The organism is Bacillus sp. DWP3-1 (assembly GCF_049896565.1).
Lineage (GTDB): Bacteria > Bacillota > Bacilli > Bacillales > Bacillaceae > Bacillus.
Genome location: NZ_JAFCUN010000006.1, coordinates 230,686 through 288,356, shown reverse-complemented (window position 1 = coordinate 288,356; position 57,671 = coordinate 230,686). Strand labels below are relative to the sequence as shown.

At 41.8% G+C, this 57,671-nt stretch carries 54 protein-coding genes (2 of these 54 only partly in view); 31 read left to right on the top strand and 23 right to left on the bottom strand.

Features of this window, described 5'->3' with window-relative positions; genetic code table 11:
* From recF to dnaA, 4 genes are all read right to left on the bottom strand, one after another.
* A protein-coding gene (gene recF / locus ACP7A0_RS14920) for a DNA replication/repair protein RecF (protein WP_106038840.1) crosses the window boundary here: on the bottom strand, positions 1–174 show its 5' portion. Its footprint begins 939 nt before the window's first position; only the first 174 of its 1,113 coding nucleotides appear in the window; the start codon lies at positions 172–174; the stop codon falls past the left edge of the window.
* 16 nt (positions 175–190) lie between these two features.
* On the bottom strand, positions 191–406 hold the full coding sequence (gene yaaA, locus ACP7A0_RS14915) for a S4 domain-containing protein YaaA (protein WP_003215257.1): 216 nt from the start codon (positions 404–406) through the stop codon (positions 191–193).
* 150 nt (positions 407–556) lie between these two features.
* Positions 557–1,693, bottom strand: a complete 1,137-nt coding sequence (gene dnaN / locus ACP7A0_RS14910) for a DNA polymerase III subunit beta (RefSeq protein ID WP_034660670.1) — start codon at positions 1,691–1,693, stop codon at positions 557–559.
* Between the two features lie 195 nt (positions 1,694–1,888).
* Complete coding sequence (gene dnaA, locus ACP7A0_RS14905; protein ID WP_034660669.1) at positions 1,889–3,229, bottom strand: chromosomal replication initiator protein DnaA; 1,341 nt, start codon at positions 3,227–3,229, stop codon at positions 1,889–1,891.
* Between the two features lie 619 nt (positions 3,230–3,848).
* Between dnaA and rpmH the strand changes: the two genes are divergently transcribed.
* The 11 genes from rpmH (at position 3,849) to ACP7A0_RS14850 (ending at position 14,171) form a co-directional block, all read left to right on the top strand.
* The gene (gene rpmH / locus ACP7A0_RS14900; protein ID WP_008360908.1) at positions 3,849–3,983 is read left to right on the top strand and encodes a 50S ribosomal protein L34; all 135 of its coding nucleotides are present in this window, start codon (positions 3,849–3,851) and stop codon (positions 3,981–3,983) included.
* A 78-nt stretch (positions 3,984–4,061) separates the two neighbouring features.
* On the top strand, positions 4,062–4,421 hold the full coding sequence (rnpA, locus tag ACP7A0_RS14895; RefSeq protein ID WP_034660668.1) for a ribonuclease P protein component: 360 nt from the start codon (positions 4,062–4,064) through the stop codon (positions 4,419–4,421).
* A 158-nt stretch (positions 4,422–4,579) separates the two neighbouring features.
* On the top strand, positions 4,580–5,362 hold the full coding sequence (gene spoIIIJ, locus ACP7A0_RS14890) for a YidC family membrane integrase SpoIIIJ (protein WP_095286180.1): 783 nt from the start codon (positions 4,580–4,582) through the stop codon (positions 5,360–5,362).
* Positions 5,359–5,982, top strand: a complete 624-nt coding sequence (gene jag, locus ACP7A0_RS14885) for an RNA-binding cell elongation regulator Jag/EloR (RefSeq protein WP_066031460.1) — start codon at positions 5,359–5,361, stop codon at positions 5,980–5,982. The genes spoIIIJ and jag overlap by 4 nt, the downstream gene beginning before the upstream one ends.
* Positions 5,983–6,384: 402 nt before the next feature.
* Positions 6,385–7,764, top strand: a complete 1,380-nt coding sequence (gene mnmE, locus ACP7A0_RS14880) for a tRNA uridine-5-carboxymethylaminomethyl(34) synthesis GTPase MnmE (protein WP_060597707.1) — start codon at positions 6,385–6,387, stop codon at positions 7,762–7,764.
* 17 nt (positions 7,765–7,781) lie between these two features.
* On the top strand, positions 7,782–9,668 hold the full coding sequence (mnmG, locus tag ACP7A0_RS14875; RefSeq protein ID WP_066031461.1) for a tRNA uridine-5-carboxymethylaminomethyl(34) synthesis enzyme MnmG: 1,887 nt from the start codon (positions 7,782–7,784) through the stop codon (positions 9,666–9,668).
* A 13-nt stretch (positions 9,669–9,681) separates the two neighbouring features.
* Positions 9,682–10,401: a 16S rRNA (guanine(527)-N(7))-methyltransferase RsmG gene (gene rsmG, locus ACP7A0_RS14870; protein ID WP_034660662.1), complete on the top strand. Its 720-nt coding sequence runs from the start codon at positions 9,682–9,684 to the stop codon at positions 10,399–10,401.
* A gap of 105 nt (positions 10,402–10,506) precedes the next feature.
* The gene (noc, locus tag ACP7A0_RS14865) at positions 10,507–11,382 is read left to right on the top strand and encodes a nucleoid occlusion protein (protein ID WP_034660661.1); all 876 of its coding nucleotides are present in this window, start codon (positions 10,507–10,509) and stop codon (positions 11,380–11,382) included.
* Positions 11,383–11,500: 118 nt separating this feature from the next.
* Positions 11,501–12,325: an orthopoxovirus pf05708 family protein gene (locus tag ACP7A0_RS14860; RefSeq protein WP_106031707.1), complete on the top strand. Its 825-nt coding sequence runs from the start codon at positions 11,501–11,503 to the stop codon at positions 12,323–12,325.
* A 237-nt stretch (positions 12,326–12,562) separates the two neighbouring features.
* Entirely contained in the window at positions 12,563–13,324 is a 762-nt protein-coding gene (soj, locus tag ACP7A0_RS14855) for a sporulation initiation inhibitor protein Soj (RefSeq protein ID WP_034620351.1), read from the top strand.
* Entirely contained in the window at positions 13,317–14,171 is an 855-nt protein-coding gene (locus ACP7A0_RS14850) for a ParB/RepB/Spo0J family partition protein (RefSeq protein WP_426005625.1), read from the top strand. The genes soj and ACP7A0_RS14850 overlap by 8 nt, the downstream gene beginning before the upstream one ends.
* 25 nt (positions 14,172–14,196) lie before the next feature.
* On the opposite strand, the gene yyaC is transcribed toward ACP7A0_RS14850, so the two are convergent.
* Positions 14,197–14,823, bottom strand: coding sequence for a spore protease YyaC (gene yyaC / locus ACP7A0_RS14845; RefSeq protein WP_003215235.1), 627 nt, complete (start codon positions 14,821–14,823; stop codon positions 14,197–14,199).
* A gap of 72 nt (positions 14,824–14,895) precedes the next feature.
* Between yyaC and ACP7A0_RS14840 the strand changes: the two genes are divergently transcribed.
* On the top strand, positions 14,896–15,951 hold the full coding sequence (locus ACP7A0_RS14840; protein WP_080869565.1) for a YkvI family membrane protein: 1,056 nt from the start codon (positions 14,896–14,898) through the stop codon (positions 15,949–15,951).
* 25 nt (positions 15,952–15,976) lie between these two features.
* On the opposite strand, the gene ACP7A0_RS14835 is transcribed toward ACP7A0_RS14840, so the two are convergent.
* Positions 15,977–16,387: a hypothetical protein gene (locus ACP7A0_RS14835; protein ID WP_060597704.1), complete on the bottom strand. Its 411-nt coding sequence runs from the start codon at positions 16,385–16,387 to the stop codon at positions 15,977–15,979.
* 15 nt (positions 16,388–16,402) lie between these two features.
* The gene (locus ACP7A0_RS14830; protein WP_066031463.1) at positions 16,403–17,722 is read right to left on the bottom strand and encodes a hydrolase; all 1,320 of its coding nucleotides are present in this window, start codon (positions 17,720–17,722) and stop codon (positions 16,403–16,405) included.
* Positions 17,723–18,016: 294 nt separating this feature from the next.
* Between ACP7A0_RS14830 and ACP7A0_RS14825 the strand changes: the two genes are divergently transcribed.
* The 10 genes from ACP7A0_RS14825 (at position 18,017) to wrbA (ending at position 25,941) form a co-directional block, all read left to right on the top strand.
* Complete coding sequence (locus tag ACP7A0_RS14825; RefSeq protein WP_012011910.1) at positions 18,017–18,223, top strand: DUF951 domain-containing protein; 207 nt, start codon at positions 18,017–18,019, stop codon at positions 18,221–18,223.
* 216 nt (positions 18,224–18,439) lie between these two features.
* On the top strand, positions 18,440–19,540 hold the full coding sequence (gene ychF / locus ACP7A0_RS14820; protein WP_034660650.1) for a redox-regulated ATPase YchF: 1,101 nt from the start codon (positions 18,440–18,442) through the stop codon (positions 19,538–19,540).
* 108 nt (positions 19,541–19,648) lie between these two features.
* Positions 19,649–19,936, top strand: a complete 288-nt coding sequence (rpsF, locus tag ACP7A0_RS14815; RefSeq protein WP_003215073.1) for a 30S ribosomal protein S6 — start codon at positions 19,649–19,651, stop codon at positions 19,934–19,936.
* Positions 19,937–19,972: 36 nt separating this feature from the next.
* Positions 19,973–20,518 carry a single-stranded DNA-binding protein SsbA gene (gene ssbA / locus ACP7A0_RS14810; protein WP_034660649.1) on the top strand — a complete coding sequence of 182 codons (546 nt, stop codon included), beginning with the start codon at positions 19,973–19,975 and terminating at the stop codon, positions 20,516–20,518.
* Between the two features lie 40 nt (positions 20,519–20,558).
* The gene (rpsR, locus tag ACP7A0_RS14805) at positions 20,559–20,798 is read left to right on the top strand and encodes a 30S ribosomal protein S18 (protein ID WP_008347556.1); all 240 of its coding nucleotides are present in this window, start codon (positions 20,559–20,561) and stop codon (positions 20,796–20,798) included.
* 212 nt (positions 20,799–21,010) lie between these two features.
* Complete coding sequence (locus ACP7A0_RS14800) at positions 21,011–21,976, top strand: ABC transporter ATP-binding protein (RefSeq protein ID WP_375566708.1); 966 nt, start codon at positions 21,011–21,013, stop codon at positions 21,974–21,976.
* On the top strand, positions 21,969–23,486 hold the full coding sequence (locus ACP7A0_RS14795; RefSeq protein ID WP_034660646.1) for an ABC transporter permease/substrate-binding protein: 1,518 nt from the start codon (positions 21,969–21,971) through the stop codon (positions 23,484–23,486). The genes ACP7A0_RS14800 and ACP7A0_RS14795 overlap by 8 nt, the downstream gene beginning before the upstream one ends.
* A gap of 191 nt (positions 23,487–23,677) precedes the next feature.
* A complete protein-coding gene (locus tag ACP7A0_RS14790) occupies positions 23,678–24,649 on the top strand; it encodes a ring-cleaving dioxygenase (RefSeq protein ID WP_375566705.1) in 972 nt (323 codons plus the stop codon).
* Complete coding sequence (locus tag ACP7A0_RS14785) at positions 24,646–25,254, top strand: alpha/beta hydrolase (RefSeq protein ID WP_060597699.1); 609 nt, start codon at positions 24,646–24,648, stop codon at positions 25,252–25,254. Before ACP7A0_RS14790 ends, ACP7A0_RS14785 begins: the two co-directional genes overlap by 4 nt.
* Before the next feature lie 72 nt (positions 25,255–25,326).
* Entirely contained in the window at positions 25,327–25,941 is a 615-nt protein-coding gene (wrbA, locus tag ACP7A0_RS14780; RefSeq protein WP_003215063.1) for an NAD(P)H:quinone oxidoreductase, read from the top strand.
* Positions 25,942–25,989: 48 nt separating this feature from the next.
* On the opposite strand, the gene katX is transcribed toward wrbA, so the two are convergent.
* A complete protein-coding gene (gene katX, locus ACP7A0_RS14775; protein WP_426005636.1) occupies positions 25,990–27,489 on the bottom strand; it encodes a catalase KatX in 1,500 nt (499 codons plus the stop codon).
* 194 nt (positions 27,490–27,683) lie between these two features.
* Here katX and ACP7A0_RS14770 point away from each other — a divergent pair, with 194 nt between their 5' ends.
* The 3 genes from ACP7A0_RS14770 (at position 27,684) to ACP7A0_RS14760 (ending at position 29,839) form a co-directional block, all read left to right on the top strand.
* Positions 27,684–28,340, top strand: a complete 657-nt coding sequence (locus ACP7A0_RS14770; RefSeq protein WP_060597697.1) for a hypothetical protein — start codon at positions 27,684–27,686, stop codon at positions 28,338–28,340.
* Positions 28,341–28,489: 149 nt separating this feature from the next.
* Positions 28,490–28,984, top strand: coding sequence for an RNA polymerase sigma factor (locus ACP7A0_RS14765; protein WP_060597696.1), 495 nt, complete (start codon positions 28,490–28,492; stop codon positions 28,982–28,984).
* Complete coding sequence (locus ACP7A0_RS14760; RefSeq protein ID WP_066031470.1) at positions 28,985–29,839, top strand: DUF3298 and DUF4163 domain-containing protein; 855 nt, start codon at positions 28,985–28,987, stop codon at positions 29,837–29,839.
* A 47-nt stretch (positions 29,840–29,886) separates the two neighbouring features.
* Here the strand turns inward: ACP7A0_RS14760 and ACP7A0_RS14755 are convergent, their stop codons facing one another.
* Entirely contained in the window at positions 29,887–30,813 is a 927-nt protein-coding gene (locus ACP7A0_RS14755; RefSeq protein WP_066031471.1) for a manganese-dependent inorganic pyrophosphatase, read from the bottom strand.
* 302 nt (positions 30,814–31,115) lie between these two features.
* Here ACP7A0_RS14755 and ACP7A0_RS14750 point away from each other — a divergent pair, with 302 nt between their 5' ends.
* From ACP7A0_RS14750 to rplI, 3 genes are read left to right on the top strand one after another with little or no spacing between them, the layout of a single operon-like run.
* A complete protein-coding gene (locus tag ACP7A0_RS14750; RefSeq protein WP_164847184.1) occupies positions 31,116–32,054 on the top strand; it encodes a YybS family protein in 939 nt (312 codons plus the stop codon).
* A 30-nt stretch (positions 32,055–32,084) separates the two neighbouring features.
* Positions 32,085–34,064, top strand: coding sequence for a DHH family phosphoesterase (locus ACP7A0_RS14745; RefSeq protein WP_060597693.1), 1,980 nt, complete (start codon positions 32,085–32,087; stop codon positions 34,062–34,064).
* On the top strand, positions 34,061–34,510 hold the full coding sequence (gene rplI, locus ACP7A0_RS14740) for a 50S ribosomal protein L9 (RefSeq protein WP_034323903.1): 450 nt from the start codon (positions 34,061–34,063) through the stop codon (positions 34,508–34,510). The genes ACP7A0_RS14745 and rplI overlap by 4 nt, the downstream gene beginning before the upstream one ends.
* A gap of 41 nt (positions 34,511–34,551) precedes the next feature.
* On the opposite strand, the gene ACP7A0_RS14735 is transcribed toward rplI, so the two are convergent.
* The 13 genes from ACP7A0_RS14735 to ACP7A0_RS14675 form a co-directional block, all read right to left on the bottom strand.
* Entirely contained in the window at positions 34,552–35,766 is a 1,215-nt protein-coding gene (locus tag ACP7A0_RS14735) for a CynX/NimT family MFS transporter (protein WP_066031472.1), read from the bottom strand.
* Between the two features lie 22 nt (positions 35,767–35,788).
* Positions 35,789–35,935, bottom strand: coding sequence for a YycC family protein (locus ACP7A0_RS14730; protein WP_003214589.1), 147 nt, complete (start codon positions 35,933–35,935; stop codon positions 35,789–35,791).
* Positions 35,936–36,007: 72 nt separating this feature from the next.
* The gene (locus ACP7A0_RS14725; protein ID WP_060597691.1) at positions 36,008–36,742 is read right to left on the bottom strand and encodes an alpha/beta hydrolase; all 735 of its coding nucleotides are present in this window, start codon (positions 36,740–36,742) and stop codon (positions 36,008–36,010) included.
* A gap of 115 nt (positions 36,743–36,857) precedes the next feature.
* Positions 36,858–37,823 (bottom strand): ABC transporter substrate-binding protein, encoded by a 966-nt coding sequence (locus ACP7A0_RS14720; protein WP_034660636.1) that lies wholly within the window; start codon positions 37,821–37,823, stop codon positions 36,858–36,860.
* A gap of 98 nt (positions 37,824–37,921) precedes the next feature.
* The gene (locus ACP7A0_RS14715) at positions 37,922–39,547 is read right to left on the bottom strand and encodes an AraC family transcriptional regulator (RefSeq protein ID WP_212041161.1); all 1,626 of its coding nucleotides are present in this window, start codon (positions 39,545–39,547) and stop codon (positions 37,922–37,924) included.
* Between the two features lie 124 nt (positions 39,548–39,671).
* Positions 39,672–39,899: an MbtH family protein gene (locus tag ACP7A0_RS14710; protein ID WP_025093680.1), complete on the bottom strand. Its 228-nt coding sequence runs from the start codon at positions 39,897–39,899 to the stop codon at positions 39,672–39,674.
* A gap of 20 nt (positions 39,900–39,919) precedes the next feature.
* Positions 39,920–47,068, bottom strand: a complete 7,149-nt coding sequence (locus ACP7A0_RS14705) for an amino acid adenylation domain-containing protein (protein ID WP_426005614.1) — start codon at positions 47,066–47,068, stop codon at positions 39,920–39,922.
* Between the two features lie 15 nt (positions 47,069–47,083).
* Complete coding sequence (locus ACP7A0_RS14700; RefSeq protein WP_106031723.1) at positions 47,084–47,989, bottom strand: isochorismatase family protein; 906 nt, start codon at positions 47,987–47,989, stop codon at positions 47,084–47,086.
* A gap of 19 nt (positions 47,990–48,008) precedes the next feature.
* On the bottom strand, positions 48,009–49,628 hold the full coding sequence (locus tag ACP7A0_RS14695; protein WP_106031724.1) for a (2,3-dihydroxybenzoyl)adenylate synthase: 1,620 nt from the start codon (positions 49,626–49,628) through the stop codon (positions 48,009–48,011).
* A 23-nt stretch (positions 49,629–49,651) separates the two neighbouring features.
* On the bottom strand, positions 49,652–50,833 hold the full coding sequence (dhbC, locus tag ACP7A0_RS14690) for an isochorismate synthase DhbC (RefSeq protein ID WP_066031475.1): 1,182 nt from the start codon (positions 50,831–50,833) through the stop codon (positions 49,652–49,654).
* 26 nt (positions 50,834–50,859) lie between these two features.
* Positions 50,860–51,645, bottom strand: coding sequence for a 2,3-dihydro-2,3-dihydroxybenzoate dehydrogenase (locus ACP7A0_RS14685; RefSeq protein WP_066031476.1), 786 nt, complete (start codon positions 51,643–51,645; stop codon positions 50,860–50,862).
* Positions 51,646–51,652: 7 nt separating this feature from the next.
* Complete coding sequence (locus tag ACP7A0_RS14680) at positions 51,653–52,534, bottom strand: alpha/beta hydrolase (protein WP_066031477.1); 882 nt, start codon at positions 52,532–52,534, stop codon at positions 51,653–51,655.
* A gap of 595 nt (positions 52,535–53,129) precedes the next feature.
* Complete coding sequence (locus ACP7A0_RS14675) at positions 53,130–53,987, bottom strand: hypothetical protein (RefSeq protein WP_106038856.1); 858 nt, start codon at positions 53,985–53,987, stop codon at positions 53,130–53,132.
* 108 nt (positions 53,988–54,095) lie between these two features.
* Between ACP7A0_RS14675 and ACP7A0_RS14670 the strand changes: the two genes are divergently transcribed.
* The 3 genes from ACP7A0_RS14670 to ACP7A0_RS14660 all read left to right on the top strand — a co-directional run bounded on the left by ACP7A0_RS14670 (position 54,096) and on the right by ACP7A0_RS14660 (position 57,212).
* Positions 54,096–55,052 (top strand): DUF4885 family protein, encoded by a 957-nt coding sequence (locus tag ACP7A0_RS14670; protein WP_106047974.1) that lies wholly within the window; start codon positions 54,096–54,098, stop codon positions 55,050–55,052.
* Positions 55,053–55,303: 251 nt separating this feature from the next.
* Complete coding sequence (dnaB, locus tag ACP7A0_RS14665; RefSeq protein WP_003214779.1) at positions 55,304–56,668, top strand: replicative DNA helicase; 1,365 nt, start codon at positions 55,304–55,306, stop codon at positions 56,666–56,668.
* Between the two features lie 130 nt (positions 56,669–56,798).
* Positions 56,799–57,212, top strand: a complete 414-nt coding sequence (locus tag ACP7A0_RS14660) for a VOC family protein (RefSeq protein WP_095286160.1) — start codon at positions 56,799–56,801, stop codon at positions 57,210–57,212.
* Between the two features lie 34 nt (positions 57,213–57,246).
* Here the strand turns inward: ACP7A0_RS14660 and ACP7A0_RS14655 are convergent, their stop codons facing one another.
* Positions 57,247–57,671, bottom strand: partial view of a cytochrome P450 gene (locus tag ACP7A0_RS14655; RefSeq protein WP_106038858.1) — the final stretch only. 781 nt of this gene lie beyond the right edge of the window; the window shows 425 of its 1,206 coding nt (coding positions 782–1,206); its start codon lies off the right edge, out of view; the stop codon is at positions 57,247–57,249.

Genomic DNA, 57,671 nt, shown 5'->3' with positions numbered 1-57,671 from the left:
TTTATCATTTGACGTACGATGCGACTTTGCCATCGACAATACATAGATCGCTTCCATCAAGTTCGTTTTACCTTGGGCATTCTCACCGATCATGACATTCACCTTGTTGTCGAATTGAAGCTCAGTGTGTTCATAGTTTCTGTATGAAGTTAACGCCAGACTTTGAATGTACATGTATTGTCACCCGTTTCTAATTCACAACTTGAAATGTGCCATAACCTTCTATCTCGACAACATCTCCTGGGTATAGTTTGCGTCCCCGTCTATTATCTGGCTCTTGATTAATGAACACCTCATGTTCACTTAAAAACCATTTCGCCATTCCGCCAGATTGGATGACTTCGGCTAATTTCAAAAACTGCCCTAATGTAATCATTTCTTTCTCAATGGTTATAAGATTAGGCATTATATCGACCTCTTTCAATATCACTAATATCTAATTGTACTAAAAAACAAGACAAGAAGGAAAGGGGGAAAGCGAACTAGGATGAAAGAAAGCATGGTAAACGAGAAGAAAAGCTGCTGTGCACTCACACAGCAGCTAATTTAGATTGGATTAATATGTTCTGACTGGGAGAATCAACTGCAAGATTGAATCATCATTTGGCGTGCGCAACAGGAACGGTCTCATGGCACCAGTGAAGCTTACATGAATTTCTGTTCCCTCTAATACTTTTAACGCATCCAGCATATATTTTGGACTGAAGGAGATTTTGAGGTCCTCCCCTTTAATGTCATCTGCTTGAACCGTTTCGACTACTTTACCGATTTCAGGTGAATTAGAAGAAATCTCAAGGCTTTGTTCAGGATCAGCCGACAGCTTTACGACATTATTGCGTCCTTCTCTTGCCAAAAGTGATGCACGGTCAATGGCTTGAAGGAATTCCTTCGTGTTGACCACGACATCCGTTTTACTTTCCTGCGGGATCAGGCGAGCTGTATCTGGATAATTACCATCCAGCAATCTTGAGAAGAATAACACGTTTTGTGCTTTAAAGAGAACTTGCGTTTCTGTAATCACGATGCTCACAAGATCTTGTCCGTCATCAAGGATTCTACTTAGCTCTGTTAAACTCTTCCCTGGAATTACGACATTGTATGAGCTTTCCTCGTCAATATCCAACTTCGCTTTTCTTAAAGCAAGACGGTGGCTATCCGTCGCCGTGCATATTAATTCACCTTTCTCTACCTTCCAGTTTACACCTGTCAAGATAGGTCGTGTTTCTGAGGTGGACACTGCAAAAACGGTTTGACGAATTAAGTTTTTAAGCAAATCTGTCGGGACTTGAAATGCATGATGCTCTTCAATTTGCGGCAGATGCGGATATTCCTCAGCATCTAAGCCGTTTAAGTTAAATTCCGCTGAACCAGAACGGATGATCGTGAGGTGATTTTGTTCTACTTCAATTTCGACAGTAGCCATTGGCAGTTTCTTCACAATTTCACTAAAGAAGCGGGCCTGAAGCACAATACTCCCTGGACGGTCAATCGTGATTACTTCTAAATCTCCATCTCTTTGAGGAATAAAGGATTCAATTGAGATATCAGAGTCGCTTCCTGTGAGAGAAACCCCCTCATCAGATGCAACAATTTTAATCCCTGTCAAAATAGGTATCGTTGTTCTAGAGGATACGGCCTTTAATACATCTTGGACACTTTCGACAAGGCGATCTTTTTGAATCGTGAATTTCATAGTGGTCCTCCTAAATTTTCTTAATGACATGTATATATATTTTATTAATAAAATCGTAGAAGTAATAGTAGGGCTTGTGAATATGTGGATAAGTCGGTAAAAAGAAAGGAAAGACAGCCTATCCACATGTGGACAGACTGTGTATGACTATGCTCTAGTTATTCACATTTTCCCGTACTTATTATATCAGCTTGGTTATTTTAATTGTTCTTTGATTTCTTTCACATGCTGCTGAAGCTGTTCATCCTCAACCATTAATTTCGAAATCTTCTCATGAGCATGAATGACAGTCGTATGATCACGACCTCCAAATTCTTCTCCTATTTTAGGCAGAGAGGAATCGGTCATTTCTCTAGAGAGATACATGGCAATTTGTCTTGGATAAGCAACTGACTTCGTACGTTTCTTCGCTTTGAAATCCTCTAAGCGAATATTAAATTGCTGCCCTACAATTCTTTGAATATCTTTAATTGTAATGACTCTTGGCTTCGATGAAGGAATGATGTCCTTTAGGGCCTCAGCTGCTAGATCCGCATTGATGTCTTTATTAATTAAAGAAGAGTAAGCAACGACACGAATCAAAGCACCCTCCAGTTCACGAATGTTGCTGTCGATTTGATTGGCAATATAAAGCATGACTTCATTCGGAATGTCTAAGCCTTCTGCTTTTGCCTTTTTTCGCAAAATTGCAATACGTGTTTCTAAATCTGGCGGGGTAATGTCTGTGATTAAGCCCCATTCGAATCGAGAGCGTAATCTGTCTTCAAGTGTCGGAATTTCTTTCGGCGGCCGGTCACTAGAAATGACGATTTGCTTACTTTCTTCGTGAAGTGTGTTGAATGTATGGAAAAACTCTTCTTGTGTTTGTTCTTTTCCTGCTAAAAATTGAATATCATCTATCAAAAGCACATCTACATTCCGATAGCGATTACGGAAATCGACAGCTTTGTTGTCTCGGATTGAGTTGATAAATTCATTTGTAAATTTTTCAGATGATAGATAGACCACTTTGGCTGATGGATTATGGTCGATGACATAATGACCAATCGCATGCATCAAGTGGGTCTTTCCTAAACCAACGCCCCCATAAATAAAGAGCGGGTTATATGCTTTTGCCGGTGCTTCCGCAACTGCAAGTGAAGCGGCATGCGCAAATCGGTTGCCTGAACCAATAACAAAAGTATCAAATGTATATTTTGGATTCAGCATATTTTGTGGAATATCAACGGCCTCTTCTTTAGACATTTTTTTAATTGGAGACTTTGGCATGGCTTCCACTTCATCCTGATTTTGAGGAATAATAAATTTAATGCTGAGCTCTTCACCTGTCAGTTCGTAGATGGTATCAGCAATTAAGTGGAGATATCTTGATTCCAGCCAGTCTCTAGCAAATTCATTAGGTGCCGTAATTGTAAGCGTATCGCCTTGAAGAGAATGGGCTTTTGTCGATTTCATCCATGTCTCAAAACTGGGTTTGCTCAACTTTGTCTCTATTTTTTGAAGTGCTTTATTCCACAGATCCAAAATATTTTCCATAAGGCTTCTCCCCCCTCCTTTTCTTTATAAAATGACCAATATCAAACTGTTATAGAACACGAAAAAGAGCAAATGGTCATCACCATTCGTGCACATACGTTGTTGAAAACAAATAATATAGTAGAAAAACGTCTTTTCGACAAATTACACAGTCTGTGGATAAATAATTCAACAGCCTGTGTAATATCTTTCCACAGCTTATCCACAATTTGTGGATAACGCAAATAGGTCAGATAAGTAATTAAGAGTTAAAACACAAATATAATATCAAAATAAACAAGATGGTGCAATGGGTGTCACAAACTTATCCACACACTTTACATCCTGTTGAAAAATAATTATCCACATCGGTTATTTGTGTGAAAAAAATGTCGATAATGGATGTGGATAGTCTAAATATGCCGGAAAAATATCCACACCCTTGTTTTGCAGGCCTTTTAGGAGGAAAAAAGAATAAAATGCTGGAAACTGAAAAAGAAGGTTTCTTCGTTTGATAAATTATGTTATGCTTATAAGGTTGATAATAAGAGTTTTATCATTGATATTGACAATCGATGGGTTACACAAATATAATGAGTTAGACTGTCTTAAACAGCTATTCCTCAGGGAGGTGTCATAAATGAAAAGAACGTTTCAACCAAATAACCGTAAGCGTAGTAAAGTTCATGGCTTCCGCAGCCGTATGAGTTCTAAAAACGGACGTCTAGTTTTAAAGCGACGCCGCAGCAAAGGTAGAAAAAAATTATCAGCTTAGGCCACTGAATAATGTCAGTGGTCTTTTTTACATAAAATCGTAAATGAACTGTCAGTTTTTATCGGAGTGGAAGAAAACATGAAGAAGCGAAACAGGCTAAAAAAAAATGAAGAGTTTCAAAAAGTGTTCAGAAAAGGTCAATCAATGGCGAATCGTCAATTCGTTATTTACCAGCTGGATCAACCAAATCAAGATGAACTGCGTTTGGGATTGTCTGTCAGTAAGAAGATTGGTAATGCAGTGATGAGAAATCGAATTAAACGACTGATCCGCCAGGTGTTTTTAGAGGAAGGTCATAAGTTAAAGCAAGAAAAAGACTACATTGTCATTGCAAGAAAACCAGCAAGTGAATTGACCTTTGAAGAAACAAAGAAGTCTCTCCAACATTTATTTAGAAAATCCGCTGTTTATCAACAACAACCTAAAAAGTCTTCGTAATAGAAACTTTCGTTGAATCAATTTTTAAAAGCGCTTCCTTCATCTAGTGAATTAAAATGAAACCACCACTTTGTAATGAAAAAATGTTACCATACTGATTAGGTGAGTCACTTTCGTAATCAATTCCAACTTAAATAAAGTTTGAAGTAATGGGAGGAATCTTGTTGAAAAGGCGATTATTACTAATATTTAGCTTGATTGGCGTGTTGGTTCTATTGGCAGGATGTACACAAATCAATGAACCAATCACATCAGATAGTAAGGGATTCTGGAATTCTTATATTGTTTACCCGCTATCTCAATTAATCACGTACATGGCAAATTTGACTGGTGAAAACTACGGGGTTGCGATCATTATTGTGACACTGTTAATCCGCTTGCTCATTTTACCATTAATGATTAAGCAGTTAAGAAGTACAAAAGCAATGCAAGCATTGCAGCCTGAATTGAAAAAGCTTCGTGAAAAATATAGCTCTAAAGACCAAAAAACTCAGCAGCAGCTTCAGCAGGAAACAATGGCCCTTTTCCAAAAAAATGGCGTCAATCCATTAGCTGGATGTTTCCCGATTTTAATTCAGATGCCAATCCTAATTGGTTTTTATCATGCGATTATGAGAACAGCAGAAATTAAAAAGCATACATTCTTATGGTTTGACTTAGGCAGTCCAGATCCATTGTTCCTATTACCGATCATTGCGGGGGTAGCTACTTTCATTCAGCAAAAACTGATGATGGCTGGAAATCCTTCGGACAACCCTCAAATGGCTATCATGCTATGGGTTATGCCGATTATGATCATTGTATTTGCCATTAGTTTCCCAGCAGCACTTTCATTGTACTGGGTTGTAGGTAACATTTTCATGATCATCCAAACATTAGTGATTAAAACTCCTCAAGTAAAATTGGATACAAAAGAAAAAGCTGGCGGGAATAAAAAATGAAGGAAATAACTGCTGTCGGTCGCACAATCGAAGAAGCAGTAGATTCCGGACTTAAACAAATTCAACTTCTAAAAGAAGAAGTAGATATCACAATAGTTGATGAAGGAAATAAAGGTTTCTTAGGATTATTTGGCAAAAGACAAGCTGTAGTCAAGTTGATAGAAAAGAGAAATGCTCTTAAATTAGCTACACAGTATTTAGATAATATTGTTAAATCAATTGATCCTAAAGCGAAGATTGTTTCCAAAAAGGAACCGAAAAAGATTTCTTTCCACATTGATGGAGATAAAACGTCATTAATGATTGGAAAAAGAGGACAAACTTTGTACTCTTTAGAAACATTGGTACAGTTAGTGTTTAATCGCTATTCTGATCAGTATCATCATATTACCATTGATATTGGAGATTATAGGAAAAAGCGACAAGAAGCACTTGAACAATATGCCATCAAGACAGCAAACAGAGTTTTAAAAACGAAGAGAAAGGTTCATTTAGAACCAATGCCTTCTAATGAACGAAAAGTAATTCATGATACGATCGCCGCATTTTCTAAAGAACTTGCAACGGCATCGGAAGATACAGGCAGCAAGCGTCATGTTGTGGTGCTGTATAAAAAATAACAGAAAGGCTAGAATTCAGCAAAGCTGGATTTTAGTCTTTTTTTATTGAAAAATTGTCTTTCTATAGAAGATTCATCCTTTATTTCTAAAAAATTAGTGTGTGATATGAGTGGAAAACGCCATTTTTACAAGTAAGCAAAGGGATCAGGGCGTTTAAATTTATTGGATTTCGGTGTAAGATGTGAAGGTAAGTTTAGAACGTCGTTATTCACATGTGGATAAGTTAAGTGTTAAAATAGATAGGATGCAAAGCTGTGGATAATTAGATATGGGATACTTTCACTTCGCTTTCATTTATGGTATCTTTAAATTTTGGATTAAGCGTTTTTAATATAGAGATGGACAACGTCCATTTAATAGATAAAAGACTGTCTATTAAGTAGAGAAAGAGGTGATTGAGTGATGGATACAATTGCAGCCATTTCTACACCGATGGGTGAAGGAGCAATTGCGATTATTCGTTTAAGTGGGCCTGATGCGGTACAGATCGCTGATCGGATGTATAAAGGGCCTAAGGAGAAAAAACTTGTATCAGTGGATTCCCATACAATTCATTATGGTCATATTGTGGATTCAAGTACTGATCAAGTAATAGAAGAGGTCATGGTGTCAGTACTTCGAGCGCCAAAAACATTTACGAGAGAAGACGTTATTGAGATTAACTGCCATGGCGGAATTGTAACGGTCAATAAAGTATTGCAGCTTGCTTTAAGAGAAGGAGCAAGATTAGCGGAGCCAGGTGAGTTCACAAAACGTGCTTTCTTAAATGGAAGAATAGATCTTTCGCAAGCAGAGGCTGTCATGGACTTGATTCGGGCAAAGACTGATCGTGCGATGAACGTAGCAATCACTCAAATGGAGGGACGTCTCTCCGGTTTGGTTCAGCGACTGCGCGGCGAGATCCTAGAAACACTGGCGCATATTGAAGTCAATATTGACTACCCTGAGTATGACGATGTTGAAGAAATGACACATCGCGTCTTAGTGGAAAAAGCGACATCGGTCAAAAAAGAAATTGAGTCGCTGCTCTCGACTTCTCAGCAAGGGAAAATCCTTCGAGAGGGCTTATCCACTGTGATTATAGGAAGGCCGAATGTTGGAAAGTCTTCCTTGCTGAATAGCCTTGTACAGGAAACAAAGGCGATTGTCACAGATATTCCTGGAACTACCAGAGATGTCATTGAGGAATATGTGAATGTAAGAGGTGTACCTCTTCGTCTAGTCGATACTGCGGGTATACGTGAGACTGAGGACATTGTTGAGCGTATAGGGGTTGAACGATCTAGACAGGTCTTAAAAGAAGCTGACCTGATTTTACTTGTGCTCAATTATAGCGAAGAATTATCAGAAGAAGATATGAAGCTTTTTGAGGCTGTCTCAGGTATGGATATCATCGTGATTGTGAATAAGACAGACCTTGAGCCTAAGCTTGATGTAGAAAAGGTCAAGCAGTTAGCGAAGGATCGTCCGGTCGTCACCACATCATTATTACAAGAAAAGGGCATTGATGAGCTTGAAATGGCGATTCAATCACTGTTCTTCACTGGATCAATTGAAAGTGGAGATTTAACGTATGTAAGTAATACAAGGCATATTGCCCTCCTTCAGGCAGCAAAACAATCAATTGAGGATGCTCTTGAAGGCATTGAAATGGACGTACCGATCGACATTGTTCAAATAGATTTAACACGCTGCTGGGAACAGCTCGGTGAAATTATAGGAGATGCTGTTCATGAAAGCTTGATTGATCAGCTATTCTCTCAATTCTGTTTAGGAAAGTAAAGGGAGGAACATAAGAAATGGGTTATGAAGCTGGCAATTATGACGTAATCGTCGTGGGTGCCGGTCATGCTGGGGTTGAGGCTGCTCTTGCTTCTGCAAGACAGGGCGCTAAAACACTTGTATTGACTATCAACCTCGATATGGTTGCTTTTATGCCATGTAATCCGTCCGTAGGCGGTCCTGCAAAAGGGATTGTCGTTAGAGAAATTGATGCACTGGGCGGAGAAATGGCACGAAATATAGATAAGACGCATATTCAAATGCGCATGCTGAATACGGGGAAAGGACCTGCTGTCCGTGCGTTAAGAGCGCAAGCAGATAAGTTCCAATATCAGCATGAAATGAAAAAAACAATGGAAAATGAACCGAACCTGACAATGCTTCAAGGTATGGTGGATCATTTAATTGTAGAAGATGATGAATGTAAAGGTGTCGTTACCCAAACAGGAGCAAACTATCGTGCGAAGTCTGTTGTATTAACGACTGGGACTTTCTTAAAAGGCCGCATTATTTTAGGGGATCTATCGTATTCAAGTGGTCCTAATAACCAGCAGCCATCAATCAAATTATCGGATCACCTAGCAGAGTTAGGATTCGATTTGGTTCGCTTTAAAACAGGAACACCTCCTCGAGTGAATAGTCACTCGATTGACTATAGTAAAACAGAAATTCAACCAGGTGATGATGTTCCGCGGGCGTTCTCCTATGAAACGGTTGAATATATTACAGACCAACTGCCATGCTGGTTAACATATACGAGTTTAGAAACACATCAAATTATTGATGAGAATCTTCACCGTTCTCCAATGTATTCAGGTATGATTAAAGGAACTGGTCCTAGATACTGCCCTTCCATTGAAGATAAAGTGGTTCGTTTCAATGACAAACCGAGACATCAAATTTTCTTAGAGCCAGAAGGTCGTAATACGCAGGAAGTGTATGTTCAAGGATTGTCTACAAGTCTTCCAGAGGATGTACAGCAGCGCATGCTTTCCACCATCCCAGGGCTCGAAAATGTACAAATGATGAGAGCGGGTTATGCCATTGAGTATGATGCAATTGTGCCTACTCAGTTGTGGCCTACACTTGAGACGAAGAAAATTTCTGGATTATATACAGCGGGCCAAATTAATGGTACATCTGGCTATGAGGAAGCAGCAGGTCAAGGAATTATGGCAGGTATTAATGCAGGAAGAAAAGCATTGGGTAAAGAAGAAGTCATTTTAAGCCGATCTGATGCATATATCGGTGTTCTCATTGATGACCTTGTCACAAAGGGAACAAATGAACCTTACCGTCTTTTGACATCCCGTGCAGAGTATCGTTTGCTTCTTCGTCATGACAATGCGGATTTAAGATTAACTGAACTTGGCTATCATATTGGATTAATTTCTCAAGAAAGATTCCAGACATTCCAGCAGAAAAAAGAAGCCATTGAAGCAGAGAAAAAACGTTTATATTCTGTCATCATCAAACCTACAGCAGAGACACAAGAATTTATTCGTTCACTTGGTGGAAGTGAGCTGAAGGACGGTATTCGTGCAAGTGATTTGATGAAGCGTCCAGAAATGAACTATGAATCTGTTGTGACGTTAGCTCCTGCTGAAACACCACTTCCTTCTGATGTGTGTGAGCAGGTAGAGATTCAAATTAAATATGAAGGATATATTGAAAAGTCACTCCAACAAGTTGAAAAGCTGAAAAAGATGGAGAACAAAAAGATTCCTGATCGTATTGATTATGATGCCATCAAAGGGATTGCAACTGAAGCGAAACAAAAGCTGAAAGAAGTCCGACCGCTTTCTGTTGCACAGGCTTCTCGTATTTCAGGCGTTAACCCTGCTGATATTTCTATCCTTTTAGTATATTTAGAGCAGGGACGTATTGCGAAGATAGCAGAATAGAAAGGATGTCGGCATGAACATTGAACAATTTACAGCAGCACTAGAGGAGAAAGGGATGACTCTTTCTCCTGTGCAGCTTGAACAATTTGAAACTTACTTCCGCATGCTTGTAGAATGGAACGAGAAAATGAATTTAACGTCCATTACTGAAAAGGAAGAAGTGTATTTAAAGCATTTTTATGATTCAATTTCAGCAGCATTTTTTATTGATTTTCACAAAGTGACGACGATTTGCGATATTGGAGCTGGTGCTGGTTTCCCAAGCATTCCTCTTAAAATTTGCTTCCCTCATCTACATGTAACCATTGTTGATTCTCTTCAGAAACGAATTACGTTTCTCAATGAGTTAGCAAAAGGGTTAAACTTACAAGATACTACTTTTTATCATGATCGTGCGGAGACGTTTGGACAACGTAAGGAAAAGCGTGAAAGCTATGATCTTGTCACTGCTAGAGCGGTTGCGCGTTTATCCGTCTTGAGCGAACTATGTCTGCCCCTTGTAAAAAAGGAAGGATTGTTTGTTGCATTAAAAGCATCTGCCGCTGATGAAGAAATGCAAGCAGGGAAAAAAGCTGTTACTGTCCTCGGAGGAGAGGTTGTTGAAAAGCATTCCTTTGTTCTTCCTTTAGAAGAAAGCGAACGGAACATCATTGTCATTGAAAAGAAAAAGCAAACACCAAAAAAATATCCTAGAAAACCAGGAACACCTAATAAATCACCAATAGAAGGTTGATCATGTAAAAGGTCGGTTTTTCTTCAATATTTAAGATTTTACAGAAGGAAAAAACATGAGAAAATAGAATTATAAAAAGGTAGTTTTTAAAGGTGGTGTAGGTTCATGAAGCATTCACTCTCACGCTTCTTCGGGCTTGGTGACAAAGAACATCCTGAGCGTGAAACCGAAATAGAGGCAGAGATTGCTGAGCATGATACATTAAAGGAAGAGATACAGGAGCTCCCGGTCGACACAATTATGCCAAACCGTTTTCAGCCACGCACCATTTTTTCAGAAGAAAAGATACATGAGCTGGCCACGACGATTCATACCCATGGCATTATCCAACCTATTGTTGTCAGACCAACAGAAGAAGAAGGTAAATATGAACTGATCGCCGGCGAAAGACGTTGGAGAGCGGTACAGACTCTTCAATGGGAGAAAATCCCCGCTATTATAAAAGACTTTACTGATACGGAAACGGCATCTGTGGCATTGATTGAAAATTTGCAAAGGGAAGAGCTGTCTGCTATTGAAGAGGCTCATGCTTATGCACGTCTTTTAGAGCTTCATGATTTAACACAGGAGGCGCTTGCTCAGCGTTTAGGCAAGGGACAATCAACTGTTGCAAACAAATTAAGACTTTTAAAGTTGCCTGAAGAGGTACAACAGGCCATTTTAGAGAAAAAAATCTCTGAAAGGCATGCACGTTCACTTGTACCCCTAAAGCTTCCAGAATTACAAATCGCGCTATTGCAGGAAATCATCGAAAAGCAGCTGAATGTAAAACAGACTGAAGAGCGTGTAGTGAAAATGCTTGAACAAAAAACAGATCGCAAACCGAAGCCAAAACGTAAGGCGTTTAGTCGTGATACACGAATTGCGATGAATACCATTCGTCAGTCTCTCCATATGGTAGAAGACAGCGGGCTTAAAATAAATACCGAGGAAGAAGAGTTTGAGGAATATATCCAATTAACGATTCGGATTCCTAAATAGAAAAAAGCTGATGAGAGCCACTCGTCAGCTTTTTTTATTGGTTCCACATTATATTTACTTATTATTCATAAATTGGTAAAATATGATTTTCATAGAAGAAAGGAGGTGACATGACTCGATGAAAATGAAAAAGACGAAATTTGTTATTATTTGTTATTTACTATTTTCTTTTTTTCTTTTTACAAATGAAACAACCATATTTGCTGTGAATTCGCCAACGGCTCCTGCAGAAGAAAGCCCGTTGGCCAAAAAAGAACTGAACGTTCTGAAGAAACAAGGTGTTGTTTCTAAGGAGGTCACTTTACAGCAATTAAATCATGAGCATGAGTCTCAGGACGACACAATTGACTTGATTTCAGCTAGCGATGTTTTGAAGGACTATGGCTTACAACAAAACAAGCAGGATGAGTTGGTAACGGATGAAAAGCCGCACACCATCAAGCACCTTTTAGGAAAGCCGTATCCTGGTACCGATATTATGCCTAAAAAAGGAGATATATTGGTGACAAGTACTGATGCTTTGAAGGGTATCGTTGGACATGCAGGTATCGTCATTAATGAGAAAAGCTTTGCTTCTATTCCAGGGTTTCGACAGCATCCTCAGCTTGATTCCATTCTTAACTGGTTTCGCTATAATGCCAATACAAAGGTAATTCGGATTAATCAAGAGGAAACAGCAGACCTGGCAGGGGAATGGGCGCACGATTATGTGAAAACTCATCCAAAGGCTCGATACTCCATCACCCTGTCAATTCAATCACTCGATCCGACGTATTGTTCAAAGATTGTGTGGCAGGCCTATGCCAAAACAGGTGACGCTTTGGGACATGCGACATATACCATTAAAACCCCCTACGGATTCTTAAAAAAGAGAAGCTATCATACAGTGACTCCTAAAGTCATTGTGAACGAAGGCCGTAAAATTGGTGGATTACATTTTTGACATGTGCCCCTCACTTTTGATGAAAGTGAGGGTTTTTTATGCTTGTCTTTTCCACCAAAAAGATATATCGATATATTTTTTAATCCGTTTTGGTTTGTCCTTTCATGTACGAAAATAGACATTTGCTGACGAATATATAATGGAGAAACAAAAAAAGCAAACGTTTCATACTTTTTTTGATAGAATAGGAAGTATGAATAAAATGAGAAACTTGTTAAGTTGAAAGTGGGTGACATCGTGGGAAAAATCATAGCGATTACCAACCAGAAGGGCGGCGTCGGGAAGACGACAACTTCTGTTAATTTGAGTGCGTGTTTAGCATACATAGGTAAACGAGTGTTGTTAGTTGATATTGATCCGCAGGGCAATGCCACGAGTGGTATTGGGATTGAGAAGGCCGACGTAGAGAAGTGTGTGTATGATATTTTAGTTGATGATGCAGATGTCCTTGATGTGATTAAGACGACAGAGGTCGAAAATCTTGATGTCATTCCTGCGACGATACAGCTTGCAGGGGCTGAAATAGAGCTTGTGCCTACGATTTCACGTGAAGTGAGATTGAAGAGAGCACTTGAATCTGTTAAGCAAAATTATGATTATATGATTATTGACTGCCCGCCATCACTCGGATTACTGACGATTAATGCGTTAACAGCATCCGATTCCGTTTTAATCCCGGTACAGTGTGAATATTATGCGCTTGAAGGATTGAGCCAATTGTTAAACACAGTTCGTCTCGTGCAGAAACATTTAAATACTGATCTTGCCATTGAAGGTGTCTTGCTGACAATGCTTGATGCACGAACAAATCTTGGGATTCAGGTCATCGAAGAAGTGAAGAAATACTTTAGAGATAAAGTCTATCAGACCGTGATTCCGCGAAATGTGAGACTGAGTGAAGCGCCTAGTCATGGGAAGCCGATTATCTTGTATGATCCACGTTCAAGAGGTGCAGATGTCTATTTAGACTTAGCAAAGGAAGTGGATGCGAATGGCTAAAGGTCTTGGAAAGGGTATTAATGCACTATTTAACCATGTAGACTCAAATGAAGAAACGGTCGAAGAAATCAAATTAAAGGATTTGCGTCCGAACCCTTATCAGCCAAGGAAAACGTTTGATGATGATGCATTGTCTGATCTGAAAGAATCAATTCAGCAGCACGGTGTTTTACAGCCGATCATTGTCCGTAAATCGATTAAAGGATATGACATTGTAGCAGGAGAGCGCCGTTTTCGTGCAGCGCAACAAGCTGGTCTGACAACAATTCCTGCGATCGTTAGAGAATTCTCAGAAACGCTGATGAGAGAGATTGCCCTTTTAGAAAACCTGCAGCGCGAGGATTTATCTCCATTAGAAGAAGCGGAAGCCTATGCTTCCTTGCTAGATCATCTAAGTGTGACGCAAGAGGAATTAGCGAAGCGATTAGGGAAGAGCAGACCGCATATTGCGAACCATCTCCGTCTTTTGACTTTACCGGATGACGTACAAAAGCTGATTGCAGATGGAACATTATCGATGGGACATGGAAGAACATTGCTTAGCTTGAAAAACAAAAATAAGCTAGCGCCATTGGTAAAGAAAATCGTGGATGAGGGGTTAAACGTACGCCAGGTTGAGAAACTTGTTCAGCAGTTAAACGAAAATGTTCCACGTGAAACAAAGAAAAAAGAAGCACCAAAGGATCGAGTGTTGAAAGAAAGAGAGTCTTTCTTACAAAACTACTTTGGCACTTCAGTGACGATCAAGAAACAGAAGAAAAAAGGAAAAATTGAGATTGAATTTCTCTCCAACGAAGATTTAGAAAGAATCCTCGAATTGCTTTCTACGAGAGAATCATCAGAGTGACCATCTTGATACGAGATGGTCTTTTTTATATTCTCCCAGTGATATTTTGAATAGGAGCGAAAAGAGAACGGCTTTTTTCTCTTGTCCAATCCATTTGATCAATGTGAGATAGACTTTCAGAAAGTGTATTAGCCATAGACATGACAAGATGAAGACGTGTGTTTTGGAGAACGAAGTATTCCATAAAACCGCTCACATTGACGATTCCATTAATATGAATATCTCCTACCTCTGGCAGCTCCTTTTGTACACCCGCCCCAGGCTTTAACGGGCCATCTCCAATTTGGAAGGAGCCTACACTTTTCACTCTTCCTAAACAGGCATCAATCGCTACAATAAACGGATGTTTATGAGCTTGTTCAATTTCAGCGAGCTTTTCTTTTAAATTGACCGCATGAACTGGGTCAGAGAGCGTTCCATATACATGAAGCTTTTTCAAATCAAGACCTGAAAGTTTTGTACCAACAAGTGGACCTAGAGAGTCGCCTGTTGAGCGGTCTGTTCCAATACAAACGATGGCAACGGGTCTTTTTCCTGCTTTCTGAAGATGCGAGAATAAAATACTTTTAAGCTGTTGAATGGCGTTTGTATCCGTATGGGACACGTATTCTTTCACCCTATTTCTAAAAAAAAGACCGTTCTTGCTATTCATAGGTCTCACTTCCTTGTCATAGTAGTTAGTAACAGTATACGGAAACAAGCTTAATTCTATACCTATGAGGTGATGATTGTGTGGAAGGCTGGTTCAAGGTGGACGCTTTTAATTTTAGGAAGCTTAATAGGAGCGGGGTATGCTTCCGGCCAAGAAATTTGGCAGTTTTTTGGCATTGATAGCGGACTAGCCATTCTACTGTTTACATTGATGTTTATGCTGTCTACCTATGTGGTGTTGAAAATCAGTTATGAGGTACGTGCCGATCACTTTGTGCCAGTGCTAGAGCGGCTTGTCGGTCCATGGCTGGCTAAAGTGTATGACGTTTTAATTGTCCTTTATTTATTCACGACAACGACAGTCATGATTGCCGGTGGCGGGGTGACACTCGAGATGTATCATGTACCATTTTGGATTGGCATCGGCGCATTTTGTCTGTTTTCATTTATGATTTTTTTCTGGGATGTGAAAGGGCTCTTATCTGTGAATGCTTTCATTATACCAATTTTGGTGGCGGGGCTCATCTATGCGTTTGTTTTTTATTATATGAACCATGATCATATGTGGCGGATTGATTTTGGGCAGCAGTACAATTGGCCTGCCAGCATTGTCTTTGCTTCTTTGAATATATTATCTGTGGTGGCAGTGCTGTCTTCGGTTGGGAAAGAAATGAAGGGGCTTGGAGAGGCCAAAGTGGCGAGTATATTAAGCGGCCTGATTTTTGGGGTCATCTCGTACGTGTATAACGAAATACTGGTTGATATTTCTGGGAGCCTATCAGCAGAAGGCATTCCTTTGTTTACAGTATTAGAAGGAGCGCCGACATCATTGTTTGTGTTTATGACCGTTGTCCTTTGTCTAGCTATTTATACGACGACAGCGGCAGGTTTATTTGGTTTATCCAGCCGGATGCTCTCTTTTGTACCATTGCCTCGCTGGCTGGTTGTGCTGGTGATGCTTCTTTTGATGGCGCCTTTAACATCTCTTGGGTTTGCCGATTTGATTGCTTTCTTGTATCCGATATATAGTTTGCTGAATCTTTATTTGCTTGTCTGTTTAATGCTATATCCGATTTTAAGTAAAAAGATATTTTCCCGCTCTAAAAATTATATTGATAAAATAAAATAAGCACCTCTCTTTGTCAGAGCTGTGCTTATTTTATACGAATAGAATCAATGGCGTCTTTGATATCATCATAGACTGGCATTTGCTTAAGACGCTGAAGGCGTTCCTCTAATTCTGAAATGGCTTGTCCTTTTAAATGCTGAGAGATGTGTTGTTTGACAATGGTCGTCTGGTTGATCATATCTTCGGTTTTAGACAATTGATACTCCAAGTGCACGCGAGTGTTTGCTAATTCGTCATGAAGCCGCATTTTGAGCAGCCGTTTTAGATCCTTTCGCTGTCCTTCTCTGCGTATGGCCTGAATTGCGGCCATTTCTTCGGGGGACTGCGTCTGTGTTTGCGGTGCCGATTGATTTTCAAATACAGACATGGAGCGGCGGGCACTCACATTTTGCAAGAAACGCTGGGCGTCACTAGGAGGTTTATTTTGATTGATCATGCGATGACTCCTTTCTTAATGAATACCCATTTGCATCGCAAGGCGTCTATCTGCCTTGGCGTAGTCATCACCCATTGTGTACATATGTCTTGAAAGGGTAGAAAGTTCTTGTTCGTAATCTCTCAGGGTGTACAAGGCATTCAGCTGTTTTTCGTGTGAATAAAAGGAGGAATGATGTTGTTCCATCCTCACTTCCTCTACTAGTGCTTCCACATCACTAGGACTTAGTAAATCATAGTGACCAAAGCCGACGAGTCCTTTGAGCTCCTGTTTTACATGCTGGACGGCGTCTTTTACACTTTCATCGATCCCATCGATTTTCTCAAATATAGTGTGTACTTCATGTTCAATCACGCTTTGGAGATCGTAGGATGAATTTTTCAGTAAATGGGATTTTATGATAATTTCAAGGCCGCTTTGTGCATATGCACGTCCAGAATGGATTTCTTGCAACAGCATGGCTGTAAAACTTGTATTATGATCAAGCTGTTCATCTAAAATACGGGCAGACCCATCTGTGTGGAATGAATACCCATTTACTTTGTAACTCCCAGAAATAAGAGCTAAAAAAGCATTTGTATCAAAGGATTCGTTCCATTCTATATTCATAGACGCAAAAGCTGATTTTAAAAAGGTGTCAATTTCTCTTTTCTTGTATTTAACGGGTTCTTGGATGGCGTCTTGCTGCCGTGGCGGTACAGTATACTTGACTTGACCAACCCCATGATCATGACGATTGAGTAAACCTACATAATGACTAGGTTGAATATATTCAGTCAATATCCGTGTGTATTGACCTTGCTGCGCTTTCTGCTGAATCGCAGGCGACAGACTGCTCCATATATTTGGGCTATCAAAGGTGACGGCTTTTTTGACAGCTGGCTGTTCTGTTGCAACATAAGCACAAACAGCACCGGCAAGGGCTTGTCCAGTGAGATAGATACCTGCATTTGGATGCTGCTGACAGACTTGCTCTATGTATTCCTTTCCTTTAAAAAAGACATGATCTTGATTGCCATCAAGGGACTTCCTTTCAATGGGATAGGCATAATCCGTTTTAAGCAATGACTGTGCCGCGGTGTGTACATCTTGTGGCGAGGTCACCGGCATTTGATTTGGCTGTGGACAGTGAAAAGCGACGATGAACTCGTCTGATTGTTCCGGCTGCATCGTTAAACCATATAACTGATGATCGACCTTGAGAAAATCATGGACAGTGAGCGTTTGCTGACCTATTTCTATCGTATGGTGCTGCTGGTAATTGTCTATGTTTCCAGCATGATCGGATATGATTTTATATTCTTTATCAGTTAATCTATCCTTTCGATTGACCATCGTACCTGCTCCCTCACATAACATTTATGCAGATATCATAAATCAAAAAATATGGAAAAACCACAGCGTTCTACCAATAAAAACCTTTTGACCTACAGTGTTTGTGACAATATTGAAAAAAAGCGGAGTTTAAGTAACTATTGGTCACAAATAAAATGATCTAAAAGAAGGGTTTTTTCTATAAAAAAGAATAGGATGAATGATTGAAAGAGGTTCTTTGTTTTGTACATTGCTCTTCATCGCCGTTTTTTTGTACAATAGATTCAATGAAGTGAGCAAGAGAGGTGAAGGCTGATGGCAGACAAAGCGTTTGGGTTACATGATGTCGTTGAAATGAAGAAACCCCATCCATGTGGTGTCAATCGGTGGAAAGTTATTCGATTGGGCATGGATATTCGCATTAAATGTGAAGGCTGCGGGCACAGCGTGATGATCCCAAGAAGAGACTTTGAACGAAAAATGAAGAAAATTCTCGTCAAGCATGAGGAGCCAACTGCTTAAGTAGGCCTCATGCTTTTTTGATGAAATTCGTCTTTTGTATAGAAGAAGCAGGTGTGAATTCGCGTTTTAAAGCACTGATTTATCCTTTTTGGCAATGTTTCTTCTATTGATAATGCATAACGGTTAGCTTGTCTTTTCATGTAAACCTACTTATAATTGCTCTAGGTTCATATTACGCAGTATAACGAGCACGTTTGATATAGAGGAGATGAAAGAATGGCTTTAACAGCTGGTATTGTTGGCTTACCTAACGTCGGGAAGTCAACGCTATTTAATGCAATTACACAGGCTGGAGCGGAGTCTGCTAACTATCCGTTTTGTACCATTGATCCAAACGTCGGAATTGTAGAAGTTCCAGACGAGCGTTTGCAAAAACTAACAGAATTGGTGCAGCCGAAAAAGACAGTTCCTACTGCTTTTGAATTCACTGATATTGCCGGTATTGTCAAAGGGGCTTCTAAAGGTGAAGGTTTAGGAAATAAATTCCTTTCTCACATTCGTCAAGTAGATGCGATCTGTCACGTGGTGAGAGCTTTTGCAGATGATAACATCACACACGTATCAGGTAAGGTTGACCCTGTGTCAGATATCGAAACCATTAATTTAGAATTAATTTTGGCTGATTTAGAAACAGTTGAAAAGCGTTTGGCTCGTGTGAGTAAGCTTGCAAAACAAAAGGATAAGGAAGCGGTAGCTGAATTTGATATTTTGTCGAAGCTAATGGACGCATTTGAAGCTGGGAAATCGGCAAGATCTGTAGAATTTACAGATGAGCAGCAGAAGCTTGTGAAACAGCTTCATTTACTCACATCTAAACCAGTTCTTTATGTAGCAAATGTGAGTGAGGATGAAGTAGCGGATCATGACGGTAACGAATATGTGCAGCAAATCCGTGAGTTTGCTTCTGGTGAAAATGCTGAAGTCATCGTCGTTTGTGCGAAGATCGAGTCTGAAATTGCAGAGCTTGAAGGAGAAGAGAAGCAGATGTTCCTTGAAGAGCTTGGCATCAAAGAGTCAGGTCTAGATCAGCTGATTCAAGCATCTTATTCACTTCTTGGTTTAGCTACTTATTTCACAGCAGGTGAGCAGGAAGTACGCGCTTGGACGTTTAAAAAAGGAATGAAGGCACCGGAATGTGCTGGAATCATTCATACGGACTTTGAACGTGGGTTTATTCGTGCTGAAACGGTTGCATATGAAGATTTACTTGCTGGTGGAAGCATGTCTGCTGCAAAAGAGGCTGGAAAAGTCCGTCTAGAAGGTAAAGAATATGTAGTGAAAGATGGAGACGTCATTCATTTCCGTTTTAATGTATAGGTTCTTGTCATAGGCCAAGTAATTTGTTATAATATACAATTGTGAGTAATATAATTTATTGCTCCTTGCCCGTTTAGGGCCGCTTAGACCAAAAGGAGGTGCAATCAGATGAGAAAGTACGAAGTTATGTACATCATCCGCCCAACAGTTGACGATGAGGCTAAAAAAGCAGTTATCGAGCGTTTCAATAACGTGTTAACTTCTAACGGTGCGGAGATCACTGGAACAAAGGATTGGGGTAAACGTCGTCTTGCATACGAAATCAACGATTTCCGTGAAGGCTTCTACCAAATCGTAAACGTTCAATCTGACGCTGCAGCAGTTCAAGAATTTGACCGCTTAGCTAAGATCAGTGACGATATCATTCGCCACATTGTTGTTAAAGAAGAAGTATAAATCATTGAAATATATATTTAAAGGTGGTCTTTCAATATGCTAAACCGTGTTGTATTGGTCGGAAGACTAACAAAAGACCCTGAGCTTCGCTACACGCCTAATGGTGCGGCTGTAGCCACGTTTACTCTAGCTGTGAATCGTACGTTTACGAATCAATCTGGAGAGCGTGAAGCCGATTTCATTAACTGTGTTACTTGGAGAAGACAAGCCGAGAACGTGGCTAATTTCTTGAAAAAAGGAAGTCTTGCCGGTGTAGACGGTCGTTTGCAGACAAGAAACTATGAAAATCAGCAAGGACAGCGTGTCTTCGTGACAGAGGTTCAAGCTGAAAGTGTTCAATTTCTTGAGCCTAAGAGCGGCGGTGCTGGTTCAGGTGGATACAGCGGCGGTGGCAATAGCGGAGGCCAGTATTATGGCGGTAGCCAAAACGATCAGAATCCATTCGGAAATGAACCAAATCAAAATCCATATGGCAATCAGAGCAACCAACAAAATCGTAATCAGGGAAATAGCTTCAATGATGACCCATTTGCGAATGATGGTAAACCGATTGACATCTCCGATGATGATTTGCCATTCTAATTGATCTGAAAAATTGACTAAAGGAAAGGTGTGAAAACAAATGGCAGGTGGACGCAGAGGCGGTCGTGCGAAACGTCGTAAGGTATGTTTCTTTACTTCTAACGGTATCACGCACATCGATTACAAAGATGTTGATCTTCTTAGAAAGTTTGTTTCTGAGCGTGGTAAAATTTTACCTCGTCGTGTAACAGGAACTAGCGCTAAGTATCAACGTAAATTGACATTAGCGATTAAAAAATCACGTCAAATGGCATTACTTCCATACGTTACTGGTGAGTAAGTCGTTGACTTAAAAGCGGAGAGCCTCGAGCTCTTCGCTTTTTTTATTTGTTTCACTAAGAATCTCATCCGAATTGGCTAGAGCTGTTTTTGGCGGGCATCCTAGGGGAAGTATGTAAAAGAGAGAGAAAGTGACAGTTTGTTCTATACAAATACGGGGTCAATCTGTCATATTGATAGTCTAGAAAATAATTGCAGTCAGGGCGTGGGAAGATGATTGAATTTAAGAAGGTATCGATGCAATTTTCTGATGAGCGCTATGCCGTTCAATCGGTTGATTTAGAGATTCAGAAAGGTGAATTTTTTGTATTTATTGGACCTAGTGGAAGCGGGAAAACGACGACATTGAAAATGATCAATCGTCTCATTTCTTCTACAGAAGGTGAGATTTACATAAAAGGTCAAAAAATAAATGATTATGATATGTATGAGCTGCGCTGGGATATTGGGTATGTTCTGCAGCAAATTGCTCTTTTTCCTCATATGACCATTGAAGAAAATATCGCCGTGGTACCAGAGCTCAAACAGTGGAGCCGGAAAAAGACCAATAAGCGAGTGGATGAATTGATGCAGATGGTCGGTCTTGACCCTGCAATGTATCGAAATCGAAGGCCATCAGAGCTATCTGGTGGACAGCAGCAGCGTGTCGGTGTGGCACGTGCACTTGCAGCTGATCCTGAGATTGTCCTGATGGATGAACCCTTTAGTGCGTTAGATCCACTAACGAGGGAGAAATTGCAGGATGATCTGCTTGCTTTGCAGCGCCGTATTCAAAAGACCATTGTCTTCGTGACGCATGATATGCAGGAAGCGATGAGGCTTGGTGATCGAATTTGTATCATGAAGGAAGGGGAAGTGGTGCAGATTGGTCGTCCAGAGGAATTGGTTCAACACCCAGTCAATGCTTTTGTTCGGGAGTTTGTTTCAGGGGCTGCTCGCCATGTGGGACATCAAGCGTTTGAGCTAGAGGCCATGGCTAGACCAATGGCTCCTGAGGCTCTTTTAGGCTATGAAGCGATCACAGCACATGCCACGCTGGACGATGTCTTATCCCAATTGGCAAAGCATGAGGAATTGGCTGTAGAAAAGGACGGGGAGCGAATTGGACTAGTGAATCGTCAAGCGGTGATTCAGTTTTTAGCTGATTCTCCTAGAGAGAGGGGCGAGTCACATGAATGATTGGATCAGTGTGTTATTGGACCGAAAAGAACAATTGGGACACGCCTTACTTGAGCATATTCAAATTTCTTTTATTGCTTTATTTTTAGCGATTTTGATTGCCATTCCATTAGGTATCTATTTAACGAGGGTGCCAAAGCTTGCAGAGTGGGTGATTGGGGTGACGGCGGTTTTGCAAACAATTCCGTCGCTCGCGCTGCTTGGCTTGTTGATTCCTCTCGTTGGGATTGGACAAGTGCCTGCCATTATTGCGCTTGTCGTCTATGCCTTACTCCCTATTTTAAGAAATACATATACAGGCATTCAGGAGGTCGACCCTTCCCTGAGAGAAGCGGCGCTTGCCATGGGAATGAATCACCGCAAACGGTTATTAAAGGTGGAGCTGCCTTTGGCCATGCCAGTAATCATGGCAGGTATCAGAACCGGGATGGTTCTCATTGTGGGAACTGCCACTCTTGCCGCACTGATCGGAGCTGGGGGATTAGGAAGTCTGATTTTGCTGGGAATTGATCGAAATGATATGTCGCTCATTGTCATTGGCGCTATACCAGCTGCCTTACTCGCACTCTTATTTGATGTGGTGCTGCGCACTTTTGAGAAAATCTCTTTTAAAAAGACTGTGATCTCTGTGACGGTTTTTGCTGTGATTGCAGGAGCAGTTGTCGCGGGCCCATTACTGTTTCAACAAGAAAAGAAAGAAATCACCATCGGTGGAAAGTTAGGATCAGAGCCTGAAATCCTGATCTCGATGTATAAGCTTTTAATTGAACAGGATACGGATATTCAAGTCAATCTTAAGCCTGGTCTTGGCAAGACGTCCTTTGTTTTTCAAGCTTTACGGTCTGGTGATATTGATATTTATCCTGAGTTTACCGGTACTGCGATTTCTGAGTTCCTCAAACAAACAGCGAAAAGCACAGATAAAGAAAAAGTGTATGAGCAAGCGCGGCGTGGTTTGGAATCATCCTTTCAGCTCCGCCTTCTTGAGCCGATGGCTTACAACAATACGTATGCTTTAGCCGTGCCTCAGTCGCTGGCTGATCAATATGATGTATCCAATATTTCAGATCTAGGCAAGATCAAGAATCGCATAAAGGCTGGCTTCACGTTGGAATTTTCTGATCGACAGGATGGGTATCTAGGTATTCAAAAGACCTATCAATTTTCCTTTGACGATGTGGTGACGATGGAACCGAAGCTTCGGTATCGAGCGATTCAAAAAGGAGATATCAATTTAGTCGATGCGTATTCGACAGACAGTGAATTGAGGGAATACAAATTAAAGGTGCTTGATGATGATCAGCATGTTTTCCCGCCATATCAAGGAGCACCGCTGCTAAGACAGGAGACATTAACTGAGTTCCCTGAGATCGGGACCTCTCTCAATAAGCTTGGTGGTCAAATCACAGATGATGAGATGAGAGAAATGAATTATGAAGTAAATGTGAAAGGTAAGGATGCATTTCAAGTTGCGAAAGCCTATTTAAAAAAGAAAAAATTACTGCAATAATCAAGGAAGAGCAGGTCTGTTATGTAAAAAGCAGACCTGCTTTTTTAAAAGGGAAAACAAAAACCGTTGACATTTATTTAAAAACATCATATCCTTAATTCGAGATAAATATATTTTTTTGATTTAATATCTCGAATTCGAGATAATATAAAGACGTCAGTAAAGACATAATGAATAGAGGCTTGTACTTCATGATGAGGAGGTCATTAGAAGTGAAGAAAACAGAAGGAATTCACCATATCACAGCAATTGTAGGTCATCCTCAGGAGAACGTTGATTTTTATGCAGGTGTTTTAGGACTTCGTCTCGTGAAGAAGACCGTTAATTTTGATGATCCGGGTACGTACCATTTATATTTTGGAAATGAAGGGGGATCTCCGGGGACGATTATCACGTTTTTCCCATGGCCAGGTGCACAAAAGGGACAAATTGGCGCAGGTCAAGTGGGCGTGACGACATATGTCGTACCGCCAGGCGCTTTCTCTTTCTGGAAGGAACGTCTTGAGCAGTTTGATATTTCTTATGAAATGGTTGAACGTTTTGATGAAGCCTTTCTCTCATTTGAAGATCCACACGGCTTGTTGATTGAGCTAGTAGAACGAGCGGAGGGAAAACAAAATGAGTGGACATTTAACGGGGTCACACCAGATGTCGCGATAAAAGGATTTGGCGGAGCTGTTTTATTAACATCACAGCCAGAGCAAACGATGCAGCTGCTAGAACAAACAATGGGTTTTGAACGAGTTGGAGCAGAAGAGGATTATGTAAGATTCCGTTCATTTGGTGAGATAGGCAATGTCATTGATGTGAACAAGACACCTGTTGCACGCGGACGTATTGGTGTTGGGGTTGTGCATCATATTGCATGGAGAGCGACAGATGATCAGGATCAATTAGATTGGCAAAGACATATTGCGCAAAGCGGGTATCAAGTGACACCTGTGCAAGATCGAAATTACTTCAATGCCATTTATTTTAGAGAGCTTGGCGGCATATTATTTGAAATTGCGACTGATCCTCCAGGGTTTGCACACGATGAATCAGTGGAAACTATGGGTGAAGCATTGAAACTGCCACCGCAATATGAGGCGCAGCGCAGTCAGATTGAACAAATTGTGCTGCCAATAGAAGTGAGAGAGTTGAAAGGGAAAGGAGATGCATGATGAAACATCTTTTTCGAAAAGGAAAGAATGAACAAAGACCTGTTTTGTTATTACTGCATGGTACTGGCGGGACGGAAGAAGATTTATTGCCGCTTGCCGATTTGGTTGATGCTGACGCTTCTGTTCTTAGTGTGAGAGGAAATGTGTTGGAAAACGGTATGCCGCGCTTTTTCAGACGTTTAGCAGAGGGTGTTTTCGATGAGCAGGATTTAATTGAGCGGACAGAGGAACTGTATACATTTATCGGAGAAGCAGCAGATGAATATGGGTTCGATCGGCACAATGTGGTGGCTATCGGATATTCTAATGGGGCAAACATTGCTGGAAGTCTTTTATTCCATTACGAGGATGCGTTAAAAGGAGCTATCCTGCATCATCCAATGGTCCCAAGACGCGGGGTTTCATTGCCTTCATTAGCGGGGAAACAAGTCTTTATCGCAGCTGGTGAAAATGACCCAATGTGCCGTCCAGAGGAATCACAGGAGCTCGAGCAATTGCTGCAAGGCGCAGGCGCTTCAGTTACGCTTCATTGGGAAAATCGCGGACATCAGCTAACGAGAGAAGAAGTCGATGCTGCGGCATTATGGTATCGTCGTCAATTTTAATGAAGGTGGGGAATACAGGTGGGATTTTTACAGAAGCTTTTTGGGCAAACCAAACAAAAGGAGATGGAACAAATGGAAAACGTAAAATTAGCGATTATTTATTATAGTTCAACAGGTACAAACTATCAGATGGCAAAATGGGCTGAAGCTGGAGCGAAAGAAGCTGGCGCAGAAGTGAAGGTATTAAAGGTTGCTGAATTGGCACCAGAAGCAGTTGTAGCATCAAATCCAGCATGGAAAGCACATTTAGACGAAACAAAGGATGTTCCAGAGGTTCAATTAAGTGATTTAGAGTGGGCAGATGCTATCATCTTTAGCATGCCAACACGTTTTGGTAACCTACCGGCTCAAATGAAGCAATTCTTAGACACAACTGGCGGCTTATGGTTCCAAGGGAAATTAGCAAACAAAGCAGTGAGTGCGATGACCTCTGCACAAAACCCAAATGGCGGGCAGGAACAGACCATTCTTAGCCTTTACACAACGATGTTCCACTGGGGAGCGATTATTGCCGCTCCTGGATACACAGATGACTCGTTATACGGTGCAGGGGGCAACCCTTATGGCGTGAGTGTCACTGTTGACCAAAACGGAAAGATCCAAGAGGATGCAGAAGCTGCTGCAAAACATCAAGCAAAACGTACAGTCAATGTAGCAGAATGGATCAAAAAGGGTCAAAACGCTTAATCGATGAATACAAAAAGAATGCAGCCTAGGCGCTGCATTCTTTTTTATTTAATAAGGATCTGATGGTGTGCTGTTGTTAATCGCTTCGTCCACGGCTTGTGCGGCGCCTGTAGAGCCTATAGGTCCGCTTGGCTGTTCTTGTTTGAAGGCTTTTAAGCCATCAGCGACACGCTTTCCGTAATCAGGGTCAGCCTTTGTAAAGTTTTCGATCATTTGCTCTTGAATGTCTTTTTGACAGGTCGCAAGGGTGTTGACTAAGTTCTTAATCAGTTCCTCACGTTCCCAATCATTGAAACGGCGATACGTTTCTCCGGCTTGGCCAAAGTTGTTCGGGCGGTCAATGGCTTCTCGTTTGACGTCACCCTCTACAAAAGGCGTATGATCTTTTCCATCCTGCTTGGCTTCTTTTAATCCGCCGAGGATCGATGGTTCATAATTCACATGAGGGTTTTGCTCTTTGCCTTGATCGACATGGTATTCCATTTGCCCATCTCTTTGATTCGTGGCCACATGCTTTTTCGGTGCATTGATCGGCAGCTGTAAATAGTTTGGCCCCACACGATATCGCTGCGTGTCAGAATAGGAGAAGGTGCGCCCTTGAAGCAACTTATCATCTGAGAAATCCAAACCGTCTACGAGAACGCCAGTCCCAAAGGCGACCTGCTCGACTTCTGCGAAATAATTTTCTGGATTTTTGTTTAACACCATTCGTCCAATCGGTTTCCATGGATAGTCATTCTTGTACCAAAGCTTTGTCGGATCAAGCGGGTCAAAGTCAAGGTGAGGATGGGCATCATCTTCCATGATCTGCGCATATACCTCCCATTCAGGATGATCTCCTTGCTCAATGGCTTCATACAAATCCTGTGTGGCATGATTAAAGTTTTCTCCTTGAATCGCTTGAGCTTGTTCTTGCGTCAGGTTGCGAATGCCTTGCTTCGGTTCAAAGTGATATTTGACCAGCACTGCTTTTCCTTCATGGTCCACCCATTTGTAGGCATGGACACCTGAGCCTTGCATGTGCCGATAGGTTGCTGGGATGCCCCATGGTGAAAAGAGAAATGTCACCATATGCGTCGCTTCAGGTGATTGCGAGACGAAGTCAAAAATACGCTCGCCGTCTTGACGGTTGGTGACAGGATCAGGCTTAAAGGCATGAACCAAATCAGGGAATTTCAAAGCATCTCGGATAAAGAAAATTTTGAGGTTGTTCCCCACGAGATCCCAGTTGCCTTCTTCTGTATAAAATTTAATCGCAAATCCTCTAGGGTCACGCAATGTTTCTGGTGAATGACCGCCGTGAATCACAGAAGAAAAACGAACGAAAACAGGTGTCTTTTTTCCTTTTTCCTGAAATAATTTTGCCCTTGTATAAGTGGAAATGGGTTCGTCACCGAATGTGCCATAGGCTTCAAAATAACCGTGAGCTCCGGCCCCGCGCGCATGGACGACACGTTCAGGAATGCGTTCACGATCAAAATGACTAATTTTCTCTAGGAAATCGTAGTTTTCAAGCGTAGTTGGTCCTCTATTCCCAACGGTTCTCATATTTTGATTGTCTGTTACGGGATGACCTTGCCGATTGGTTAAAGTGTCTTCTGACTCTGAAGATGGTTTAGGGTGTTGTTCTTCTTTCAATTAAATCCCTCCTTCAATATCTCCCTAACAATATGGTCATCATGCTCCCTATTTCATACAAGGATTGATATAATGATTGAAAACTTTCACGAGGAGCGAACCTGATGATTCGATTACACTGCCTTCACGCCCATCCGTCCAATCAGTCATATATAGAAGATGTTTTTGGCGATACCGATATTGCGCTTTATCACACGGTCGATTCATCATTTATAGAACGCGCTACACAAGATCCCACTTTTGATCAACACAAGCAGCAAGCCTATGTCATCAACAAACTGATGCAAGAAGATGAAGCCGATCTCATTCTGCTCACGTGTACACAATACATTGCCGCTTTGGGTAATCAGCAGCATCTTTTTAAACAACCGATTGTTCCGATCGATGAACCGTTGTTTGAGCTGATTTGTCAGGGAAAAGGGCCTCTTCAACTTGTGTTTTCAAACCCGGATACAGTGGAAGGGACGATGAAGCGGCTTAAATCATATGCAAAAGAGCACGGCAAACAGATTGATGCAGAAGTTATGGTGATGGAGGATGTCTTTCACCTTTGCCTAAATGGTGATATGCAGGCTTATGAGGAGCAAATCAAAAAGCAACTTAGAAGATGTATGAAAAAAAGCGGAGATATTTGCGTGATGCAGCTATCGATGGTTCATGCGGCACAGCAGATGGAAGAGGAGACAGGCGTTCCGATCATTCATCCGCTTTCTCCACTTAAACAGTTTGTCCATCAAACAATATCTGCTTTGAAAGAGTGAACCTGTCTGGTTCGCTCTTTTTGTATAGAAACGGAAATGGGATGACATGTTAAAAAAATAACCGAGCGCAAACTATTTTCAAAAGGCGCGCGTCTATCCATTGTAAGAAATAACCGATGCGCATTTAAGATAAAGGAGCTCTTTGTAAAATGAAGAAACGAAAGATTGAGGATCAATTTGCTGATTACGTAATGGAGCATAAACACAGTTTTTATCGATTGTCCTATAGTTATGTCAAAAACCCAGAGGATGCGATGGATGTCGTTCAAGAGGCGATTCATAAAGCACTCAAATCTGTTCACCGATTAGAGGATGCGACCAAGATGCATAGCTGGTTTTATAAAATCGTGGTGAACGCTGCCCTAGACTTTTTACGAAAGAAGAAGCGGGTGCAAGTGACAGATGATGACACACTCGAATTCTTGTCAAAGGGTGAGTCAGATGTCTATGAGGATCAAGATGTCAGACGAGCCATAGAGGATTTGCCTGAGATGTACCGGGTTATCATCATTTTGAGATTCTTTGAAGATTTAAAATTAGAGGACATCGCCCATATTCTCGAAGAAAACGAAAACACCATCAAAACAAGATTATATAAGGCGTTGCGGCTTTTAAAAGTAGAATTATCGCAGGAGGAAATATAAATGGATAAGCATTTGGAACAGTTAAAAGAGGAATATTTAGAAATCCCTATTCCACCGGAATATGATGCTATGGTTGAACGAACATTGAAACGAAAAAACAAAAAACCTCATTTTCAGCAATGGACCATCGGACTTGTTGCTGCGGCTGCTCTATTTGTCACGACAGTTAATGTCAGTCCACAGGCGGCAAGAGCCATTTCAGAGGTGCCTGTCATTGGCGAGCTGGTGAAAGTCGTGACATTCACAGAATTTAAAAAGAGTGATCAAGGAACGAATATTGACCTTAAAACACCACACGTTTCAGGGCTTGGGGACGGAAAATTACAAGACAGCCTGAATCAAAAATATTTAGCTGAAAACAAAAAACTGTATCAAGATTTTGAAAAGGAAACAAAGGGGTATAAAAATGGTCATTTAAGTGTAGAGAGCGGATATGAAGTGAGAACAAACAATGACCAAATTCTCTCGTTAGGTCGATACAAGGTGACGACTCAAGCTTCTGCGGCAGAGGAAATGACATATGATACGGTGGATAAGAAAAACCATGTACTCATTACATTACCAAGCTTGTTTAAAGATGACCGGTATATAGATGTCATTAGTGAAAATATTAAAGATCAAATGAAGAAACAGATGAAAGAGGATTCAAATAAGATTTACTGGATTGGCAAGGATGATATGGACCCATTTAAGAAGATTCAGCCGGATCAAAGCTTCTATATCAATTCAAAAGGCAAACTGGTGATTTCCTTTAATGAATATGATGTGGCACCTGGTTACATGGGTGTAGTTGAATTCACGATTCCAACAAGTGTGCTAAAGGATATTCTTGTCAGCGATATGTACATTCATTAAAAGAAGAAAAAAGACTGCTGAACATGTCAGCAGTCTTGTTGTGTTGATTAAGAAAGTGCCTCTGTCAGTGCAGGTACCACTTGTTTCTTTCTTGATACAACACCTTTTAGTAAAGCGGTGTTGTTTTCAAGTGTGACGTTAAATGCTTTTTCTACTTTTGCAGCTTCTGCACCGAGTGCAAGAGCAAGGGAGTCATTTTCTAAGATGTCTGTGATCACTAGAACGAATAGATCAAGACCTTTCGCTGCGATGACTTCATTGATTTTCGCTTCAATGTCAGCCTGTCTTGCTGTTACTTCCGCGATATCTACTGTATTAACTTGCGCAATTTCCACTTTGCTATTGCCTAGTGCGAATTCTTTTGCATCAATTGTAATTAATTCTTGAACCGTTTTTTGGCTTAGGTCAGCGCCAGCTTTCAGCATGTCTAGGCCGTAAACTTCTGGATCTACCCCTGCAATTTTAGCTAGCTCATGCGCAGCATCAATGTCTTGCTGTGTGCATGTTGGGGATTTGAATAGCAAGGAATCAGAAATGATTGCAGATAAAAGCAAACCAGCGATTTCTTTTTCAATCTTCACTTGGTTCTCTTTGTACATTTTGTTTAAGATTGTTGCTGTACAGCCAACAGGCTCAGCGCGATAGTATAGAGGTTCACTTGTTTCAAAGTTGGCAATACGGTGATGGTCAATGACCTCAGTCACTTGTACTTGATCAATATCGCTTACACTTTGTTGGAATTCGTTATGATCGACAAGAATGACTTGCTTTGTTTCGTTTGCAGCTGTTTCAATGAAACGAGGTGCTTCTTGTTTAAAGAAATCTAATGCGTATTGTGTTTCTCCATTGATTTCTCCAAGTCTGACCGCTTCTGCCTGAACGCCGATTTTGCTTTTCAGATCAGCGTAAGCGATAGCAGAGCAAATCGTGTCTGTGTCAGGGTTTTTGTGTCCGAATACGAGTGTTTTTCCCATGTGAATTCTCCTTCTTACATTTATTGATGATGTTTCTATTCTAACAGCTTTTGACCTTGAATTCAGGGTTTATAGCTAAGAATAATCTAAAAAATTGTAACATGCTGATTGAAAAGTTGCATGTACGAATCTATATTGGTGTTCCACGTGAAACGCTCCTAAGATAGCCTGCATTTTACTTGCGATTTGCCGCTATGGTAAAATAAAGGTTGGGGTAAGACATGGTGTAGCTTACATCGTACGTATACATAGAAGGACACATTGAGCAAGATATAGAAAAAGGATTGGATAGAGGTGAAGGTGTGAAACAAACAAAAGCGTTAGTAGAGGGCGCTATCATGATCAGTATTTTTTCTGTCATGATGCTGTTTTATTTGTATGTGCCGCTATTATCCATTATTTTCTTTCTAGCTGCTCCGATACCGATTATCCTCTATACAATCAGGCACGGCTTGAAAAAAGGAATTGCTGCTGGCGCTATTGGGATAGTGATCAGCTTTTTAATTGGGTCTCTTGCTGGACTCATGAGTGCGCCAATTCTGATTGCTGCCGGATTAGGCATGGGTGTTTTCTACAGCAGAAGGCAGCCTGGGAATGCCATCATTACAGGTGCGCTGATCTATTTATTCAGTTTTCTTATCTCCTTTATTGTCAGTGTTCAGCTTTTTCAAGTCGATATCATGGGTATCGCGAAAGAGTCGATTGAACAAATGATTCCGATGTTAGAGAGTGTCTTAAAGCAATCCGGCGCTTCTGAGCAGAACATTGCGAAGCAGCTGAAGCAGTTCAGAGAGATGCAGGATGCTGCTTTGAGTGCTTTGCCTGTAGCGCTGTTAATTGGTGTCACATTGCTGGCGTTCGTGAATCACTGGTTCGTGCAGCCTCTGATCAAACGGTTTGTCAAAGACATGCCGGTCTTGAAGAAATTTAAGGATATGCGGCTGCCAAAAAGCATGGTATGGTATTATTTACTCACACTGCTTTTGATGCTGATTCAGACGGAAAAAGGCAGCTTTTTATGGCTTGTTCAAACGAGTGCTTTTCAAATTTTATTTATACTGGTGCTTATTCAGGGATTTTCTTTTATCTTCTATTATTGCCACGAAAAAAGCATCTCAAAAGCGGTGCCCATTTTCGCTATCGTGTTAGGGGTTCTCTATCCGCCAGTCGGTGTGATTGTGCGTATTATAGGGATTGCTGACATAGGCTTTGATTTAAGAGAGAAAGTAAAAAACAAATAATTCACTCTGAATGTTGAGGAGTTGATATCAGTGCCAAGCTTCTATAGAAAACCTGTCATCAAGTATCCGATCATCGCTTTGATTGTCCTTGCGGTGGTCACAGTCCTCCTCAACCTTTATTATAATTGGATCATAGGAGCGGTTGGTCTTTTCGTTCTTGCAGGTGTGCTCTACTTCTTAAAGTGGGCAGATACGCAAGTGCAAAAAGAGATTGATTCATATATTTCAACATTATCCTATCGAGTCAAAAAGGTTGGAGAAGAAGCATTAATGGAAATGCCAATTGGTATTATGCTGTTTAATGACCAGTATTATATCGAATGGACAAATCCATTTCTCGCTTCGTGCTTTCATGAAAGCACGCTTGTCGGCAGATCTTTGTATGATACATTCGAGTCCGTTGTGCCTCTTATTAAACAAGAGGTCGAGACAGAAAATGTGACGCTGAATGACCGGAAATTCAAAGTCATTATTAAACGGTCAGAGCGCCTTTTATATTTCTTTGATGTCACGGAACAGGTGCAGATTGAAAGACAGTACGAAAATGAACGAACGGTGTTATCTTATATTTTTTTAGACAATTACGATGATGTCACGCAGGGTCTTGATGATCAGGTGCGCAGCACCATTAATAGTGAAGTGACGTCGCTGTTAAACAATTGGGCACAAGAATATGGCATTTTCCTGAAGCGAATTTCGTCTGAACGATTTATGGCGGTTCTAAATGAGAGCATTTTAGCAGAGCTGGAAGCGTCGAAGTTCTCCATTTTAGACGAGGTCCGTGAGAAAACAGGGGCGCATAGTGCGACGCTTACTCTGAGTATCGGGATTGGAGCGTCCGTTCCTTCTTTAAAAGAGCTTGGGGCACTTGCGCAGTCGAGTCTTGATCTTGCCCTCGGACGAGGCGGGGATCAGGTAGCCATTAAGCAGCCAAATGGAAAAGTGAAATTCTACGGCGGGAAAACGAATCCAATGGAGAAACGGACACGTGTACGCGCACGAGTCATTTCTCATGCTTTAAAAGAAATTGTATCTGAAAGCGGAAATGTCATGATCATGGGGCATAAGTTCCCAGACATGGACTCGATCGGTGCATCAATTGGAATTTTAAAGGTCGCCCAGGCCAATGGGAAAGAAGGCTATATTGTCATTGATGCCAACCAGATTGGTGACAGTGTTCAACGCTTGATTAGTGAGATTAAGAATTATGAAGATCTTTGGTCACGTTTTATCACCCCAGAGGAAGCCATGGAGCTTGCAGAGGATGATACATTGCTTGTGGTCGTGGATACACATAAACCGTCTCTCGTCATGGAAGAACGACTGCTCAATAAGATTGAAAATGTCGTGGTCATTGACCATCATAGACGCGGCGAAGAGTTTATCCGTGATCCATTACTTGTCTATATGGAGCCGTATGCTTCATCCACAGCAGAGCTTGTGACAGAGCTTTTAGAGTATCAGCCGAAGAAATTGCGTATTAACATGATTGAAGCTACTGCGCTTCTCGCAGGGATCATCGTGGATACGAAGAGTTTCTCGCTGAGAACGGGATCAAGAACGTTTGATGCAGCATCCTATCTTCGTGCGAAGGGGGCAGATCCTGTCCTTGTGCAAAAATTCCTAAAAGAGACAGTTGATCATTACATCAAACGGGCAAAACTCATTCAACATACAGATTTGTATCAAAATCAGGTGGCGATTGCTTCATTGCCGTCAGACAGCTCGGAGTATTATGATCAAATTACGATTGCCCAGACGGCTGATTCTCTGTTGTCAATGAGTGAGGTAGAAGCGTCATTTGCTGTCGCTAGACGAGATGACAACACGGTGTGCATTAGTGCGAGATCATTAGGAGATATCAACGTCCAAATTATCATGGAAGCGTTAGATGGCGGCGGTCATTTGACTAACGCTGCCACCCAAATGTATGGTATAACCATTGAAGAAGCGGTAGAGCAGTTAAAAGCTGCCATTGATGAATATTTCGAAGGAGGGGTTCAAAGATGAAAGTCATCTTTCTAAAAGACGTAAAAGGCAAAGGGAAAAAAGGCGAAGTCAAGAATGTAGCTGACGGATACGCTCACAACTTTCTCATCAAACAAGGGTTAGCGGTTGAAGCAAATCCAACGAACCTAAGCGCATTGGAAGGGCAGAAAAACAAAGAGAAAAAGAATGCCATCCAAGAGCTTGAACAAGCGAAGCAACTAAAAGAGACACTTGAGGCGTTAACAGTGGAGCTCACTGCAAAATCAGGTGAAGGCGGTCGTCTGTTTGGATCGATTACAAGCAAACAAATCGCTGATAAATTACAAAAAGATCATCAAATCAAACTCGATAAGCGCAAAATCGAGCTGAATGACGCCATCCGTGCATTAGGTTACACAAATGTACCGGTGAAGCTTCATCCAGAGGTACAAGCAACGTTAAAGGTTCATGTGACAGAACAAGCATAAAGCAGAAAAGAACCCGTCTCACGAGGAGGCGGGTTCTTTTTTTATGATGGATCTGAAATATAGACGCTTCGTCCGGCTCGCATACCGGATAAAAACATGAAAAATAGGATGATGATAAAGATGATAATGGATGGCGTCCATGTATGTGTGAGATCAAAAAGGATACCGATCATGAACGGACCAACGGCGGCTAATAAATAACCGAGAGACTGCGCCATTCCGGAAAGGGCAGCGGCTTGCTCCATATTGGTCGTTCGTAACCCGATAAATGTGAGCGCCAGACTGATGCTGGCACCTTGTCCAATACCGATCAATAAAACAGAGATCACGAGAATAGGCGTCGATCCTCCGAGAAGAAGTCCGATCATGCCGAGTAAATACACAAGGACAAGTCCGAAGACAAGCGGTCTTTGTGTTTTTAATTTTTCTGCAAAAACAGGCGTTAAAAAGGTGGATGGCAGTCCAGCAAACTGCATAATGGACAGCATCCAGCCGGCTGTCGACAGGTTCATTCCATGTGATGTTAAAATATCGGGAAACCAGGCGATGCTGCTATAGAAAAGGAATGACTGCAACCCCATAAAAAAGGTCACCTGCCATGCGACACGTGAACGCCATATTGGCTGCTCTGTGAGCGAAATGCTTTTGACGGCCGCTGTGTTCTGATGAAGAAGCTGTGGCGCCCAGACCATCATCGCGAGAAGAGCAAGGCCAGCCCATACGAGGAATGATGTATTCCAGCCGCCAGGCATCGTATGACTGAGTGGAACACTGACACCTGATGCAAGTGCCGCAAAGACGGACATCGAGGTCGTATACACGCTCGTCATCAATCCAGCATGTGCAGGAAATTTATGCTTCACGAGCCCCGGTAAGAGCACATTACATATTGCAATCCCGACACCGACAAGCGCGGTTCCCATCATTAAGAAGATGATCGTGCCAAACGAGCGAATCACAATCCCAAATAAAAGGACAGCAAGCCCAAGCCAAAGGGTTCGTTCATTGCCAAGACGTTTTCCGATTTTAGGTGCAATTGGAGAAAGCAATGCGAATGAGAGCAGTGGTAATGTTGTGAGAAAACCCGCAAGTCCATTTGAAAGCTGTAAATCGGAACGAATGGCGCCGATGAGAGGCCCCACGGACGTAATGGCAGGCCGCAGATTAAATGCAATGAGTAAAATCCCAGCAATCAGCAGGATGGTTTGTCCTTTACTGCGAGGATGTAATGTTGATTGTTCTAGATGTTGTTCCATGAATGTAAACTCCTTTATTTCTTTAAGAAGAACGATCTTTCTTCTGTTCAAGTTCTGCTAGTTTAGCGATTAAGATATGCTGCGGCATGTGCATGATTTGTTCAATGGGTACATTGAGTGATGCCGCAAGTTTTTGTGCTGTATCGGCTGAGATTTGTAAAGGTCTCATGAGCAAATCCCTCCTCTTTCAATCTATACGTTCCAATATAACATATCAGCTTTGTGCCATGCTGATAAAAAATTAGAGTTCTCTTTTATAAAACCACTTTATGGCCGATAAGAAATTTTTTTGAAATTGTTTCAGATGATGGCCCTCCCCTTGTTCGATGTGATATTGCAGCTGCCAATCCTGCATCCCTTTCTGTAATAAAAGGTCATGTAGTTGTTTGTTGAATAAAGGCATGTGCTGTTGAGCAGATGTTTTGCCTTTACCTTCTTCACTGCCTACAGATAAATAGACAAGGTGCTCCACACACTGAATGCTTTGTTGTTTAGCAAACGGTAGAAAATCTTGATACCAAAATGACCCAGAGATAGATGCGATGTTTTTAAAAAGGGCAGGGTGCATCAATAGGGTATAAATAGCAAATAGTCCACCTAATGAAGCACCTACGTGACTATGTTGATGACAGGTCTGCTTGACTGGATATTCTCTTTTGATATATGGGAGCAAGTCATTTGCTAAAAATGACATATACGTCTGTGCCTCGCCATTAAAGTCAGGAAACTCAGAACGCAGTGATGACGCCTTCCATGGTGTATATTCATCAAGTCGATTGAAGGGGTGTATGCCGACAATGATGATTGGCGAGATGGTATTGGCTTCGATCATTCTTTCGATCTCTAGCAGGTGTGTTCTAAACAAAGAAGAGCCATCTTGTACAAAGACAGCTGGAACATCAATAGAGGTGTCCTGTGGAAGGTAAATATCAAGCTGACGCCCATTAAACTCGTCATATAGAAACGTTCCGTTCATGTGTATTCTCTCCTCAAGGTTTTCAACTACGCTGAAAAGAAGACAAAGAGCTAAAAATAAAGATCATTTTAGCCCTTTGTCAACAATCTGATCGCGCAAATTGGCGCTTCTTTTTTTAGTTGTTTTTCTCTAACCATTTGACAGCTTTATCAAGGAAGGTTGTTTTGCTTAGTGCTGTTCCTCCTTGAAGCATAGGATCAACGACATTTGCATTGATGTGCCCATTTTTCACAGCTTTTAGGCTTGTCCAAATTTTATTTTGCTCTAAGTCCTTCAATGCGTTTGGATTCGATGAGTTTTCCGCTTTAGAGAACTGAACAAAAATATAGTCAGGATTTAGTTCGCCCAGGCGCTCCATCGAAATCATCGCTTGTGCTTTGGCTTTTTTGATATCACTTGGTGCTGAAAATCCTAAGTCCCCATATAAGGTAGAGTTGAAGTATACGTCTTCAGGATACACGTACAGGTCGCCCTGTCTAATGCGTAAAATGACAGCTGTTTTGTTGTTGCTTTTGTCTTTCAGGGTTTCTTTCGCTTGTTTGAGATCTTTCTGATAATCAGAAATGATGTTTTTGGCTTCTTCACTCTTTCCAGTCAGTGTACCGAGCAATAAAAGATTGCTTTCCCAGTCAGAAGAGACATGGGATACTGGGATCGTCGTTTGGACTTTATCCAGTTTTTTAATTGTTGCAGGCGGGAACTTTGTTGATCCGAGTATCACGTCTGGTTTTAGTTTTAAGATTTTCTCTAGGTTTGGTTCTGTTTTTTCACCGATGCCTTCTGTTTTCGCTGTGATGTCTTTAAATAATTCAGGGAATGTGCCGCCTACGGTAGAAGCACCAATAGGTTGGATACCAAGTAATTTTGCATCTTCCATTGATTCTAGGCTTCCAGCAATGACGATTCGTTTCACTGGTGTTTTGAGCTTGTACGTTTGATCTAAGTAATTGATTTTTGTTTCTGTTGCTTCAGCTGACTTGCTTTTGGCTGTGTTTGAAGCAGGTTTATTTTCTGTAGCACCACAGGCTGCTGTGGTGATCGTCATGATACAAAGGGTAAGCAATGCTAACCATTTTTTCATTTGTTTTCTCCTTTAACTGATAATTGTTCTCAATTAAAGATTGTATTAGGCTTTCGTCCTTTTAGCCATAGACAATTCTCTATTAAATGATGGACTTTTTACGGAAAAAAAGATAAAAGGTCCTGAATGACTCGTTGATGACTGGCTGCTGTGTATTCACGCCAAGGGTCAGAAGCGAGTGGATAGACTGCTTGTTGACTCACAGCCTTGAGATTTTGCCAAGCCTCCTGTTGCTTTAACTTTTGATAAAATGCAATGGTTTTTGGCTCCTTATGCAAGAAGAGGAAGATGGCGTCTGGGTCTAGCTGTTGTATGGAACGAATGCTGATTTTTTTTTCTATTAGCTGACCATCATTCTGAAAAGCTGGCAGAAGACCAATGTCATGAAAAATCACTTCTGACATGGTGCGATTTACAGACAAGTAGAGCTGATCTTGAAAGATACGAAGAGGCAGGACGGTTTTTGGTGGATGATCAACAAGGCATGCCTTTTTCGCTTGAATGACGATTTCCTCGTAATGAAGCAACCATTCTTCTGCTTCCTTCGCTTCGTTCAGGAACATAGCTGTTTGTCTGAATTGAGCGCGCCAATTCAATTGTGTGAATGGAACAAAGTGAACAGGACAGATGGTTTTCAACACTTGTTTTTCTTCCTCTGTCACATGATCATTGGCAATGATCAGCTCAGGTTTTGTTTCCTTTAATTGCTGTAAATTGGCTTCAGCGTGCTCGTTGATACGATGTGCACTCAGGTGAATCGGAATTTCTTCTGCATGATGCTCAAAATCATGTGCTGTCCATTTAGGATGAAGAGGGGCAGCATATGGGATGATATGAATTGGTGTGAGCTGACCGAGTATGGAATGACCATAGGCTGCAATTTTCCGCTGACGGCTTTTCATATAAGCAGAAGGGGTCATGCCAGTTTTTTTCTTAAAGATGCGGCTAAAGTAATAGGGATCTTGATAGCCGATTTCCAGTGCAATGTCTTTGAGCTTTGCATTGCTTTTTGCCATTAACTGTTTGGCTCTAGCCATCCTTTTCTTGGTGATATAATCAGTGACACTCACATCAAAATGCTTTTTAAATAGCTCACTGTAATGATTGGCGCTGATGCCAGCCATATGAGATAGACTTGTAAGGCTGAGGGGTTCTTCGGAATGTTGATCAATATATTGTTTTGTTTTGAAAAGGGCATGTGCCGTGTCACAAATATCTTCTTGATGCAGTGTGAAAAGCTGCATAATGAGCTGTTGAAAAAGAGTTTGGCTTCTAAAAAAGCTAATGGATTCAGGTCTTTTCCATTCCTCTGTCATTTCAGGCAGTAAAGAATGAATTTGTTCAATCGAGCTAATATCGATAAATTGCCATACATTCAGTAAAGAACGGGCATGTTCAGTTGATACTTCTCCTATGTTTTGATCTTGCAGTGTGTAGAGCTGAAAGCGAAACAGATAGAGCTCGTGTTTTCGATAAGGCTCTGTTTTCAACATAAATGTTTCCCCAGGCATGATCGTATAGAGTGTCAGATTTTTCAATCGCCATTTTTGATCGTTCAATGTGAGTAAACCGCTGCCGCTTATGCTGAAGAGGAGGCAGAATGTATCTGATAGCTGTTGCTCCGTATGCGGAAGCTCTGCATTATTTATTTTTTCAGTATATGTTAATCGATAGATGAATTGTTCGGCATTTGCCATTGTACGTAATTGATTGTTATTTCCCATAAAACCACCTGATCTCTTAATGATTGATAAACATTCTCAATTAAATTGTAGCAGAAAGGGCTGGAAAGATGGTGATGTTTATTCTGTCAAAAAAGCACCCTGAGTGAGATCAGGGTGCGATGATTTATTCCGTTTTTCCATGTGCTAGGGCAGGTTCTTTTGTTAAGCTTAAAGGCCGTAAGTCCTGCCAGTGTGTCTGGATATAATCGATGCAGGCATTTCTAGTGTCTTCACCAAAGACCTTTTCCCATCCATCTGGCACTGGTGCAAATGATGGCCAAAGTGAATGCTGTCCTTGTTCATTGACAAGCACAAGAAAGACACCGTCTTCACGATCAAAGGGATTTGTCATTTGTCATCTCTCCTTTATTCTTAGTGCTTTTGTTTGACCCGATGCAGTGTGTTGTCTAAGATGACACCAATTTCTGCTAGGGGTTTAGGCTGGCACATGTCTTTGTGCCGGCAATGAATGTCGTGCTGTTCAATTTTTCCGTTGATATAAGGTGCCCATGCTTCGGGATCAATTGGTGTAAACCAATCTGGGATAATGGTAGATCTAAAGAATAATATATCTCCATGATAAGTTTTTGGCTGATATTCTCCGAGCAATCGAACTGAATTGACATAGGTTTCTTTTAGATTTCTAATGGCATCTTCACTTAAGCTTGCTAGTGCACTGCCATCTTTTTTCAAGATGTCGACGGCACTTTTCATTGTGAGCGGTTCATCTGTTAAGGTATCTGGATCATAACCGCCGAGCGCAAGAAGAGCGATTAGTGCTTCTTCTTCATCAGGTGCTTCTTTAATCGGTAAGAAATGGTTCGGATAGGCATCCAGCATCGCAACGAGTGAGATTTCTTCACCTTGCTGCTGGAGCTGTGTAGCCATTGCCTGTACAACGTTTCCGCCTAGTGACCAGCCAAGAAGATGATAAGGGCCTTTTGGCTGAATCGTTTGGATGTGCTTGATATAATCCGCAGCCATATCATCTAGTGTGCGCGGGTAGTCATCTTTTCTTGCGATTCCTCGTGCCTGTAATCCATAAATAGGGATGTCTTTCTCTAATGTATTCAAGAGACCTGCATAGCACCAGCTAAGACCACCTGCTGGGTGAACACAGAAGAGAGGATATCTTTCTCCATTTGTTCGTAGTGGCAGCAAGATTTCTAGTGCGTTTTCATCGCTTCCTGTTTCTAGTTTCTCTGCCAAACTTGCAACATTTGGTGCTTCAAACAACGTTCCGATGCTTAGTTTGACACCAAGTGCATCACGAATGCGGCTGATTAAACGAACCGCAAGTAAGGAATGCCCGCCAATGTCAAAAAAGCGATCGTCAATGCTGATTTTTGGCAAATCAAGCACCTCTTCAAAGAGATGACATAGGATTTCCTCCTTCGGATTTCTTGGGCCGCGGCCATCCGTTTGCTTTATATGCAATTGAGGTGCCGGCAGTGATTTTTGATCAAGCTTCCCGTTTGCTGTAAGTGGCATGGTATCAATCTGTACATATGCCGCAGGCACCATGTAATCAGGAAGACTGGCTGCGGCAAAATGACGAAGGGTCTCTGTATCGAAACAGTCTTCTTCAGTTGTTACGATATATGCGACTAAGCGTTTGTCACCAGGCTGATCCTCTCGCATAATGACGGCAACTTGTGCAACTGCATCGTGGCGTGCCAGAACGGCTTCGATTTCTCCAAGTTCAATCCTAAACCCGCGTATTTTAATTTGGTGATCAGCTCTGCCAATGTAATCAAGTGCCCCTTCTTCTGTCCAGCGTGCGAGGTCACCTGTACGATACATCCTTGTGCCAGGTGCTCCATAAGGGTCGGCAGGGAATCGATCTGAGGTCAGGTCAGGCCTGCTTAGATAACCTCTTGCCAAGCCAGCTCCAGCTACATACATTTCACCTGTCGTCCCAGGGGGAACAGGTTGTAGGTATTCATCTAGTACGTAAACGTGTAGATCAGGAATCGGTTCGCCTATTAAGCTACTGGATTTCTTTGCGATCATGTCTCGATTGAGTATATTGTACGTAACGTGTACGGTGGTTTCTGTAATGCCGTACATGTTAATTAGCTTTGGCTTACAGTCTGGGTGACGGCTGTACCAATCTTCTAATCTGCTAAGCTCTAATGCTTCACCGCCAAAGATGACATAGCGGAGTGATAATGCTTGACCAAGTGTCTGTTGTTCCTTGTCTATCTGCATGAGCTGATAGAAGGCAGAAGGTGTTTGATTAAGCACAGTCACACCTTCCTCGACTAGAAGCTGCAGCATCTCTTCTGGAGAGCGAGAGATGGTATGAGGTACAATGACAAGTCGACCTCCATATAAAAGTGGTCCCCATATTTCCCATACTGAAAAATCAAAGGCATACGAATGAAACATTGTCCAAACATCTTCTTCATCAAAATGGAACCAATGTGCAGTAGATGTCAGAAGACGGATGACATTTTGGTGTGGGATGACCACTCCTTTTGGTTTCCCTGTAGAACCGGATGTATAAATAATATAGGCCGGATGCAGAGAAGATAGTGGCTCAATTCTGTCTATATCAGCCGGATTGTGATTTGGCGTAGTCAGCAATTGATCGCTCGTTTCTTTTTCGTCTAACAAAATCAAATCGCAATCAGCAGGGAGATGCACTGCATCTGCTTTTGTTGTGATGCTGCAAACGGGTTTGGCATCTTGTATCATGTATGCCAGCCTGTCTGCTGGATAGTCAGGATCAAGCGGAACATAGGCTGCGCCTGCTTTATGAACGGCTAATAAGCTTACGAGCATATCGATTGATCTAGGCAGGGCAAGTGCAACGAACTGTTCTGGTCCAACGCCTCTTTCTATTAATAAATGAGCAAGTCGATTGGCTTTGTTGTTTAACTCTTCATAGGTAAGCTGTTGATTGCCATCCGTTACAGCCACTCGATCAGGGTATTGCTGCGCCGTTTTTTCAAATAAGGCTGGGAGACTAGGTGCTTGGTCTAACTGAGCGAATGTCTTTTTGTCAGGGAGAAATGTTTGTCGTTCTTTATCCGACAAAATGTTCACTTGACCAATCGGCAGGTGTGGGCGCTCAGCTACTTCTGTTAAAAAGCGCTTCATTCTGTCAGCGATTGCTCGAATGGTGCTTTGTTTAAATACATCTGTACTGAATTCAAACAAACCTGTTAATCCTGCTGCTGATCCAGTTTCAGTTCTTTGTTCTGTCAATTCGATGGTCAGATCAAATTTAGCTGACCCTACTGGTTTCACGTAGAGATCTGAGTCAAGTTGTGTCAGCTTCATTTCCGCCTTCGGTGTATTTTGGAAGGCAAGCATGACCTGGAACAATGGATTGCGTGATCTGGATCGGGTTGGATTTAGGATTTCGACTAGCCGTTCAAATGGCAGATCCTGATGCTCATAGGCTGCTAAGTCAACGTCTCGAACTCGCTTCAATAGCTCACTAAAGGTTGGATTACCAGCTGTATTTGTACGTAATACTAGTGTGTTCACAAACAATCCCACAATGTCGTCAAGTGCATCGTCATTCCGTCCAGCAATTGGACTGCCAATTGGGATATCTGTCCCCGCCCCAAGGCGTGTCAGTAATGCTGCAAGTGATGCTTGAAGCACCATGAACAAACTCACTTGATGCTGCTTTGCAAGCTCAAGGAGCAGCTGGTGTAAAGCGGGCTCAATCGTAAAGTCTATCGTAGCACCGTTGAAGCTTCCTTCCTGTGGACGCGGGAAGTCATAGGGAAGCTCCAGTTCTTCTGGCAGGTCATGTAAGGCACCTGTCCAATAGCTTAGTTGCTTGGCAAATAGACTATCCGTCTCTTCTTCACTGCCCAACAGCTTCTGCTGCCAAATAGCATAGTCAGCATATTGAACAGGTTCGGCTGGCAAGGAGAGTGATTTCCCTTGTATACGTGCTTCGTAAGCAGCAGCTAAGTCTCGTGTCAATGGTGCAAGTGACCAGCCGTCACCAGCGATGTGATGCAGCAATAGAAGCAGTACGGATCGATTTGCATCAAGCATGAATAAATCTGCTCGCAGTGCGGGTTCTTCTTCAATCTTAAAGCTATAGCGAATGGCTTCGTTTAACTGATTCTCAATTTGTTGATCGCTTGAAGCTGTGACATGGAGTTCAGGCTGAACACTTTTTGGATGTAAAATGACCTGTCTTGGCATGCCGCTCTTATTTGGAAAAATGGTTCTAAGGGTTTCATGTTTTTCAGTGATATCTGCCAATGCACCAATTAAAGCTTTTTGATCTAGTGTACCTGTCAGCTGAATGACAAGTGGGATATTGTAAGTTGGACTTGGCCCTTCAAGGCAATGAAGGAACCAGAGCCGTTTTTGGGCAAAGGATAACGGAATCTCATCTGGCTTGTTTTCTACCTGAAGCGGCGGCCGAATGTCCTTCGCTTTGTCAATGTGCTGCGCAAGCTCAGCAACTCGAGGTGATTCAAAAATGGTACTCATGCTTAGGTCTGCACCAAGTGTATCGCGTATACGTCTAAGCAGACGAGCGGCGAGTAAGGAATGTCCGCCTAAGTCAAAGAAACTATCATCTATGCCAATTTGAGATAGGCCAAGGGTTTCTGCAAATAAACTACATAACATGTCTTCTTGGGGCGTTCTAGGTGTACGGTCAGAACTAACTAAAGACATATTTGGTGCTGGTAATGCTTTGCGATCGATTTTGCCGTTTGGTGTAAGTGGAAGGTCTGGCAAAACGACAACAGCAGAAGGCACCATGTAATCAGGAAGTGATGCAGCCACAAACTGCCTGAGCTCTGAAGGGTGCAGAGAAGTGCCATCTGTCAGCACAACATACGCACAAAGCAGCTGTTGTCCAGGTTGATCCTCACGAACGATAACAGATGTATGCTTTATGGATTGGTGTTGCATAATCACGGTTTCGATTTCACCTAGTTCAATACGGAAGCCGCGGATTTTAATTTGATGATCGGCACGGCTGATATAATCAATTGAACCATCCTCACGCCATCTGGCTAAATCACCAGTACGATACATTCTCGTGCCTTTTGTACCGAATGGATCAGCCACAAAACGTTCAGCCGTTAAATCATATCGTCCAAGATATCCTCTGGATACTCCTTCACCTGCAATATAAAGTTCACCGATTGATCCTGCTGGGACAGGGTTTAGCCCTTCATCTAAAATGTAAATACTCGTATTCCAAATGGGTTTGCCAATTGGCGGCCCGCTATTCTCTTGATGTGCTGTGACATTTTCCATCGTAGACCAGATCGTCGTTTCTGTAGGTCCGTACAAATTGGTAATGTCGCATTGAAGAGATTGCAATGTGTGCAAAAGGGAGGCAGGGAGTGCTTCTCCTCCAACAAGAACACGCATACCTGTTATCACGTCAGGGTATTCATCTGCCAATACATGCCACAACGTTGGTGTTGCCTGCATGATTGTGACATGATGAGAACGAATCATGTCTGAAAGCTTTGCTGGCTCTTGTATGATTTCTTTTTTTGCCAATAAAAGAGCAGCCCCATGTAAGAGTGGGAGGAACATTTCTAGCCCGGAAATATCAAAGGCAATGGTCGTTACCGCTAAAAGCTGGTCTCCTTGATCTAATAAAAATGAATCTTGCATGGACAATATAAAGTTGATCACATTTCGTTTTGTTACAACAACACCCTTTGGTTTGCCTGTCGATCCTGACGTGTAGAGGATGTAAGCCGGGTGATGTGGAGAGCCTTCGTTCCAGGTCGGATTGAGATGCGGACTCCCTACGATCTCCTGATAAACAGTTGAATCATCGAGTTGAACGATGTGTGGATGGTCCAAACGGTCTGCGGTCTCTTTGACTGTGAGCAAGCACGCTGGTTTGGCATCATTTAGCATATAGGCGACACGATCGCTAGGGTAATCAGGGTCTAATGGCAGATATGCGGCTCCTGTTTTGACGACGGCTAACAGACTTACGACCATATCGATGGATCGAGGCAGAGCAATTGCGACAAATTGTTCTGGTCCGATGCCATGCCTTTTCAAATAATGAGCTAATTGATTTACCCGTTGATTTAACTCTTCGTAGGTCAAAGTGGTTCCTTCAAACTGTATTGCTTTTGCTTGTGGTGTTTTGCTGACTTGTTTTTCAAATAGTTCCCGTAAAGATTCTATTGGTAATTCTCGTTTTGTATCATTCCAGTGCTTGAGGATGTTCTCTTTTTCTTTAGACAAAAGAAGGTTGAATTGACTGATTGTCTGATCTTGTTCTAGTCCAGTTATTTCCTCGAGCAATTGAAGAAAACGATGCTGATGAGCGTCAACTGCTTGCTCTTTGTAAACGGCAGGGTTTGCATCAAAGTCGATTTGAAATCCGTTCCCGTCCGCGCGGTCGTATATGTTGATCGATAAATCATCTACGGGTCCTGCTGAAAGATTATGTGCTTGACCAATGCTCTGATCGAACATGAGATCATAATCAAATGGCATGATATTGATCTGTGGGCCGAATAATCGTTGATTTCTTCCGATGAGTTTAAAGTCTCTCCGCATGTCTTCGTGACGATATCTTTGATGAGGCCGAATGGCTTTCAGTTCATCAGATACTTGGCGAACAAGTGCTGAGAGCGTCATTTCTGGTTTGCATGTTAAACGAAGCGGTACTAGGTTCATGACCATTCCGGGTGTTTGCAAGGCGCAAGATCCAAGGCGCATCATAACAGGCAATCCTAAAACAATATCGTGTGCACCAGTCATACGATGCATATATAGAGCGGATGCGGCAAGAATCATTTCATGCCAGGTACAACCGAAAGCTTGAGCAATTTTTTTCATTTTGCTTACCTTTTTAGCATCATAGCTAGCGGTTTTTCGGATAAAATCATCTGAAGTTCTTGGGGCAAGCTCAGCAAGGCTCACAATTTCAGGTTGATCAGCAAAGCGATTTTTCCAAAACGCTCGATCCTCTTCATACCGATTGGACTGTTGATAGGTGATCTCCTCTTGGACTACGTCATGTAAGGCTCCAAATGTTTGAGGAGGCACAGGTGTCCCTTTCGATAGGGCTGAATAGACCTCAGCAACACGGCGTGCAATGAGCGAAAAGGCGAATCCATCAATGGCAATGTGATGAATGCGCTGATACCAGATAAATCGGTCGTCAGCAAGTTGAAAAAGTACTTCACGGAATAATACATCTTTCTCTAAAGAGACTGATGTTGAAAGATCTGCATTCATCCATGCTTTAGCCGCATCAAGCGGCTGTTTTTCATATTGTAAATTGATATATTGAAATGGAATCTCTTTCTTAGATGTAAACCATTGCTTTGGACCGTCAGTATCCTCAACGAAGCGCATATACAAGGAATCTGCTTCTAAGACAGTCTTTCTAATGGCTGCTTCAAAGTGTATGGGGTCAATATAACCTTTAATATCTATATACTCAGCTGTATTGAAAATGGGATTAGATGGATCAAGCTGCTGCGCATACCATATGCCTGATTGGGCACCGGTTAGTGGGAATGAATCGACTGACTGGATCGACAAGGGTCTATACCTCCTTTACATGTAATCGATATTTGGGATAGATGGCTGTTTTTCTGGGAAAAGAAGAGTTCGCCAATGAGTGAGCGTTGGATTTGCTGCAAGCTCAACGAAATTGACTGTCATTCCTTGCTGTCTCCACTTTTCCGCTAGGCTCATCATTCTAATAGAATCAAGCCCAAGGTAGACGAGATTCTCGTCAAGCGGTATTTCATTCGGCTTGATTTCGAGATACTCAGCTACTTGGTGAAGGATGGCCTCAAAAGATAGGTCATCTTCTGCTTCCTGTCCTGTTAAACGACTAATGATTTGGTTTGTCGTTGTGGTGACCGCACAGCGTTCAGCTGCATAGGTCATTGCCATTTTGTGATGCTTAAGTGAAAAGTCAGCAACGGCATCGGCGACAAAAAAGGTTTCAATATCGAGCATGAATGCTTCTGCGGCTGTCAGCATACAGCCAATATGTGCATATACGCCAGTAATGATCAGTTGATCACGCCCGCCTTCTTGAAGAATATCTAAAAAATTGGATTTTTTGAATGCGCTATAACGCCATTTTGTCAGCATTGTATCTGCTTCAGATGGAGCAAGCTGATCAATGATTTTTGTCAATGCTTCATCATCACCAAGTCCAGGTCCCCAAAAATCTGTTAATAAGGCACGATCTTTCGGGTCTTGGTCACCAGGTTGAGCTGTATAGACGACTGGAATTCCAAGTTCATTGCATGTATTACGTAATTGTTCAATATGTTGAACTAACTCTGTGATCGGTGATGTATCTTGTTGAAATGCATTTAAAAAATATTGTTGCATGTCATGTATCAGCAGAACAGCACGTTTCGGATCCGGTATCCAGTTCACTTTATTTTCGGGTAAATCTTGTGTGCTCGGCATTGGATACGCAGGAATAGTAGGGATTGCCATGGTTTTCACTCCTCTTTTTTTATACGTTGGCAGTATGGATTGCAGCTAATTCTCTTAATGCTTTTTTACTGACTTTGCCTACACCTGTTTGTGGGAACGCATCGATCCATTCAATGCGGTCGGGAATTTTATAGGCAGCGAGCCCGCGTTCTCTTAGAAATGACTTTAATGCATGTGGTGCTGGCTTGTTGTTTCCTTTTGCAATAACAAAGGCACATGAGCGTTCGCCAAGAAATGGATCTGGCATGGACACCATGGCGGCATCATGAATGTCAGGGTGCGCAAGTAAATGGTTCTCAACTTCTTCAGCGGCAACCTTTTCGCCACCACGATTGATTTGATCCTTGTCTCTGCCTTCTACAACAACATTTCCTTCTTTGGTTAATCGCACGATGTCACCTGTTCTGTAAAAGCCATCGGGTGTAAATGCTTTTTTGTTTTGTTCATCAGCTTTATAGTAGCCACGAATCGTATAAGGTCCTCTTGTTAAAAGATGTCCAGCCACTTCATTCGGGACGGGCTTGTCCTCATCATCTACCACTAGTACCTCATCATATTCAGACATCGGGCGTCCTTGTGTATGAATAATGACATGTTCAGGATCATTTAATCTGGTATAGTTGACCAGACCTTCTGCCATGCCAAAAACTTGCTGTAATTTACACCCAAGGGCAGGCATCACTCGTTTTGCTGCCTCAGCACTGAATTTAGCACCACCTACTTGCAAGACCTCAAGGCTGGATAAGTCATCTGATCGATGAGGAGCAGCCTCTAGCCAAATCAATGCGATAGGTGGAACGACAGCGGTAATGGTTGCTCGTTCTTTTTCAATGAGTGGAAAGACTACATCAGGGCTTGATCCAGGTGCAAGAACGACTCTTCCACCTGCGTATAACGTCCCAAGGACTCCAGGCGAGCTTAATGGATAGTTGTGTGCAACTGGAAGTGTAGCTAGATACACACTATCTTGTGTAAGCTCGCACACCTCATTGCTTTTCCAAAGACTATACATATAGTCATCATGTGTGCGAGGAATGAGCTTTGAAAGGCCTGTGCTGCCTCCAGATAACTGAAGAAACGCAATATCGCTTGCCTCTACATGAATTTGAGGATCGAGTGATGGGTCTTTGCGCAGATCATCCAAGGAAAGGAATTCCTCAGCTTCCCCTGCGACAATGACATGAGGTAATGAGGAAAGCTTTTCTTTCACTTGACGTGCGAGTGATCGATAATCAAAGCCGCCATCGATATCTGGTATGACATATGCGTCTGCTTCGGCAAACTCAATGAAATAAGTGATTTCACTGCTTCTATGAGATGGTAGCGAGAAGACGGGTAAAGCACCGATTCGAAATAAAGCGAAAATGACTTCAAAAAAAGCAGGAATGTTAGGAAGCTGAACGACAACTCGACTTCCCTTTTGAATTCCAAGCTGATGAAAACCGGCGGCAAGACTGCTGACGCGCTCATCAAGTTCTTGGTAGCTCATGTGCGTATCAGCATATGTAATTGCTGTTTTATTCCCTAACGATGCGGCGCGTTCACGAAGCATGCCGCTAAAGGTTTCCCCACGCCAACAGCCGTTTTCACGGTAGCGTTTTGCAAATTCTTCTGGCCATGTAGGTGGTTGAACAAACATGTTTTGTCATCTCCTATGTATTTTTATAACTGATGGATGCCCATCGCATGAAGCATCGTGTTGAATTTTGCAGATGTTTCGGCTAGCTCTTCTTCTGCCTTTGATCCTTTGACCACTCCTGCACCAGCAAAGAGGCGAAGGGAGTGCCCCTCAGCTTCTGCACAACGAATGGTGACAATCCAATCACCATCACCATTTGCATCTGACCAACCGATCATTCCTGTGAAAAATCCTCGATCGAAGGGTTCAATCGCTTGGATTGCTTCACGAGCATCTGCTGTAGGTGTTCCGCATACTGCGGGTGTTGGATGAAGGCTAAGCGCTAAATCAATTGAGGATACACCTGAATCTGCTAATTCACCTTTAACGACAGTAGATAAATGCCACATCGTTTCTGTTTGTATGACGGATGGTGATGCAGGCACATCTAGTGTATGACAGTAAGGAGCAAGCGCTTTAGTGACAGCATCGACAACCACTGCATGCTCGTGTAAATCCTTCGCTGAAGTAAGGAGTTCATCGTGACGACGCTGGTCTTCTACTGGATCTGAACTGCGTGGCCGAGAACCAGCAAGTGGATTGGAAATAACAGTTGAACCAGTTTTTGAAAGAAGCAGCTCAGGGCTTGCCCCAAGCAGTGTGCGCTTTTGGGAAGATTCCGGGTCAGCTACATTTGTAGCAAACGTATAGCCAGTCGTATTATGACGAGCAAGTCGTTCAAGTATTGCTTTCGTATTAATTTCTCGATTTGATTTGAGATGGAGAGATCTAGAGAGTACGATTTTGCTAAGCTCTCCTTTCTCAATTTTAGCTAACCCTTCGTTCACACCATTCATGTAGACATCTGGAGAGGGGACAGGTGTCACCTCATAGGATGGAGCTGCCATTTCCGACTCCTCATCACCTTGATGAAATTCGAGTGGATCACTAAACTGTACATGGATTGGAACACTTAAACGAACGGGTTGCGCCGGATCAAACGGAACAGCACCAGCAACAATCGGTGTTCGAATACCAGCTTGTTTGGCAGCGTCAAATACGTGAGCTACCCTTGTGGATAGTTCATTTAGCTGATTGGTTTCAATATGCTGGAAAATCCCTTCTGCCAGTATCGTACGTTTAGGGGAAGCAAGGAAAAAAGCGCCTGGCTGATAGTCTTGAATCAACTGTACTTTTTCTTCTGACGACAATATTGAATGTTTCATGAAAAGGCCTCCTTTTTGATGAAATGCTAGATTCCGAGTGTTGCGCCACCATCAATCGTGAGATTCTGCATCGTAATATGACTGGATTGCTCAGATGCAAAGAAGATTACTGCATCAGCGATGTTTTGAGGATCAGCGATTTTTTGTAAAGGAATACCGGTTTTATACGTCTCTAATGAACCTTTAATCACCTGATCTGCTCCTTGTTCATCAGACCATAAAGCCCATTGCATAGGTGTTGCGGTAGAGCCAGGAGAGACGACATTGCATCTGATTCCATAGGCTGCTAGCTCTAATCCAAGCGTTTTTGTAAAGGAAGTAGCTGCGGCTTTTGATGCGGCATAGGCAGCCATATTCATTCTAGGGATGGCACCTGCGTTAGAGCTGACGGTCACAATGACCCCTTCTGATCTTTTCATCATGTATTTGGAGACAGCTTGAGATACGTAAAAGACACCATGTGTGTTGACTGCGAAGGTTTGTTGCCAGTCATCTGCACAAAGCTGGTCAATAGAACCGATTCGAAGAATGCCTGCTACATTGACTAGTAAATAAATGGGTCCGAGCTGCTTTTCAATTTGATCGACAATGTGCTGAACAGAAGCTTGATTGGTAATGTCACCTGGATAGGCAAAGGCGCGTATGCCTTCATCATTCATTTGTTGGATGGTGCTTTGCAGCTGATCTTCATTTGCGTCAACTGCTGCAATGATCGCACCTTCTTCGGATAGTCTTTTTGCGACTGCTTGCCCAATACCTTGTCCTGCACCTGTGATAAGGGCAATCTTTTGAGATAGACCACTATGTTTCATGTGTTCACTACCTTTCTTTCATGTCTGTGGTTGTTAAAGGATCATCATGATAGAGTGCAAAACGGAAAGCGTAATTCATCAGCACCGGTAAAACGGACGTATGTCCTTCTTCAGGGAACTCATGATAGGCCGTATGTAAGCCATATGAGGATAAAGGCAACATACGATTTGCTAGTGACTTTGCATGATCATTCATTTGACATGGATGATGTTTTTCTAGCTCACCTACACCTACAAACAGCCTTACATCCATAGGCACCTGACGTATACGGTTGGTGAATTGGTATTCTTTTTCTAGAAATAATTTTTTATTCCAGTGGATAGAAGGACTGCCCGCAATATATGTCTGATAAGCATCAGGGTGCTCAAATAGTGTGTGTAATACAAAAAGACCGCCAAGAGAATGCCCAAACAGTGTTTGACGACTCAGGTTGATCGGAAAGCGTTGCTCGATATAAGGCTTTACAGTCTTTTCTAAAAAAGAAAAGAAAGCAGAGGCCCCGCCATATGTATGGATGGAGAAGTCCTTTCTTTTGCCCCCAATGGAAGCATCAGGGCTGGTAAGAGTGAGATCATAATGCCTGAGCGGATGATAGGGCGCTTCTGTCTGATAGCCAATTCCAACAATGATGGCAGGTACGACACCTGTTTTTTCAGGTCTTCTTGACTGTAAACGAATGGCTTCGACCATTGTGCCAAAAAGTGAATTCCCATCAAGCACGTACATGACTGGAAAACCAGCCGCTGGAGGAGTAGTATTCGGTTTAAATATAAAAAGTCTGTATGGGTGTGCTGTGATATCCAGTTGCTCCGTCCCAGGTATAAAAAAAGGACGGCTTTCTCCGAAAAGTGAATCCTCAGTACCCATTCCTTCAGGGCGTTTGGACATATGTAAAAAATCTCCTTCCTCAAATTCGACCATCATACGATGATAAAAGCAGGCTTGCGGATATTGGATGAGTGTAGTAATTGAAGAATGGTTCCTCCAAATGAAAATGATTCTCAACTATCACGCAAGCAAATCAAATGATAATGGTTATCAATTATGAAGTCAAATGTTCATTAAGTTGTGTATTTGATATTTTAATCTTAATATTCAGAAAATAACGGACTAACTCACTAACAAATGATTTGAAATAGGGAATACCGGACCTTGTCATTTAAAAAGAGGAGAAATGTCAAAAGACCTTGACTGCCTCGGAATATTTACCATTTTCTTCTGTTTGATTCAGGAATAAATATAGGTTTTTCTTCTCGAAATAATTTTGAGGAAAAATGAGTCTATAGACCCTCTTATATTTTTAGGCAAAAAGAGGAGGATTTTGCAAAAAGCTGGTGATCATATCTCACAACTTATTCAATATCATGCGTAGCTGTTTTAAAAGTGGCGAAGTATAGCATCAAAAATGACACAATTAAAAAAGTAAGGGAATGTACCCTTACTTTTTGATCAATTGGTGAACATGTCTGTAAACACCATTAAATTAGAATCCATCTGTGACATCATATTCGTAACGGATATCGGCTTTGACATTGCTCATAGTAGATCTCGCTGTAGCTTTTGCGTTGTACTTAAAGTTCCATTTTTGAGCGACTTTTAATTCATCTTCAAGAGAAATACGGTAAGAACCGCTTGTTGCAGAGGAAAAAACGGATTCGTTCCAAATCTTGTTTTCATCAGCCATCAGTTTGTGTGTGACATTTCCTTGGTTAGGCGATTGGGTACTAGTTGTTGAAATCGATTTAACGATTGCATTGTTAGGGATAGAAGAATTGTTCGTTAAATCCATTGTAATGATAGAAGAATCAACTCCCAAAAAATTCAAAGAAGTATTCCCCGAGTTGGTAGCGGCTCCCGTAAAATTGAATGTCCCATTTCCAGATTTGATACGATCTTGAATGGAGACAGTAAAATACATATTCCCTGTATATGTACCACGGGTCACTTTCACAAAATAAGTTTCTGAAGTTGAAGTAACGTCACCAGTATTTGCAAATATAAAGGGCGTTACTGAATCAGGATTAATCACTCTTGACCCTGGCTTAGAACTCTTCGAATTATACACCTCGATTTTCATCCCCGTATATTGCTTATCATATGAACTTCGCACATAAACCCTTTCACCCTTATTAATCGTGAACTGATAATACGCTTCATTTTCACCTTCAGGTAAGATTGTTGTATCTGGACGACTATTTTTCCAATATCCCATTGAGCTTGCTGTGTTAGGGCTGTTATTCCCTGTAATAGCTGCTTCCGCTGAATTAGGTGCAAAAAAACTAGTAACAAGCACTAATACCAATGCAGGTAATAAAAAACGTTTGAAGATAGTATTTGTCATATTTTAACCCTCCTTGTAATAATTACTATATCGGATCAGAACTAACAAATTTTAACTTAATTGCCGATATATTTAATAATCACTAATTTTTTAAAAAGGAGAATCAAAATGAATATTAATACGTCATACACGGCAGGTGCTTCAAACAATCAGAACCGAATAGACTATAAAGGTCAATCAGCTATTAAAAGTACAAATGAGGTGATGACCGAAGCGGATAGACGAATGAAAATATTAGATGAAAAATATGAAAAAATAAATGAACAAAATAAACGTTTCAAAAATCCCCATGGTCATATACACGATAAGTATAGAAATTCTTACTCTCCTTATTTCAGGAATGATCTAACTAAAGTAGAGAGAGAAGCTGCTTATACGATGGAGATTGGCTGGGCTAATTCTGGAAAAGGAGGTCAATATGACTTTAATGACGCCATCTTCCGTAATGAAAAACGGTACGATCCTACCCAAGAAAGCGTAGAGAAAAAAATATTCAATCGGCAAAAGGTCAACGAACAATTGCAAGATTTATTCTCTAAAAACGGTATAACCATTCCTAAAAACACAAATTTAACTTTTACCATTGACCCAAATCATTTCAAATTATTGGTGAGTGGTTCAACAGACGAATCGCTGACCAAACAAATAGAAGACCTATTAAATACAACCAACAATACAAGAGAATTATTTTTCCACATCATGAAAAGCAGATCTGACGATTCTACTCAATTCACGCCTGATTCTCTTGCCAAATTCCACCTTGTTAATCAAATCAAAACGGTCACAGGCTACAATTTAAAAGATTTAAGCATTGTAAACGGTCAATTTGTAACGGATAAAGGGAAGAATATTTTTGATATATACAAAGAAGAACTCCTGAAAAATCCATACACAGCAGAAAATGCACGCATTGCCGCTTCACATTACGGAGCACAGTTATTTGATCTAGCCAAAAACGGGTTTGATTCAATTCCCGATTTGGTGCTATCTATTGGTTATCAAAACGGGTCTTTACAAGACATTGGGCAAAAAGAAAATTATGGAGTGAAGAAAACGATAGATTAAAAAAACGCATTTGAACATGCCATGTTGGAGCGTCGATCACATGTGTGAACTACAACAGATAAAAATCCGATACAGAAGGACTCTATAACAATTTATGTTACAGAGTCTTTTCTATTGAAATGCGTTGGTTGGCTGTTCAACGAAACATCCTCATGGTAATTTTGACTATAGTCGATGTTTTTCACTTTTTTATTGATGAAAATGTTAAAATGATGAGTAGCGTATTTTTTTATGAAAGGACGGTGCTTGGCATGACGGAACTTCTCGATGACCGGCTGCCGCCGCAAAATATAGAAGCCGAGCAGGCCGTATTAGGTGCTGTTTTTTTAGAACCATCTGCGCTCACGCTCGCTTCTGAGGTATTAATTCCAGAGGATTTCTATAGAATGTCGCATCAAAAGATTTACAATGCGATGCTTGTACTTGGCGATAGAGGGGAACCGGTCGATCTTGTTACGGTGACTTCTGAACTGGCCAATACAGATTTACTAGAAGAGGTAGGCGGGATTTCGTATTTAACCGATATTGCGAATTCTGTCCCAACTGCCGCAAACATAGAATACTATGCAAAAATTGTAGAAGAGAAATCAATCTTAAGACGTCTGATCCGTACGGCGACAACCATTGCACAGGATGGGTACACGCGTGAGGATGAAGTAGAGGATCTGTTGAGTGATGCTGAAAAGACCATTATGGAAGTGGCGCAGCGTAAAAACTCAGGAGCCTTCCAAAACATTAAGGACGTTCTTGTTCAGACATATGATAATATTGAACAGCTTCATAACCGAAAAGGCGATATCACAGGGATTCCAACGGGATTCTCTGAGCTTGACCGGATGACTGCTGGATTCCAGCGAAATGACTTGATTATTGTAGCGGCTCGTCCATCGGTAGGGAAAACAGCCTTCGCATTGAACATTGCACAAAATGTCGCGACGAAGACAGACGAAAGTGTCGCCATCTTTAGTTTAGAGATGGGGGCTGAGCAGCTTGTCATGCGTATGCTTTGTGCAGAGGGAAATATCAATGCACAGAACCTAAGAACCGGTAATCTGACAGAAGAGGACTGGGGCAAGCTGACAATGGCGATGGGCTCGCTATCAAATAGTGGGATTTTCATTGATGATACACCTGGAATCAGGGTAAGTGAAATTCGCTCGAAATGCCGCCGTTTGAAGCAAGAAAACGGTCTTGGCATGATCCTGATTGACTACTTGCAGCTCATTCAAGGGAGCGGACGATCAAGCGATAACCGTCAGCAAGAGGTTTCTGAAATCTCTAGGGCGTTAAAATCGCTGGCAAGGGAACTTGAAGTTCCGGTTATTGCTTTGTCTCAGCTTTCACGCGGAGTAGAGCAGCGTCAGGACAAACGTCCAATGATGTCTGATATTCGTGAATCAGGAAGTATCGAGCAGGATGCCGATATCGTGGCATTCCTTTATCGTGATGATTACTACGACAAAGAATCAGAGAATAAGAACATTATTGAAATCATCATTGCCAAACAGCGTAACGGTCCAGTTGGTACAGTATCACTGGCGTTCGTCAAAGAATATAACAAATTCGTCAATCTGGAAAGAAGGTTTGACGATGCGGGTGTTCCGCCCGGTGCTTAAAGCCCAGCTCAAGAAGCTGGGCTTTTTTTTGATGGATCTACATCGAAAGAATGATTGAAAAACGGTCGAAATGAGGAGGAGAGGGAGAGAGAGAAATCGTATACTAAAAGGAGAAAAGGAGTGATGACTGATGAAATTTCAACAGTTCGAAGCCGCTCAATTACGCATCGCACGTCCAACCGTCAACATGGAAGAGGTTGTTTCTTTTTATGAAAAAGGCTTAGGGCTCAAACGAATAGGTTCATTTGATCAGCATGAAGGATACGATGGTGTGATGCTGGGGCTTCCTCATCAGCATGTTCATTTAGAAATCACCAAACATGAAGAAGAAGAGAGCCTGCCCGTTCCGCATCCAGAACAGCTGCTTGTTTTTTATATTCCTGATGAACAGGAGTTTCAGCAGATGAAAGAGAGACTGATCTCATTTGGCGGACGGCAAGTCACCTCTACGAACCCATACTGGGATCGAGGAGGGGCAACCATTGAAGATCCAGATGGATATCGAGTTGTGCTCATGAACACAGAAGGAATTACCCCCGTTTAAAAAAGACTCCCATGCTTGGTGGGAGTCTTTTCTGTTATGAACGAAGTGTGACGCGCAGCTTCAGCTCTTTCAGCCCATACATGCCGCTGTTTGTCATCGGCATATAGGAGAGGAGCTCTAGTGACTCATATCGGTCCAATAAGGCCTTGATGGCAGTACATGCTTCCAAGCGGGCAAGTGGTGCGCCAAGACAGAAATGAATACCGTGCCCGAAACCAATATGAGGATTAGGGTGGCGGTGTATATCGAATTCATGTGCATTTGAAAATTGACGCTCATCCCGGTTGGCAGAAGCAAGAAACACAATCACATTGTCTCCCTTTTTCAGCACTTTTCCCCCAAGCTCTGTGTCTTCTGTGACATAGCGGACGATCGTAGGAGCGGGTGCACGAAAACGGACGGCCTCCTCTACAGCACGCGGGATGAGCTCAGGTGATTGAACGAGCGCTTCATACGCAC

What these genes read in the sequence shown, in the direction of transcription:
- ssbA (WP_034660649.1), top strand. Translation starts at nt 19,973, where the DNA reads ATGCTAAACCGTGTTGTATTGGTCGGAAGACTAACAAAAGACCCTGAG.
- dnaB (WP_003214779.1), top strand. Translation starts at nt 55,304, where the DNA reads ATGACGGAACTTCTCGATGACCGGCTGCCGCCGCAAAATATAGAAGCC.
- yaaA (WP_003215257.1), bottom strand. Translation starts at nt 406, where the DNA reads ATGCCTAATCTTATAACCATTGAGAAAGAAATGATTACATTAGGGCAG.
- rsmG (WP_034660662.1), top strand. Translation starts at nt 9,682, where the DNA reads ATGAACATTGAACAATTTACAGCAGCACTAGAGGAGAAAGGGATGACT.
- noc (WP_034660661.1), top strand. Translation starts at nt 10,507, where the DNA reads ATGAAGCATTCACTCTCACGCTTCTTCGGGCTTGGTGACAAAGAACAT.
- ACP7A0_RS14765 (WP_060597696.1), top strand. Translation starts at nt 28,490, where the DNA reads ATGAAGAAACGAAAGATTGAGGATCAATTTGCTGATTACGTAATGGAG.
- ACP7A0_RS14720 (WP_034660636.1), bottom strand. Translation starts at nt 37,823, where the DNA reads ATGAAAAAATGGTTAGCATTGCTTACCCTTTGTATCATGACGATCACC.
- ychF (WP_034660650.1), top strand. Translation starts at nt 18,440, where the DNA reads ATGGCTTTAACAGCTGGTATTGTTGGCTTACCTAACGTCGGGAAGTCA.
- ACP7A0_RS14770 (WP_060597697.1), top strand. Translation starts at nt 27,684, where the DNA reads ATGATTCGATTACACTGCCTTCACGCCCATCCGTCCAATCAGTCATAT.
- ACP7A0_RS14675 (WP_106038856.1), bottom strand. Translation starts at nt 53,987, where the DNA reads ATGACAAATACTATCTTCAAACGTTTTTTATTACCTGCATTGGTATTA.
- ACP7A0_RS14695 (WP_106031724.1), bottom strand. Translation starts at nt 49,628, where the DNA reads ATGTTTGTTCAACCACCTACATGGCCAGAAGAATTTGCAAAACGCTAC.
- ACP7A0_RS14725 (WP_060597691.1), bottom strand. Translation starts at nt 36,742, where the DNA reads ATGAACGGAACGTTTCTATATGACGAGTTTAATGGGCGTCAGCTTGAT.
- ACP7A0_RS14715 (WP_212041161.1), bottom strand. Translation starts at nt 39,547, where the DNA reads ATGGGAAATAACAATCAATTACGTACAATGGCAAATGCCGAACAATTC.
- jag (WP_066031460.1), top strand. Translation starts at nt 5,359, where the DNA reads ATGAAGGAAATAACTGCTGTCGGTCGCACAATCGAAGAAGCAGTAGAT.
- ACP7A0_RS14670 (WP_106047974.1), top strand. Translation starts at nt 54,096, where the DNA reads ATGAATATTAATACGTCATACACGGCAGGTGCTTCAAACAATCAGAAC.
- ACP7A0_RS14760 (WP_066031470.1), top strand. Translation starts at nt 28,985, where the DNA reads ATGGATAAGCATTTGGAACAGTTAAAAGAGGAATATTTAGAAATCCCT.
- ACP7A0_RS14710 (WP_025093680.1), bottom strand. Translation starts at nt 39,899, where the DNA reads ATGACAAATCCCTTTGATCGTGAAGACGGTGTCTTTCTTGTGCTTGTC.
- rnpA (WP_034660668.1), top strand. Translation starts at nt 4,062, where the DNA reads ATGAAGAAGCGAAACAGGCTAAAAAAAAATGAAGAGTTTCAAAAAGTG.
- ACP7A0_RS14730 (WP_003214589.1), bottom strand. Translation starts at nt 35,935, where the DNA reads ATGAGACCTTTACAAATCTCAGCCGATACAGCACAAAAACTTGCGGCA.
- dnaA (WP_034660669.1), bottom strand. Translation starts at nt 3,229, where the DNA reads ATGGAAAATATTTTGGATCTGTGGAATAAAGCACTTCAAAAAATAGAG.
- ACP7A0_RS14685 (WP_066031476.1), bottom strand. Translation starts at nt 51,645, where the DNA reads ATGAAACATAGTGGTCTATCTCAAAAGATTGCCCTTATCACAGGTGCA.
- dhbC (WP_066031475.1), bottom strand. Translation starts at nt 50,833, where the DNA reads ATGAAACATTCAATATTGTCGTCAGAAGAAAAAGTACAGTTGATTCAA.
- ACP7A0_RS14835 (WP_060597704.1), bottom strand. Translation starts at nt 16,387, where the DNA reads ATGATCAATCAAAATAAACCTCCTAGTGACGCCCAGCGTTTCTTGCAA.
- rpsR (WP_008347556.1), top strand. Translation starts at nt 20,559, where the DNA reads ATGGCAGGTGGACGCAGAGGCGGTCGTGCGAAACGTCGTAAGGTATGT.
- wrbA (WP_003215063.1), top strand. Translation starts at nt 25,327, where the DNA reads ATGGAAAACGTAAAATTAGCGATTATTTATTATAGTTCAACAGGTACA.
- rpmH (WP_008360908.1), top strand. Translation starts at nt 3,849, where the DNA reads ATGAAAAGAACGTTTCAACCAAATAACCGTAAGCGTAGTAAAGTTCAT.
- rpsF (WP_003215073.1), top strand. Translation starts at nt 19,649, where the DNA reads ATGAGAAAGTACGAAGTTATGTACATCATCCGCCCAACAGTTGACGAT.
- ACP7A0_RS14800 (WP_375566708.1), top strand. Translation starts at nt 21,011, where the DNA reads ATGATTGAATTTAAGAAGGTATCGATGCAATTTTCTGATGAGCGCTAT.
- yyaC (WP_003215235.1), bottom strand. Translation starts at nt 14,823, where the DNA reads ATGAATAGCAAGAACGGTCTTTTTTTTAGAAATAGGGTGAAAGAATAC.
- ACP7A0_RS14830 (WP_066031463.1), bottom strand. Translation starts at nt 17,722, where the DNA reads ATGGTCAATCGAAAGGATAGATTAACTGATAAAGAATATAAAATCATA.
- ACP7A0_RS14735 (WP_066031472.1), bottom strand. Translation starts at nt 35,766, where the DNA reads ATGGAACAACATCTAGAACAATCAACATTACATCCTCGCAGTAAAGGA.
- ACP7A0_RS14680 (WP_066031477.1), bottom strand. Translation starts at nt 52,534, where the DNA reads ATGTCCAAACGCCCTGAAGGAATGGGTACTGAGGATTCACTTTTCGGA.
- mnmG (WP_066031461.1), top strand. Translation starts at nt 7,782, where the DNA reads ATGGGTTATGAAGCTGGCAATTATGACGTAATCGTCGTGGGTGCCGGT.
- mnmE (WP_060597707.1), top strand. Translation starts at nt 6,385, where the DNA reads ATGGATACAATTGCAGCCATTTCTACACCGATGGGTGAAGGAGCAATT.
- ACP7A0_RS14795 (WP_034660646.1), top strand. Translation starts at nt 21,969, where the DNA reads ATGAATGATTGGATCAGTGTGTTATTGGACCGAAAAGAACAATTGGGA.
- dnaN (WP_034660670.1), bottom strand. Translation starts at nt 1,693, where the DNA reads ATGAAATTCACGATTCAAAAAGATCGCCTTGTCGAAAGTGTCCAAGAT.
- ACP7A0_RS14850 (WP_426005625.1), top strand. Translation starts at nt 13,317, where the DNA reads ATGGCTAAAGGTCTTGGAAAGGGTATTAATGCACTATTTAACCATGTA.
- ACP7A0_RS14825 (WP_012011910.1), top strand. Translation starts at nt 18,017, where the DNA reads ATGGCAGACAAAGCGTTTGGGTTACATGATGTCGTTGAAATGAAGAAA.
- ACP7A0_RS14660 (WP_095286160.1), top strand. Translation starts at nt 56,799, where the DNA reads ATGAAATTTCAACAGTTCGAAGCCGCTCAATTACGCATCGCACGTCCA.
- katX (WP_426005636.1), bottom strand. Translation starts at nt 27,489, where the DNA reads ATGAGAACCGTTGGGAATAGAGGACCAACTACGCTTGAAAACTACGAT.
- ACP7A0_RS14860 (WP_106031707.1), top strand. Translation starts at nt 11,501, where the DNA reads ATGAAAATGAAAAAGACGAAATTTGTTATTATTTGTTATTTACTATTT.
- rplI (WP_034323903.1), top strand. Translation starts at nt 34,061, where the DNA reads ATGAAAGTCATCTTTCTAAAAGACGTAAAAGGCAAAGGGAAAAAAGGC.
- ACP7A0_RS14755 (WP_066031471.1), bottom strand. Translation starts at nt 30,813, where the DNA reads ATGGGAAAAACACTCGTATTCGGACACAAAAACCCTGACACAGACACG.
- ACP7A0_RS14790 (WP_375566705.1), top strand. Translation starts at nt 23,678, where the DNA reads ATGATGAGGAGGTCATTAGAAGTGAAGAAAACAGAAGGAATTCACCAT.
- ACP7A0_RS14785 (WP_060597699.1), top strand. Translation starts at nt 24,646, where the DNA reads ATGATGAAACATCTTTTTCGAAAAGGAAAGAATGAACAAAGACCTGTT.
- ACP7A0_RS14840 (WP_080869565.1), top strand. Translation starts at nt 14,896, where the DNA reads ATGATTGTGTGGAAGGCTGGTTCAAGGTGGACGCTTTTAATTTTAGGA.
- ACP7A0_RS14700 (WP_106031723.1), bottom strand. Translation starts at nt 47,989, where the DNA reads ATGGCAATCCCTACTATTCCTGCGTATCCAATGCCGAGCACACAAGAT.